This window comes from Bradyrhizobium sp. P5_C12 (assembly GCF_054049735.1).
This window is the reverse complement of the sequence record NZ_JBFULU010000004.1, coordinates 110,880-165,612: the sequence shown is the minus strand read 5'-3', so window position 1 is coordinate 165,612 and position 54,733 is coordinate 110,880. Positions and strand designations below refer to the sequence as shown.

At 64.3% G+C, this 54,733-nt stretch carries 55 protein-coding genes and 1 tRNA gene (2 of these 56 only partly in view); 20 read left to right on the top strand and 36 right to left on the bottom strand.

Annotation, left to right across the window (positions count from 1 at the left end):
* The 4 genes in view from ACXJMY_RS05195 to ACXJMY_RS05180 are tightly spaced (at most 42 nt apart) and all read right to left on the bottom strand, a layout consistent with a single transcriptional unit that may run on beyond the window.
* On the bottom strand, positions 1-624 hold the 5' portion of the coding sequence (locus ACXJMY_RS05195) for an ABC transporter permease (protein WP_456618235.1). It extends 255 nt beyond the left edge of the window; the window shows 624 of its 879 coding nt (coding positions 1-624); it begins with the start codon at positions 622-624; the stop codon falls past the left edge of the window.
* Positions 625-627: 3 nt separating this feature from the next.
* Complete coding sequence (locus ACXJMY_RS05190) at positions 628-1,587, bottom strand: ABC transporter permease (protein ID WP_456618347.1); 960 nt, start codon at positions 1,585-1,587, stop codon at positions 628-630.
* Positions 1,587-2,876, bottom strand: coding sequence for an ABC transporter substrate-binding protein (locus ACXJMY_RS05185; RefSeq protein ID WP_456618234.1), 1,290 nt, complete (start codon positions 2,874-2,876; stop codon positions 1,587-1,589). Before ACXJMY_RS05185 ends, ACXJMY_RS05190 begins: the two co-directional genes overlap by 1 nt.
* Positions 2,877-2,918: 42 nt before the next feature.
* The gene (locus ACXJMY_RS05180; RefSeq protein ID WP_456618233.1) at positions 2,919-3,905 is read right to left on the bottom strand and encodes an ABC transporter ATP-binding protein; all 987 of its coding nucleotides are present in this window, start codon (positions 3,903-3,905) and stop codon (positions 2,919-2,921) included.
* 270 nt (positions 3,906-4,175) lie between these two features.
* On the opposite strand from ACXJMY_RS05180, the gene ACXJMY_RS05175 reads away from it, so the two are divergent.
* Complete coding sequence (locus ACXJMY_RS05175; RefSeq protein ID WP_456618232.1) at positions 4,176-4,883, top strand: GntR family transcriptional regulator; 708 nt, start codon at positions 4,176-4,178, stop codon at positions 4,881-4,883.
* Between the two features lie 18 nt (positions 4,884-4,901).
* On the opposite strand, the gene ACXJMY_RS05170 is transcribed toward ACXJMY_RS05175, so the two are convergent.
* Positions 4,902-5,111: a hypothetical protein gene (locus tag ACXJMY_RS05170; protein WP_456618346.1), complete on the bottom strand. Its 210-nt coding sequence runs from the start codon at positions 5,109-5,111 to the stop codon at positions 4,902-4,904.
* A 390-nt stretch (positions 5,112-5,501) separates the two neighbouring features.
* On the opposite strand from ACXJMY_RS05170, the gene ACXJMY_RS05165 reads away from it, so the two are divergent.
* Together ACXJMY_RS05165 and ACXJMY_RS05160 are read left to right on the top strand one after the other, a co-directional pair.
* A complete protein-coding gene (locus ACXJMY_RS05165; RefSeq protein WP_456618231.1) occupies positions 5,502-6,857 on the top strand; it encodes an amidohydrolase family protein in 1,356 nt (451 codons plus the stop codon).
* Between the two features lie 475 nt (positions 6,858-7,332).
* Positions 7,333-9,099 carry a CYTH and CHAD domain-containing protein gene (locus ACXJMY_RS05160; RefSeq protein WP_456618230.1) on the top strand — a complete coding sequence of 589 codons (1,767 nt, stop codon included), beginning with the start codon at positions 7,333-7,335 and terminating at the stop codon, positions 9,097-9,099.
* Between the two features lie 121 nt (positions 9,100-9,220).
* Here ACXJMY_RS05160 and ACXJMY_RS05155 read toward each other — a convergent pair whose 3' ends face one another.
* The 4 genes from ACXJMY_RS05155 to ACXJMY_RS05140 form a co-directional block, all read right to left on the bottom strand.
* On the bottom strand, positions 9,221-9,847 hold the full coding sequence (locus tag ACXJMY_RS05155) for a transglutaminase-like cysteine peptidase (protein WP_456618229.1): 627 nt from the start codon (positions 9,845-9,847) through the stop codon (positions 9,221-9,223).
* Between the two features lie 329 nt (positions 9,848-10,176).
* Positions 10,177-10,788, bottom strand: coding sequence for a PilZ domain-containing protein (locus ACXJMY_RS05150; protein WP_094895511.1), 612 nt, complete (start codon positions 10,786-10,788; stop codon positions 10,177-10,179).
* A gap of 69 nt (positions 10,789-10,857) precedes the next feature.
* Positions 10,858-12,024 (bottom strand): MFS transporter, encoded by a 1,167-nt coding sequence (locus ACXJMY_RS05145; protein WP_456618228.1) that lies wholly within the window; start codon positions 12,022-12,024, stop codon positions 10,858-10,860.
* Between the two features lie 77 nt (positions 12,025-12,101).
* Positions 12,102-13,343, bottom strand: a complete 1,242-nt coding sequence (locus ACXJMY_RS05140; protein ID WP_456618227.1) for an MFS transporter — start codon at positions 13,341-13,343, stop codon at positions 12,102-12,104.
* A gap of 414 nt (positions 13,344-13,757) precedes the next feature.
* Between ACXJMY_RS05140 and ACXJMY_RS05135 the strand changes: the two genes are divergently transcribed.
* The 3 genes from ACXJMY_RS05135 (at position 13,758) to ACXJMY_RS05125 (ending at position 15,933) form a co-directional block, all read left to right on the top strand.
* Positions 13,758-14,909 (top strand): zinc-binding dehydrogenase, encoded by a 1,152-nt coding sequence (locus tag ACXJMY_RS05135; RefSeq protein WP_456618226.1) that lies wholly within the window; start codon positions 13,758-13,760, stop codon positions 14,907-14,909.
* Between the two features lie 3 nt (positions 14,910-14,912).
* Positions 14,913-15,395 (top strand): DUF5680 domain-containing protein, encoded by a 483-nt coding sequence (locus ACXJMY_RS05130; RefSeq protein WP_456618225.1) that lies wholly within the window; start codon positions 14,913-14,915, stop codon positions 15,393-15,395.
* A gap of 97 nt (positions 15,396-15,492) precedes the next feature.
* Complete coding sequence (locus ACXJMY_RS05125; protein WP_456618224.1) at positions 15,493-15,933, top strand: VOC family protein; 441 nt, start codon at positions 15,493-15,495, stop codon at positions 15,931-15,933.
* Here ACXJMY_RS05125 and ACXJMY_RS05120 read toward each other — a convergent pair.
* Positions 15,930-16,145, bottom strand: coding sequence for a hypothetical protein (locus tag ACXJMY_RS05120; RefSeq protein WP_456618223.1), 216 nt, complete (start codon positions 16,143-16,145; stop codon positions 15,930-15,932). The genes ACXJMY_RS05125 and ACXJMY_RS05120 overlap by 4 nt on opposite strands.
* A 101-nt stretch (positions 16,146-16,246) precedes the next feature.
* On the opposite strand from ACXJMY_RS05120, the gene ACXJMY_RS05115 reads away from it, so the two are divergent.
* Positions 16,247-18,187, top strand: coding sequence for a DEAD/DEAH box helicase (locus ACXJMY_RS05115; RefSeq protein ID WP_456618222.1), 1,941 nt, complete (start codon positions 16,247-16,249; stop codon positions 18,185-18,187).
* 77 nt (positions 18,188-18,264) lie between these two features.
* Here the strand turns inward: ACXJMY_RS05115 and ACXJMY_RS05110 are convergent, their stop codons facing one another.
* Positions 18,265-18,567: a hypothetical protein gene (locus tag ACXJMY_RS05110; protein ID WP_456618221.1), complete on the bottom strand. Its 303-nt coding sequence runs from the start codon at positions 18,565-18,567 to the stop codon at positions 18,265-18,267.
* A 122-nt stretch (positions 18,568-18,689) separates the two neighbouring features.
* Positions 18,690-19,211 (bottom strand): GNAT family N-acetyltransferase, encoded by a 522-nt coding sequence (locus ACXJMY_RS05105; RefSeq protein ID WP_456618220.1) that lies wholly within the window; start codon positions 19,209-19,211, stop codon positions 18,690-18,692.
* A gap of 147 nt (positions 19,212-19,358) precedes the next feature.
* Between ACXJMY_RS05105 and ACXJMY_RS05100 the strand changes: the two genes are divergently transcribed.
* Positions 19,359-19,748, top strand: a complete 390-nt coding sequence (locus tag ACXJMY_RS05100) for a COG4315 family predicted lipoprotein (protein WP_456618219.1) — start codon at positions 19,359-19,361, stop codon at positions 19,746-19,748.
* 81 nt (positions 19,749-19,829) lie between these two features.
* Here the strand turns inward: ACXJMY_RS05100 and ACXJMY_RS05095 are convergent, their stop codons facing one another.
* Positions 19,830-20,240, bottom strand: a complete 411-nt coding sequence (locus ACXJMY_RS05095) for a GFA family protein (RefSeq protein WP_456618218.1) — start codon at positions 20,238-20,240, stop codon at positions 19,830-19,832.
* Positions 20,241-20,441: 201 nt separating this feature from the next.
* Here ACXJMY_RS05095 and ACXJMY_RS05090 point away from each other — a divergent pair, with 201 nt between their 5' ends.
* Complete coding sequence (locus tag ACXJMY_RS05090) at positions 20,442-21,248, top strand: transglutaminase-like domain-containing protein (RefSeq protein WP_456618217.1); 807 nt, start codon at positions 20,442-20,444, stop codon at positions 21,246-21,248.
* Positions 21,248-21,433 (top strand): hypothetical protein, encoded by a 186-nt coding sequence (locus ACXJMY_RS05085; protein WP_456618216.1) that lies wholly within the window; start codon positions 21,248-21,250, stop codon positions 21,431-21,433. Before ACXJMY_RS05090 ends, ACXJMY_RS05085 begins: the two co-directional genes overlap by 1 nt.
* Positions 21,434-21,467: 34 nt before the next feature.
* On the opposite strand, the gene ACXJMY_RS05080 is transcribed toward ACXJMY_RS05085, so the two are convergent.
* Positions 21,468-21,893, bottom strand: coding sequence for a cupin domain-containing protein (locus ACXJMY_RS05080; protein ID WP_456618215.1), 426 nt, complete (start codon positions 21,891-21,893; stop codon positions 21,468-21,470).
* A 514-nt stretch (positions 21,894-22,407) separates the two neighbouring features.
* Between ACXJMY_RS05080 and ACXJMY_RS05075 the strand changes: the two genes are divergently transcribed.
* A complete protein-coding gene (locus ACXJMY_RS05075; protein ID WP_456618214.1) occupies positions 22,408-22,899 on the top strand; it encodes a phasin in 492 nt (163 codons plus the stop codon).
* Between the two features lie 278 nt (positions 22,900-23,177).
* On the opposite strand, the gene ACXJMY_RS05070 is transcribed toward ACXJMY_RS05075, so the two are convergent.
* Complete coding sequence (locus ACXJMY_RS05070) at positions 23,178-23,966, bottom strand: Crp/Fnr family transcriptional regulator (protein WP_456618213.1); 789 nt, start codon at positions 23,964-23,966, stop codon at positions 23,178-23,180.
* A 232-nt stretch (positions 23,967-24,198) separates the two neighbouring features.
* Positions 24,199-24,753 (bottom strand): PAS domain-containing protein, encoded by a 555-nt coding sequence (locus ACXJMY_RS05065; RefSeq protein WP_456618212.1) that lies wholly within the window; start codon positions 24,751-24,753, stop codon positions 24,199-24,201.
* 571 nt (positions 24,754-25,324) lie between these two features.
* Between ACXJMY_RS05065 and ACXJMY_RS05060 the strand changes: the two genes are divergently transcribed.
* Together ACXJMY_RS05060 and ACXJMY_RS05055 are read left to right on the top strand one after the other, a co-directional pair.
* Entirely contained in the window at positions 25,325-26,131 is an 807-nt protein-coding gene (locus ACXJMY_RS05060) for a rhomboid family intramembrane serine protease (RefSeq protein ID WP_456618211.1), read from the top strand.
* A gap of 189 nt (positions 26,132-26,320) precedes the next feature.
* Positions 26,321-26,749, top strand: coding sequence for a CBS domain-containing protein (locus ACXJMY_RS05055; RefSeq protein WP_456618210.1), 429 nt, complete (start codon positions 26,321-26,323; stop codon positions 26,747-26,749).
* Between the two features lie 6 nt (positions 26,750-26,755).
* Here the strand turns inward: ACXJMY_RS05055 and ACXJMY_RS05050 are convergent, their stop codons facing one another.
* Positions 26,756-27,784 carry a patatin-like phospholipase family protein gene (locus tag ACXJMY_RS05050; protein ID WP_456618209.1) on the bottom strand — a complete coding sequence of 343 codons (1,029 nt, stop codon included), beginning with the start codon at positions 27,782-27,784 and terminating at the stop codon, positions 26,756-26,758.
* A 237-nt stretch (positions 27,785-28,021) separates the two neighbouring features.
* Here ACXJMY_RS05050 and ACXJMY_RS05045 point away from each other — a divergent pair, with 237 nt between their 5' ends.
* The gene (locus ACXJMY_RS05045; protein WP_456618208.1) at positions 28,022-29,122 is read left to right on the top strand and encodes a hypothetical protein; all 1,101 of its coding nucleotides are present in this window, start codon (positions 28,022-28,024) and stop codon (positions 29,120-29,122) included.
* 74 nt (positions 29,123-29,196) lie between these two features.
* Here ACXJMY_RS05045 and ACXJMY_RS05040 read toward each other — a convergent pair whose 3' ends face one another.
* Positions 29,197-30,090 carry a LysR family transcriptional regulator gene (locus ACXJMY_RS05040; RefSeq protein WP_456618207.1) on the bottom strand — a complete coding sequence of 298 codons (894 nt, stop codon included), beginning with the start codon at positions 30,088-30,090 and terminating at the stop codon, positions 29,197-29,199.
* Positions 30,091-30,187: 97 nt separating this feature from the next.
* Here ACXJMY_RS05040 and ACXJMY_RS05035 point away from each other — a divergent pair, with 97 nt between their 5' ends.
* Positions 30,188-31,171: an aldo/keto reductase gene (locus ACXJMY_RS05035; RefSeq protein ID WP_456618206.1), complete on the top strand. Its 984-nt coding sequence runs from the start codon at positions 30,188-30,190 to the stop codon at positions 31,169-31,171.
* Positions 31,172-31,486: 315 nt separating this feature from the next.
* A complete protein-coding gene (locus tag ACXJMY_RS05030; RefSeq protein WP_456618205.1) occupies positions 31,487-31,630 on the top strand; it encodes a hypothetical protein in 144 nt (47 codons plus the stop codon).
* A 1,179-nt stretch (positions 31,631-32,809) separates the two neighbouring features.
* On the opposite strand, the gene ACXJMY_RS05025 is transcribed toward ACXJMY_RS05030, so the two are convergent.
* Positions 32,810-33,595 carry an SDR family NAD(P)-dependent oxidoreductase gene (locus ACXJMY_RS05025; RefSeq protein ID WP_456618204.1) on the bottom strand — a complete coding sequence of 262 codons (786 nt, stop codon included), beginning with the start codon at positions 33,593-33,595 and terminating at the stop codon, positions 32,810-32,812.
* Positions 33,596-33,730: 135 nt separating this feature from the next.
* Here ACXJMY_RS05025 and ACXJMY_RS05020 point away from each other — a divergent pair, with 135 nt between their 5' ends.
* Positions 33,731-34,429: a histidine phosphatase family protein gene (locus ACXJMY_RS05020; protein ID WP_456618203.1), complete on the top strand. Its 699-nt coding sequence runs from the start codon at positions 33,731-33,733 to the stop codon at positions 34,427-34,429.
* Positions 34,430-34,498: 69 nt separating this feature from the next.
* Positions 34,499-35,266, top strand: coding sequence for an SDR family NAD(P)-dependent oxidoreductase (locus tag ACXJMY_RS05015; protein WP_456618202.1), 768 nt, complete (start codon positions 34,499-34,501; stop codon positions 35,264-35,266).
* Positions 35,267-35,384: 118 nt separating this feature from the next.
* On the opposite strand, the gene ACXJMY_RS05010 is transcribed toward ACXJMY_RS05015, so the two are convergent.
* On the bottom strand, positions 35,385-36,617 hold the full coding sequence (locus ACXJMY_RS05010; RefSeq protein WP_456618201.1) for a serine hydrolase domain-containing protein: 1,233 nt from the start codon (positions 36,615-36,617) through the stop codon (positions 35,385-35,387).
* Positions 36,618-36,765: 148 nt separating this feature from the next.
* On the opposite strand from ACXJMY_RS05010, the gene ACXJMY_RS05005 reads away from it, so the two are divergent.
* Positions 36,766-36,841: transfer RNA gene (locus tag ACXJMY_RS05005), tRNA-Trp, on the top strand.
* 106 nt (positions 36,842-36,947) lie between these two features.
* Here the strand turns inward: ACXJMY_RS05005 and ACXJMY_RS05000 are convergent.
* The 3 genes from ACXJMY_RS05000 to ACXJMY_RS04990 all read right to left on the bottom strand — a co-directional run bounded on the left by ACXJMY_RS05000 (position 36,948) and on the right by ACXJMY_RS04990 (position 38,877).
* Complete coding sequence (locus ACXJMY_RS05000) at positions 36,948-37,709, bottom strand: glycosyltransferase family 2 protein (RefSeq protein WP_456618200.1); 762 nt, start codon at positions 37,707-37,709, stop codon at positions 36,948-36,950.
* A 145-nt stretch (positions 37,710-37,854) separates the two neighbouring features.
* On the bottom strand, positions 37,855-38,361 hold the full coding sequence (locus ACXJMY_RS04995) for a hypothetical protein (RefSeq protein WP_456618199.1): 507 nt from the start codon (positions 38,359-38,361) through the stop codon (positions 37,855-37,857).
* 9 nt (positions 38,362-38,370) lie between these two features.
* A complete protein-coding gene (locus tag ACXJMY_RS04990; RefSeq protein ID WP_456618198.1) occupies positions 38,371-38,877 on the bottom strand; it encodes a hypothetical protein in 507 nt (168 codons plus the stop codon).
* 158 nt (positions 38,878-39,035) lie between these two features.
* On the opposite strand from ACXJMY_RS04990, the gene ACXJMY_RS04985 reads away from it, so the two are divergent.
* The gene (locus tag ACXJMY_RS04985) at positions 39,036-40,697 is read left to right on the top strand and encodes a hypothetical protein (protein WP_456618197.1); all 1,662 of its coding nucleotides are present in this window, start codon (positions 39,036-39,038) and stop codon (positions 40,695-40,697) included.
* Here ACXJMY_RS04985 and ACXJMY_RS04980 read toward each other — a convergent pair.
* The 13 genes from ACXJMY_RS04980 to ACXJMY_RS04920 all read right to left on the bottom strand — a co-directional run.
* Positions 40,694-41,728, bottom strand: coding sequence for a Gfo/Idh/MocA family protein (locus ACXJMY_RS04980; protein ID WP_456618196.1), 1,035 nt, complete (start codon positions 41,726-41,728; stop codon positions 40,694-40,696). The two genes, ACXJMY_RS04985 and ACXJMY_RS04980, sit on opposite strands and share 4 nt — an antisense overlap.
* A 3-nt stretch (positions 41,729-41,731) precedes the next feature.
* Positions 41,732-42,949: a class I SAM-dependent methyltransferase gene (locus ACXJMY_RS04975; RefSeq protein ID WP_456618195.1), complete on the bottom strand. Its 1,218-nt coding sequence runs from the start codon at positions 42,947-42,949 to the stop codon at positions 41,732-41,734.
* The gene (locus ACXJMY_RS04970; protein WP_456618194.1) at positions 42,942-44,159 is read right to left on the bottom strand and encodes a class I SAM-dependent methyltransferase; all 1,218 of its coding nucleotides are present in this window, start codon (positions 44,157-44,159) and stop codon (positions 42,942-42,944) included. Before ACXJMY_RS04970 ends, ACXJMY_RS04975 begins: the two co-directional genes overlap by 8 nt.
* Positions 44,160-44,424: 265 nt before the next feature.
* Positions 44,425-46,305 (bottom strand): hypothetical protein, encoded by a 1,881-nt coding sequence (locus ACXJMY_RS04965; RefSeq protein WP_456618193.1) that lies wholly within the window; start codon positions 46,303-46,305, stop codon positions 44,425-44,427.
* A gap of 322 nt (positions 46,306-46,627) precedes the next feature.
* Complete coding sequence (locus ACXJMY_RS04960; RefSeq protein ID WP_456618192.1) at positions 46,628-48,913, bottom strand: hypothetical protein; 2,286 nt, start codon at positions 48,911-48,913, stop codon at positions 46,628-46,630.
* A gap of 16 nt (positions 48,914-48,929) precedes the next feature.
* The gene (locus ACXJMY_RS04955; RefSeq protein ID WP_456618191.1) at positions 48,930-49,910 is read right to left on the bottom strand and encodes a lysylphosphatidylglycerol synthase transmembrane domain-containing protein; all 981 of its coding nucleotides are present in this window, start codon (positions 49,908-49,910) and stop codon (positions 48,930-48,932) included.
* 61 nt (positions 49,911-49,971) lie between these two features.
* Positions 49,972-50,550: a WbuC family cupin fold metalloprotein gene (locus tag ACXJMY_RS04950; RefSeq protein WP_456618190.1), complete on the bottom strand. Its 579-nt coding sequence runs from the start codon at positions 50,548-50,550 to the stop codon at positions 49,972-49,974.
* Entirely contained in the window at positions 50,528-51,193 is a 666-nt protein-coding gene (locus ACXJMY_RS04945; protein WP_456618189.1) for a class I SAM-dependent methyltransferase, read from the bottom strand. The genes ACXJMY_RS04950 and ACXJMY_RS04945 overlap by 23 nt, the downstream gene beginning before the upstream one ends.
* 25 nt (positions 51,194-51,218) lie before the next feature.
* Positions 51,219-51,611 (bottom strand): LIC12192 family sporadic carbohydrate cluster protein, encoded by a 393-nt coding sequence (locus ACXJMY_RS04940; protein ID WP_456618188.1) that lies wholly within the window; start codon positions 51,609-51,611, stop codon positions 51,219-51,221.
* Positions 51,604-52,410 carry a sporadic carbohydrate cluster 2OG-Fe(II) oxygenase gene (locus tag ACXJMY_RS04935; RefSeq protein ID WP_456618187.1) on the bottom strand — a complete coding sequence of 269 codons (807 nt, stop codon included), beginning with the start codon at positions 52,408-52,410 and terminating at the stop codon, positions 51,604-51,606. The genes ACXJMY_RS04940 and ACXJMY_RS04935 overlap by 8 nt, the downstream gene beginning before the upstream one ends.
* Positions 52,407-53,525 (bottom strand): DegT/DnrJ/EryC1/StrS family aminotransferase, encoded by a 1,119-nt coding sequence (locus tag ACXJMY_RS04930; protein ID WP_456618186.1) that lies wholly within the window; start codon positions 53,523-53,525, stop codon positions 52,407-52,409. The genes ACXJMY_RS04935 and ACXJMY_RS04930 overlap by 4 nt, the downstream gene beginning before the upstream one ends.
* Complete coding sequence (locus tag ACXJMY_RS04925) at positions 53,515-54,621, bottom strand: DegT/DnrJ/EryC1/StrS family aminotransferase (protein ID WP_456618185.1); 1,107 nt, start codon at positions 54,619-54,621, stop codon at positions 53,515-53,517. The genes ACXJMY_RS04930 and ACXJMY_RS04925 overlap by 11 nt, the downstream gene beginning before the upstream one ends.
* Before the next feature lie 8 nt (positions 54,622-54,629).
* Positions 54,630-54,733 carry the final stretch of a transketolase family protein gene (locus tag ACXJMY_RS04920; protein ID WP_456618184.1) on the bottom strand. Its footprint extends 856 nt past the window's final position, so only the last 104 of its 960 coding nucleotides appear in the window; its start codon lies off the right edge, out of view; it ends in the stop codon at positions 54,630-54,632.

Genomic DNA, 54,733 nt, shown 5'->3' with positions numbered 1-54,733 from the left:
GATCACGGACGGCAGGATGATCGGCAGCACGACGTGACGGAAGGCCTGCCACGGCGTCGCACCGAGATCGCGCGCGGCTTCCTCGAGCCTGGGATCGAAGCGGTTGAAGATCGCGAACATGATGAGAAGGCCGAACGGCAGCGTCCAGGTCAGATGCGCGCCGAGCCCGGAGGTGAGCAGGCCCATCGAGGTCTCGAAATTCTCGTTCCAATGCGCCTTGATCAGATCGTCGATGATGCGGAATTCCAGCGAGATGCCGAGCGAGGTGATGATCGAGGGCACGATGAGGCTCGCGATCGCCGAATAGAACAGTACGCTTTGCGCCTTGAACTTGCGGCGGAAGGCCATGCCGGCGGCGACCGACAGCACCACCGTGACGATCATCACCACGAGGCCGAGCAGCAGCGAGCGGCGGAAGGCGGCGCCGAGATCGACGATGCCGGTGCCCTGGAACAGCTTTGCTATCCAGAAGGTCGACACGCCATTCATCGGGAAGGTGAGGCCGCCCTGCGGCCCCTGGAACGACAGCACGTAGATCGCGATCATCGGGCCGTAGAGAAACAGCACATAGGCCGCGAAGAAGATCGCGAGCACGTAGAAAGAGCGCGGGCGTCCTTCCTTCATGCTTTAGAGCTCCTTCTTGATGTCGACGATGCGCGACATCATGGTGATGATCAGGAAGGTAATGACGAGCAGGATCACGGCGTTGGCCGCTGCTGCTGGGAACTGCAGTGCGTTCACCCGCGTCTCGATGATCTTGCCGGCGGCGGCGATCTGCTGGCCGCCCATCACGCCGATGGTGATGAAGTCGCCCATCACGATGGTGATGACGAAGATCGAGCCGATCACGATGCCGGGCTTGGCGAGCGGAATGACGACGTTGACCAGCGTCTGGAAGCCGGTCGCGCCGGCGTCATAGGCCGCCTCGATCAGCGCCTTGTCGATGCGCACCATCGAATTGAAGATCGGCACCACCATGAAGAAGGTGAAGAGGTGGACCAGCGCCAGCACCACGGAGAATTCGGAGAACAGCAGCCATTCCAGTGGCTGGTTGATCAGCCCTGTCTTGACGAGGCCGGAATTGACGAGGCCGTTGCGCCCGAGCAGGGGGATCCAGGCGATCATGCGGATGACGTTGGAGGTCCAGAACGGGATCGTGCAGAGCAGCGACAATCCCATCTGCCAGGTCTTGGACTTGACGTGGAAGGCGAGGAAGTAGGCGACCCAGAAGCCGATGAACAGCGTGATCGCCCAGACCAGGAAGCACAGCTTCAGCGTCATCAGATAGGTCTTGCCGATCGTGCAGAGATCGGGGAGCTGCGCGATGCAGCCTTCGAACGTGTCGGTGTAGCCGCGGCCCGAGAACGCCGGCAGCAACTGGTATTCGTTGTAATCCCAGAACGAGACGATGACGACGAACACCAGCGGGATCAGGAAGAAGGCGAGGAACACCAGCATCATCGGCCCGGCCTGGAGCCAGGAGATGAAGGAGGCCGACAGGCGCGCCGGTTTGGTCCGGCGCGCCGTGTCTGGTCCCCGGACGAGATCCGGAGATGCCTGTTGCAGGATGTCCTCCGACGTATCCATCACGCGGCGATGAACTCGTTCCACTTGCGGACCATGTAGTCGTTCTCGTCCATCACGGCGTTCCAGCAGGCGACGCCGCCCATGCGGTCCTCGTAGGAGCCGCCGTCGCGCACCGCGCCGGCCTTCTCGAGCAGCGAGCCGTCGGGCGCCTTGATGTCCTTCTCGGCCGGCTTGCCTTCCATCCAGTAGGCCCACTCATAGGGCTCCATGTGCGCCTTCGCGGTGGAGAGCACGGCCGAGTAGTAGCCCTGGCGATTGAGATAGGCGCCGGCATAGCCGGACAGGAACCAGTTGACGAATTCATAGGCCCATTCGAGCTTCGCGCCCGACACGCCCTTGGAGACGCAGAAGCCCGAGGCCCAGGAGCGGTAGCCTTCCTTGAGCGGCTGGAAGGTGCAGGCAATGCCCATCGAGCGCACCTTGGTCACCGCCGGCGACCACATCGACTGGATCACCGTTTCGCCCGAGGCCATCAGGTTCACGCTCTCATTAAAATCCTTCCAGAACGCGCGGAACTGGCCGGCCTTCTTCGCTTCGGTCATCACCTTCATGGTGAGATCGATCTCTTCCTTGGTCATGTTGCCCTTGTCGGCATATTTGTATTTGCCGCTGGCTTCCACGACCATCGCGGCATCCATGATGCCGATCGAGGGAATGTTGAGGATCGAGGCCTTGCCCTTGAACTCGGGATTGAGCAGCTCCGACCAGGAGCTGATCGGGCGCTTGATCAGGTCGGGGCGGATGCCGAGCGTGTCGGCATTGTAGACCGTCGGGATCAGCGTCACGAATTCGGTCGCGGTCTTCGAGAAGGTCTTGGAGTCCTTGCCTTCGAGATAGAGCACCTTCCAGGGCGCGGTGCCCTGGTTGCCGATCTTCTTGCCGCCGGGCGTCTCGCCCTTGGTGAAGACCGGCGTGATGTTGCCGAATTCCTTGATCTTCCTGGCGTCGAGGGCAAGGATGTTGCCCGACGGCACCAGTTTCTTCAGCGAGAAATATTCGGTGTCCAGCACGTCGAAGGAGTTCGGCTGGGTCATCACGCGCTTGGTGACGTCGTCGGTGGTGGCGGTGATGTATTCGATCTTGATGCCGGTGTCCTTCAGGCACTGCTTCGAGATGTCGTCGCCCTCGTTCACGGCGGTGCCGAGATAGCGCAGCACCTTGGTCTCGGCCGACTTCACGTAGGGAAAGCCGGTGATGGCGCCGGAGCCGGCGGCAAGGCCGGCGAGACCCGCGGTGCCCTTGAGCAGCGTGCGGCGGCTGACGCCCTTTTTCCTGGTGGTCTCGGTCATATCAGTCACTCCTCTGTTGCGCATTCCAGTGATCGATCGGCGCTATTGCAGGCGTTGCGCCTTGGCGGGATCCCAGGTGGCCAGCACACGATCGCCCGGACGGAACGGGTGAACGTCGAAGGCGGCCTCGGGAAGGTGGGAGAACAGGGCGGTGCCGTCGTCGAGCGTGAGCGAGACGGCGATGTAGGAACCCTGGTACTCGGTCTGGGTCAGCAGCGCCGGCGCGCCGAACGCGCCGTCGACGAACGGCAGGATGCCGAGCTGATCGGCGCGCACGGCGATGAGGTTGCCGGCGTCGCTGAGCACGTTGTGGCCGCCGATGAAGCGCGCCACGAATTCGGTTCGGGGATGGTGGAAGATGTCGCGGGCCGAGCCCTGCTGCTCGATCTTGCCGTGGTTCATCACCACGATGTGGTCGGCGAGCGCCATCGCCTCTTCCTGGCCATGGGTGACCTGGATGAAGCTGATGCCGAGCTCGCGCTGGAGCCGCTTCAGCTCGCCGCGCATCCTGACGCGCAGGAACGGATCGAGCGCGGACAGCGGCTCGTCGAGCAGCAGGATCTGCGGCTCGGTGATCAGCGCGCGGGCCAGTGCCACGCGCTGCTGCTGGCCGCCGGAGAGCTGCGCCGGGAGCCGGGCGGCGTAGGGGGTCATCGCCACCAGCTCGAGCAATTCGCCGGCGCGCTTGTGCCGCGTCGCGCGGTCGATGCCGCGCATTTTCAGGGCGAATGCAACATTGTCGAGCACAGTCAAATGCGGAAACAGCGCGTAGGACTGAAACATCATCGCCGTGCCGCGCTTGGCGGGCTCGAGATCGGTGACGTTCTGCGCACCGAGGATGATGTCGCCCTCGCTGACCGCCTCATGGCCCGCGATCATGCGCAAGGTCGAGGTCTTCCCGCAGCCGGAGGGGCCGAGCAGGCAGCAATAGGTGCCGGCCGGGATCTTGAGGTTGACATTGTCGACGGCCAGCGTCGTGTCGTAGCGCTTGGTGACGGCGACCAGTTCGAGAGCGGCGGGAGTGGCCATGGCGTGTCCGCTGGGAGGGCGATGCTCCGGCTTTCTCCGCAAGGTCCGTGCCAACCGCCCGGAGACTGCCAAATTCCAAAACTGTGCAGTGGAGTCAGGTCGTTAGATCGAATCCGGCGCAACGGCGCGGCTCGCCGGGTGGGCCATAATATGCACACAAAATGTGCTCTGATTATATAAACTTTCGCCTGTGATTGGATACAGCTCGTCGACTAACATTCGAGGCCGAACGCTGCCGATCGAGCCCTCAAACCCAGCCCCCGCGAACTGATGGCCGCCAAGCCCCGCCAAAAATCCGATGCGCCAGACGCGAGCGATCGCGTCAGCCGTATCAGGGAGGGCGTGACCGCGGCGATCCTCGAACATCGTCTGCTGCCGGGCACGAAGCTCGGCGAGGACGAGATCGGCGAGATCTACGGTGCGAGCCGCACGCTGGTCCGCACCGCGCTCCAGCAACTCGCGCATGAAGGCATCGTCAACATCGAGAAGAACCGCGGCGCCTTCGTCGCACGTCCGACGCCAGCTGATGCCCGCGAAGTGTTCGAGGCGCGGCGCCTGATCGAGCCCACGATCGTCGACCACGCCTGTGAGGCGGTCTCGCCGGCCTGGCTCGACCGCCTCGGTCGCCATCTTGCTGAAGAGCGCGAGGCGGAATTGCGCGGCGACGCCCGCGCCTCGGTCCGGCTCTCCGGCGAGTTTCACAGGCTGGTCGCCGAGATGAGTGGCCACAGCATCTATCTCGGCTTCCTCAAGGAGCTGATCGCGCGGTCCTCACTCATCATCCTGCTTTACCGCCGCCACGACACGCCGGCTTGCGGCACCAGCCATCACGCCGGAATCGTCACCGCGATCCGCAAGCGCGACAAGCAGTCCGCCCGCGCGCAGATGCTGTCGCATCTGACGGAGATCGAGGCCGAGCTGTTCCTGAAGGATCCCGCCGCCGACGAGCTGCGACTTGCGGACGTGCTCGGCGCGTGAGCACGCCGCGGCCGCCGGCTAGGTCAGCGGAGGCGCCTGGTTTCGTCTGACGATCTTCAGCACCAACAGGCCGGCTCCAAGGACCAGCAACAGCACGCCGACAAAAGTCGTGCCGCCGGATTCGAACGTCACGCCGACGGCCGTCAGCAGGCATCCAAGTATGATTGCGATGAGTCCGCCGAGCTTCTTGACCAGCAGGACTTGTCCGTCACTCGTTTGCGCCACCATGTTACGCCTCGTCATTTGAGATGCTGCAAGATCCCCTCCGCCAAAAATCCGCGCTGCCAAGTGCCTGCAGTCGCGTAGACCGCACAGGATCGTACTCCTGAGCGAAGACGTTGCAATCTGTCACGCGCGAAGCCGGGTGTTCGCGTTTTGATTTGAGTTCGACGCATGTGCGGCAGTCGCGCTGACCTATTGTCTGTCGAACTTGATGCCGGGCGCGCCGCTCATCGTGTCGTATGGCTGGTTTGCAAAATCTTCCCGTGGTTGCAAATTGACTCAATGCGGTTTGCGGGCATCAATCCGCAGGTACATCGCATAGCGCGTGGCTGGCTGATTTTCGTCCCGGCAAGTTGCGGCCAGAACTGCGGCCGCGTATCTGCGTGGAGATTGGACATGTGGGATTTGACCACGCCGGCCGGACTCTTCAGGGGCGCCGCACTGCTTGTGTCGGTCGGAACGAGCCTCTGTCTCTCGTCGCAAACGCGGGCCCAACAGGACTCCGCCGTTCTGTTCCGCAACGTCAGGATATTCGACGGAAAGAGCGGCGCGCTCTCCGCCGCTTCCAATGTTCTCGTCAGGAACACGAAGATCGAAAAGATCTCGACCGCGAACATCACGGCTGACGCCCAAGCCATCGACGGCGGCGGCCGGGTGCTGATGCCGGGGCTGATCGATGCGCATTGGCACGCGATGCTGGTGCGTCCGACGCCGGCCGGGGCCCTCGGCGACATCGGCTACAACAATCTGCTCGCCGCCAGTGAGGCGACCGCGACGCTGATGCGCGGCTTCACCACGGTGCGCGACATGGGCGGGCCGAGTTTCGGCCTCAAGCGGGCGATCGACGAGGATCTCGTCGCCGGTCCGCGCATCTATCCCTCCGGTGCCATCATCACCGTCACCAGCGGTCATGGCGACTTCCGGCAGCTCTCCGATCTGCCGCGAACGATCGGCGGCATGCTCAGCCGCATGGAGCAGGTCGGCGGCAGCATGGTCGCCGACAGTCCCGACGAGGTGCGCGTTCGCGCGCGCGAGCAGCTCATGCAGGGTGCCTCGCAGGTCAAGCTCACGGCGGGCGGCGGCGTCGCGTCGCCCTTCAGCCCGCTCGACGTCTCCACCTTCACCGAACCCGAGCTGCGCGCGGCGGTCGAAGCCGCCGACAATTGGGGCACCYATGTCGCCACGCACGCCTATACGCCGGTCGCGATCCAGCGCTCGATCGCAGCCGGCGTGAGATGCATCGAGCATGGTCACCTCATGGACGAGGCGAGCGCCAAGCTGATCGCGGAGAAGGGGATCTGGCTCAGCACGCAGCCGTTCCTGGATGCCGCCGCCGCAAGCGCGCTCGGACCTGCAGAGCAGGACAAGATGCGGCAGGTGGTCACCGGCACCGACCGCGTCTACGCGCTGGCGAAAAAGTACGGCATCAAGACCGCGTTCGGCACCGACGTCCTGTTCTCGAAGGCGTTGGCGGACAGGCAGGGCTCAATGCTGGCCGCGCTCACGCGCTGGTACACGCCGGCCGAAGCGCTGGCCATGGCGACATCGAGCAATGCCGAATTGCTGAGCCTGTCGGGTCCGCGAAATCCCTATCCCGGCAAGCTCGGCGTGGTGGAGGAGGGCGCGCTCGCCGATCTCCTGCTCGTCGACGGCAATCCGCTCGACAACATCAAGCTCGTCGAAGATCCCGCGAAGAACCTTGTGGTGATCATGAAGGGCGGCAAGATCTACAAGAACAGTCTCGCGCGCTGAGGCGCGTGCGTGCACTGACCACATCAGGTGCGCTTGCCAACGCATGATGCCCCAGGAAACCGGATCGCTTCTAGTCCCGATCGTCCGCAACCGGCTTTCGGCGCCGCAAGGTGGCTGCGATTTGAGAGATCGCGATTGGCTTCGGAGGGCTTGTCACAATCTCCGGCCTGTCATCGGACGCATGGCTTCTCAGCGTTTCCAGCACCAGAAAGAATTTCTCGGCTAGCATGAGTCAAGCTCGCTGACGCAGTCATCGTCTCGAAGGACGACAAGATTCGCTGTGAATTCGACCACTTACTGCGCCCGGCGGCAATTTAATTCGTGGGGTCACGGTGGATTGTGACGAACTTTGCCGGTTCCTTGCGTCCGCTGCGTCGTGTGGACGATCGCTCGCTGCGGCGTAACGTTACTGTTCTTTGCGGACCGTCCCGGATATAGGTTGTCGCCCTGTCATCAAATTGTCATGTCATCTTAAATGCTAAAATCAGACGCAACGTCGGCCCGCAAGACTGCGAGTGCGCTGAACGGGAATTTTGTCCCAAAGGACAAGCAGAGGACGCAATACGCCGCGGGCTTCCTCAGGCAGCTGGAACCCGCCGAATCCGGCGCGGAACCGACGCTCATCGAGGGCGCTGCGGTCGATCAGACGCCGTCGCAAAGTGTGACGCCTGCACCAGAACTGTCGGACGGTGGCGCGCGTGTCGCGGCTGAGATCGAATTCAAGCTGCTCGTCGATGCCGACCGCATGGCGCATTTCAACGCTGCGCCGATCATCGCGACGTATGCGCGCAACAGAGGTACGCGAAAGCATCTCAAGTCCATCTACTACGACACGCCGGAGCGGACGCTTCGGCGCAACGGCCTGAGCTTGCGCGTTCGCCAGAGCGGCGCGCGCTTCGTGCAGACCGTCAAGACCGAGGCCGCGGACGATCCGCTGCGCCGCGGCGAGTGGGAGGCGAGCGTCCCCTCGCTAGCGCCGGATCTCGCCCTTGCGATGCCCTTCATTCCCGAGAAGCTTCGCAGCCACCTCGCAGCGCAGCCGCTCGAAGCGGTGTTCAGCGCCGACATTCATCGCCACGCGCGTATCGTCGACCTGCCGTCCGGGACGGTCGAGATCGCTTTCGACCAGGGCGTCCTCACCGCAGGCGACCGGTTGTTGCCGGTGAGCGAGATCGAGCTGGAGCTCAAGGCCGGCAGCGCCAGCACGATCTATGAGATCGCGCTGCGGCTTGCGGAGCACGGGTCGGTGAAGCCCTCGATCCGCAGCAAATCGGCGCGCGGCTTCGACCTTGCCGCCGGCACGCCGCCACCGGTACGCCGGCCGCGAAAGCTTCGCCTCGACCCGTCGGTCGCGCTCGACGAGGCCTTCGCGACGATCCTGCGGTCCTGCTTCCTTCACCTTCTTCAGTCGCTGCCGGCCGCCGAAGACGGCCGCAATCCCGAAGGCGTCCATCAGCTCCGCGTCTCGCTGCGCCGGCTTCGAGCGGCGCTCGATCTGATGCGATCGGCGGGCGCGCTCAGCAATCTCGACGCGCTGCGGTCGGAAGCAAAATGGCTCGCGCAGGATCTGTCCGCTGCGCGCGATTGGGACGTGTTCCAGCTCGAGACGTTGCCGACGATCGCAAAGGCCTGTCCCGCTGTCGGCGGCTTCGACGCCTTGGGCCGGGTTGCGGCCGGGCGCCAGTCGGACGCCTATCGCAAGGCGCATCATGCGCTCGACGATCGCCGCTGTGCCATTTTCCTGATCGGCCTCGGTGGCTGGATCGAAACGCGGGGCTGGCGCAACGACGTCGCCGCCGAAGATCTCGGCGAGCTCGCCGAGCCCGCCGTCAACTTCGCCGAGCGCATCCTGGCCGGGCAATATGCCAAGGTGCTCAAGCGCGGCCGCCGGTTCAAATCGCTCGCGGCCGAGGAGCTGCACCGGGTGCGGCTTGCGACCAAGCGGCTGCGCTATCTCGGCGAGTTCCTGCTGCCGCTGTTCGCGGATCGCAAGTCCGCGAGAAAATTCTCGCGGAGGCTGGCCGGCTTGCAGGAAGAGCTTGGCGCCTTCAACGACATGGCGGTCACCGCATCATTGCTCGATGGCCTCGGAGCCGAGGCGCCCGACAGCGCCACCGCCGCGGCTGCCATTGCCGGCTGGCAGGCCCGCGCATCGGCCGACGTCCAGCCGTCGTTGCGAACCGCATGGCGGGATTTCACCGCCGCGCATGTGCCCTGGTCGCGGCAAGCCCAGCAGGCCTGATCGCGTTCGCATTCCCAAAAAGTTGCGCCCAGCCATTGGGGGATGGCTGGGCGCGCGCGAACCGGTCTGGGACGGGGAGGGGTGGGGATGTGACCGGGTCGCGTGACTCTTTCCTTTAAAACTACTGATCCTTGGCGCTGGCGGTGGAGACCGCCGGCTTGGTATCGCCGAGCGAGACCCAGACGTTGGGATCGCTCTGCGACTGGCGCTTGACGAAGCGGTAGCCGGTCTCCGTCCAGGCAACGACGTTCTCGTTCTGATTGTCGAGAACGAACTCGCCCTTGTCGGTCTTCACCGTCAGCACCGCATGTCCTTCGCCCTTCCTGTCGCGCACGACGGTGATGAGCAGGGCCTCGCGCGGCCATCCGGCATCGATCAGCATCTTGCGCTTCAGCAGCACGTAGTCTTCACAATCGCCGTAACCGTCTGACGGCAGCGACCACTTCTCGATCACGCCCCAGTGCTCCTGGTCGGTCAAAGGCTTCACGGTCTCGTTGACCCAGCGATTGACCTTGATCAGGTCGCGCCATGCGGCCTGCGACATCACGATGTCGCGCGGCTGCGTCGGCCCGCCCTGACACTGAGCGGCATTCTCCGAACAGAACTCGACCCAGCCGATCGGCGCACGCGTGGTGTCGCCGAGGCTCGCGTAGAGCAGGCGGCTCTCGCCGGCCTGCGCTGTCGCGCCGATCCCGAAGAGCAGCGCGGCAAGCGCCAGCCCCTTCCCCTGTCCCCTGAAGTCGAACATCGTGGCCCCCGTTTCTTGTTGGGACCAGATTTCGCACGGAGCTTTTGAGTTGCCGCTAAGTCGACCAAGTCAAGTCGAGACGAATGCAAGTAAAACAAGCGGCGAATTCGATCTATACTTGAATCGAATTCGAGTAAAATTCGATATGACTGCAATTGATTCAAATTGGAGGGATTAACGCGGAAACGCTGGCGGAACCGCTGTTTCCGCGTGTGGGAGGCCGCGCGTTAACCCGCACCGGGCCGTCGCCACGCGCGAAAAAGGCGGCATCCGTCGCGCGGAGGCCGCCTTGAGGCTGGAAATATAGGGGTTTTTGCAGCGTTCCCGCTTTACCGCGCGGTAACGCTCTCTTCGAGTGTCTCGATCGGCTGCGCGTGGACGAACTCAAGCGCGAAGCCGTCTTCGAGGTTTCGGACCACGCGGCCCTGGACCCGGCCGAGCAGAACCGTCGATTTCAGCGGCGGCCGGTTCTCCGCGGCAATCGCCGCGCCCGACAGCGACAGGTCGATGATGCGGCAGGTCATCTTGGTGCCGTCCTCGAGCGTCAGCACCGCAATTGGATTGCGCGGCACGATACGGTCGTGGCGGCGGTCCTCCGGCAGGTTGAGGATGTCGCGGTTGGCGAGCCAGGTCAGCTGGGCCGCGAGCTTGTCGCGCTTGCGCGGCGTCGCGCCCACCGTCATGGCGAAGCCGTTGTCGATGATCCGGGTGATCTTGCCCTCGACGCGGCCGATATGGTCGAGATAGGCGACCACGCGGTCGCCGACATTGCCGATGCCGGGTGCCAGCAGCGCCAGCCCCCCCGGCGACATGTTGATCACCTGACAGGGGAATTCGCGGCGGTCCGGCAGCATGTAGCGGCCGAGCAGGTGGACTTTCACCCGCTGGAAACGCCGACGTTCCTCGGCGGCCGGAAGAAATTTTTTGTTCGCCAACGCCATTTTCACTACCCGACCCCCCGCCCGGGCGGAGTCCAGGACGACCCTAAGGCGCATAGGGTTAATGCTGCGTTATGATTTTGCGCGACGATCACGGACAGACACAATGCGCACGAAAAACCACATCAGCGGCGGGCAGGCCAGGACGGCGAGGGCGCCCAGGTCGAGGGCGACGGCGGCAGTTCCGCTCCCCTTGGCCAGCCGTCCCGCCACCGCCGGCCCCAGCATCATCGCGGCATAGAAGACAGTGTAGAACACGCCCATGCCGATCGCCCGGGTCTCCGGGGCGAGCACGCGAGCGGCCAGGCTCATGATCGGGCCGGCCGGATGGCCGCCGACCAGGCCGATCAGGATGAGGATCGTGATCACCGCATCGGTCCGGGGCAGCCAGGCCAGCAGCAGGGCCACCGTGAGGCTTGCCGCGATCGCCAATATCAGCGGCCGTTTGAACCGATCGGCGAGATAGCCGCCGGCCGGCACCGAGATCACCGACAGCCACATCACGAGGCTGATGGCCGAACCTGCCGCGGCAATGCTCCAGCCCCGTTCGGCCAGCAGCGTCGGGCCGAACGAGAAGATCATGGCGAAGCCGACATTATAAAGGCCCCAGATCAGGCCCGCGACGATCACCGCCAGTAGCGCCAGGGGATCAAGACGCGCCGAGCCCGCGGTCGCAGCGCCCGTCGCCGGCGGCGGCTGGTAGAACATGATCAGCACAATGCCGATCGCGGTCAGCGCGCTGGCCGCCATGAACACGGCGCCCGCGCCATAGGCGGTGCCGATCGCCGGCAGAACCAGCAGCGAGACCCCAAGGCCCGCCGGCCAGGAGTTGACGAAGATCGCCATCGCGGTCGCGATCTCCTTTCCGGCAAACCAGTCGGTGGCCATCTTGGTGAGCTGTACCGTCAGCAGCACGCCGCCGACGCCCGAGGCGAGGCGGCCCGCTATCTGCCAGCCCCAGTTGTCGGTTGCGGCCATGACGAGACTGCCGGCCGTCATCAGCAGCAGCGCCGCGATGGTCGTCGGCTTGTCGCCAAGGGTGCGGCCGATCGCGCCGCCCGGCAGCGCCAGCACGACGCCCGGCGTGAAATAGAGCCCGATCAGGATGCCGATATCGGCGAGCCCAACGCCGAAGGTTTGTTGCAGCAGCGGCGCGACCGCCGCCACGCTCTGGAACTGGAACGCAATGGTGAGGCGAACGAAAAACAGGATCGCAAGAATGGTCCAGCGATTGCGCAATGCCTCATCCCCCAGCCATCGCCGCGAGCCTGCGGTGGCGAAATGCCGGTGTCAACCTGTTCGGCAGAGCAGCTGGATCATGCCTTCTTCGCCGCGCGCTGATTGAGCAGAAGCAGCAGCGCCAACAGCACCGCGGCCGACAGGCCGAGCGACCAGTGAATGCCGATCGCCGCGCCGAACAGGCCCACGGTGATGCCGCTGAACGCCCGCATGCCCAGCCCCGCCATGTTGTAGAGGCCGACGACGCGGCCGCGGATGTCGTGCGGCGCGTTCAACTGCACCAGCGCCTGCGCCATGGTGTTGAACGACAGCTCGAAGAAGCCTGCGAAAAACAGCAGCACGATCGCAACCGGATAGATCCGCACCGAGGCGAAGCCGAGCAGCGCCACGCTCCACAGCATCGCGAGCATGATCGCGGTGCGTGGCGTGCCCTTCAGCCGTCCCCAGGATTCCAGCGCGATGCCGGCGAGCAGCGCGCCGCCGGCGTCGGCCGCGAGCAGCACGCTGTAGGACACGCCGGGATCGCCGTGGCCGAGATCGCCGGCAAAGCCCGGCATCTGGGCGTGATAGGCGTTGCCGATCATGAACGAGGTGAGGCCGGCGAGCCACGTCATCGCGGTCAGCACCGGCTGCGTGCCGATGGCGCGGATGGTCAGCATGATGTCGGCGAGGCCGCGCACCGCGAAGCGCCGCGCAGCTAAGCTCTTGTCGCGCACCGGCGCCCAGAACAGCCAGAGCAGCATCGGCAGGTAGAACAGCGTGTTGAAGATGATGCCGTGCGAGGTGCCGAGCGTCAGCATGATGATTCCGCCCACCGCTGGTCCCACCAGGATGCCGAGATAGCGCGCCATCGCGTTCAGCCGCACCGCGCTCGGCAGGTCGGCCGGGCCGACCAGATCGTAGAGCAGCAGCTGGTTCGGCGTCTGCCACAGCACGCCGGCGCAGCCATGGATCACCAGCAGCAGCATCGCGTGCCACATCTGGATCGTGTCGGTGATGAAGAAGAAGCCCCAGCCGGCGGAAGCCGCGATGAACAGCAGCATGCCGCATTGGATGATGCGGCGCGGATCGAACCGGTCGGCAAGCCCGCCGACCGCGACCGAGAACAGCAGGAACGGCAGCCAGTGCGACAGCACGGCAAACCCCCCGAGTGTCGGCGAATGGAATTTCTGGAACACCACCCAATAGCTGATCACGTGCTCGATGTTGTCGGCCATCATCGCCAGCACATAGGCGATGAACTGGAGCCGGTACGGCACCGACTTCATCGCCGCGAATGAGCCGGACGCGACCACGGGATTTTGGGGAAGGGGGTTCAAGCGATCACCTGGGTGGGACTTCATCCGGCCATTACACGGTCGCAGGTGGACGCTCAATACATTTGGGCGTGCTTGAGCACCTGCCATGCACTGGTGCTACAATTACCGCCATCATCCTGAGGTGCGCGCTCTTGCGCGCCTCGAAGGTTGCGCTGCAAGCGCCTGTGGCCCATCCTTCCAGGCTTCTCCTTGCGATGCAGATGCATCGCAAGGCTCGCACCTCAGGATGACGGCGGTGAATGTGGCGGCGCCGTAGCCCGGATGAGCGAAGCGATATCCGGGGCCGCTGCTTCCCGCATATCGCTTCGCTCATGCGGGCTACGAGACCGCAGCTTGGCACGATCACGCATCTCACATACGCTTCGCCTCAGCCCGCACCAATCAATCATAACAGACGGGCAGCGAGGACACACCATGGAGCACATCCGCGTCTGCACCCACGCAGGACCGGGCACCGAACCCGTCATCCGCACCGTGCCGTGGCCGAAGGTCGGCCGGAAGGGTGCGTTGATCAAGATCGGCGCTTGCGGCGTCTGCGGCACCGATCTGCATATCCTGAAAGGACATTGGCCGAAGCCGCTACCCTGGCCATTCACGCTCGGCCACGAGCTCGGCGGAATCATCGTCGAATGCGGCGAGGAATTCACCGAAGACTTCATGAGCAGGCCGCTTAAGATAGGCTCGAAAGTGATGATCCCGCCGCTGATGCCCTGCGGCCGCTGCTACTACTGCATCCATTATCCGCAGACCGCCAACAAATGCCTGACGCCGGTCTATTACGGCCGCTATCTCGGCTTCGACAAGCCGCCGCACATGTGGGGCGGCTGGGCCGAATATGTCTATGTCGATCTCGACATGCTGCCGGGCACCAAGATCTACAAATTGCCCGACGACATGTCGCTGCGGCTGGGCGCGCTGTCGGAGCCGCTGACCTCCTGCATCCGCGCCTTCAACCGCGCCAGCCGCGCCGGCGGTTTCAGCTGGGGCGACACGGTGGTGATCCAGGGCTCGGGCCCGATCGGCATTCTGGCGGTCGCCGCCGCGCAGGAGATGGGGGCAGGGCGCGTGATCTGCGTCGGCGCGCCGGAACAGCCGCGGCTCAAGCTGGCGCGTGAATTCGGCGCGGAGGCGACGGTGAACATCGACGAGCTGAAGTCGCCCGAGGCGCGCATCGCGCGCGTGCGCGAGATCGTCGGCCATTTCGGCGCCGATCTCGTGATGGATTGCTCGGGCCATCCGACCGCCGGTCCCGAAGGCATCGAGATGCTGCGCGACGGCGGCACCTATGTCGAGATGGGCCAGTTCACTGACGCCGGCTCGATCGACACCTCCTGGCACCGCATCTGCACCAAGGACCTCAACGTGCTGGGCTCCTGGGGCTTTACCGGCAACGATCTGCCGCTCGGCGTCGACATGCTGTACCGGACCCGCGACAAATATCCCTGGCTGAAGATGCAGACGATCTATCCGTTCACGGAAGCGGGCGTCGCGCAGGCGGTGAGCGACGCGATGGCGATGAAGACGGTGAAGTCGACGATCGTGCCGTGGCCGGAATTGGTGGAATAGATGATGTCGTCCATTCCGTCCGATCTCGCCGCGTTTCTGGTCGAAGCCAAGCGGCGCACCTATGCGGGGCTGGACGACGACGCGACCGTGGCCGCGCCGTTGCTCGCGAGTTCAAAACAGCTCGAGCATCGCGCGGCGCCCTATGCCTATCGCGATATCTATTTCGGGATGGGATTCTTCGTCGGGCAGGAGACGGTGTCGCGGGATGACCGCGTCATCTGGTCGATGAGCTACAGCGGTGGCGCCTGCACGGAGATCACGGATCGGGACATCTTTCTTGCGATCTACAAATTCCTGCGGCAGGCGCTGCTGGGCGTGCACATCGAGGAGCCGTACCGGGGGCCGCGTCTGTTCGAGCGAGCGGGCATGGTCTACCGCAACGAGGTGAAAGGTTCGCTCGATCGCTTCCACGGCCTCGAGACGATCGCGCGGCATGATGGCACACCGCTCTACGAGCTGCGCTATAGTGGCGGCCTGCTGCGATAATTCTTGAACTTGTAGCCTGGATGGAGCGAAGCGTAATCCGGGGCCGCCGGTCCCGCATTCCGCTTCGCTCCATGCGGGCTACGAGGCGGAGTGTGGAATGAAGGACGAGATGACAAGCGAACAGACACCCGACCCAATCCGGCGCGCCCGCTCCCCGTTCAGCGCCATTCGCGCCATCGACTACACCGTCATTTTCGTGCGCGACATGAGCGCGATGCGCCGCTTCTACGAGGACGTCCTCGCCTTTCCGCTGCTGCGTGAGCTCTCGCCGAACTGGATCGAATACGGCCTGGGCGGCAACACGCTGGCTCTGGCGAAGCCGGGCCGGACCGCCGCCGACGCGCCGATCCCGCTCGGCACCGCCTCGCTGCAACTGGCCTTCAAGGTGTCCGCGGCCGAAGTCGATCAATGCGCCGACGAACTCGTGCGGCGGGGTGTGGCGCTGCTGTCGCCGCCGACGAACCAGTCCTTTGGCCACCGCACGCTGTTCTTCCGCGACCCCGACGGCAATCTGCTGGAGGTGTATGCGGAGATCTAAGGGCGGCGCGCCGCCAGCTTCAGCCGGCCTCGTTCCCCACCACCGTCGTGAAAATCCGCCGCTTTGGCGCAAAATCCCGCTATATGCAGCAAAACGGCCCCAAAACTCTGGATGTAGTGGGTCGGGCTGACGGTAAGCTTATTCTCGATGGCGCCAAAGCCATGCGTCATAGGCATGGTGATTTGCCTGGGCTTGGCGTAAAGAGCATCCAAATCAAATCACCACGCGTGCGGCCGAACCATTTGCCGCGTACGCAGCTTCAGGTCGCGCGGCTCGACGTTCCGCGCCTGGACCAACCAAGGTTTTCCATCTCGTGTCATTCCCGACCCTAAGTCCGCCGCTCGCCCGAGCTTTGGCCGAGCGCAACTACGATTCACTGACCCCCGTTCAGCTTGCGGTGCTCGCCGATGAAGCCGTCGACCGCGACCTCCTGGTCTCGGCCCAGACCGGCTCGGGCAAGACCGTTGCCTACGGATTGGCCATCGCAAGAAATCTGCTCGGCGACACCGAGCGGTTTGAACGCGCAGGCGCACCGCTGGCCTTGATCGTCGCGCCGACCCGCGAGCTCGCCTTGCAGGTCCATCGCGAACTCGCCTGGCTTTATCAACATGCGGAGGGGCGCGTCGTCTCCTGCGTCGGCGGCATGGATCCGCGCCGCGAGCAGCGCGAGCTGGCAGCGGGCGCCCACATCGTCGTCGGCACCCCCGGTCGGTTGTGCGATCATTTGCGCCGCGGCCGCCTCGACATTTCGGAATTGAAGGTTGTCGTCCTCGACGAGGCCGATGAAATGCTCAATCTCGGCTTTCGCGAGGACATGGAGTTCATCCTCGAGACCACGCCGGAGACGCGGCGCACCTTGCTGTTCTCGGCGACGTTTCCGCGCGGCATCGTGGCGCTGGCCAAGCAGTATCAGCAGCAGGCGTTTCGGATCGAGGTCGCGGGCGACGAGGGCGGTCACGCCGACATCGAGTATCGCGCCATCCGCGTCGCGCCCGGCGACGTCGAGCACGCGGTCGTCAACGTGTTGCGCTTTTTCGAGTCGCCGAGCGCGCTGGTGTTTTGCAACACGCGCGATGCGGTCAGGCATTTGCAGGCAGCACTGCTGGAGCGCGGTTTCTCCGTGGTGGCGCTGTCCGGCGAATTGACCCAGAACGAGCGCACCCAGGCGCTTCAGTCGTTGCGGGATGGACGTTCCCGCGTCTGCGTGGCGACTGACGTCGCCGCCCGCGGCATCGACCTGCCGAGCCTCGACCTCGTCATTCATGCGGATCTGCCCAATGACGCGGAGGTCATGCAGCATCGCTCGGGCCGTACCGGTCGCGCCGGCCGGAAGGGCGTCAGCGTCCTGCTGGTGCCGCCGGCACGACGGCGGCGTGCGGAGCTGTTGCTGAATCTGTCCGGCATCGACGTGGTCTGGGGGACCGCGCCGCAGGCGGAGGAAATCCGCAAGCTCGATCACGAGCGCATGCTGAAGGACGCGCTGTTCGCCGAGGAGACGACCGCCGACGATCTGGTGCTGGCGCAGGCATTGCTGGCCGAGCGGTCTCCCGAGGATATCGCCGCGGCGCTGGCGCGGCTTTATCGCGCGCGGCTGCCGTCGCCCGAAGACATTATCGATCCCGGCGAGCGAAGCGGCCGGCCGCGCGACGATCGCGGTCGCGACAATTTCCGGGCCTCCAGCGGCGATGATCGTTCCGAAAGGCCCCGGCCCAAATCGGGGAAATCGTCGTCGAAACACGGCATGGCGGAGGGCAGCGTCTGGTTCCGCGCCAACATCGGACGAAAAAAGAACGCGGAAGCACGCTGGCTGTTGCCGATGATCTGCCGCCGTGGCGGCATYGACAAGGGCGACATCGGCGCCATCAAGATCATGGACACCACGACCGAGTTCGAGATTTCCGAGCGGGTCGCGGACTCCTTCGCTGCCAAGATCAAGCGTCCGGACAAGGAAGACAATATCCGCCTCGAACCGATGGCGGATGCGCCGCAGGGCCAGGCGCCGTCGGAGAAGCGGCCGCACGCGCCTCGGCGCGAAGCCGGCGAGGCCCGTGACGGTGCGCGTCGAAGCGATCACGCCCGTGACGCGCGGGGACCGAAGCATCGCGACAAGCCGCACGGCGCAAGCGGCCCGAAATTCGGCGATGCGCCCGCGTTCGGAAAGAAAAAGAAGTACGGCGACAAGCCGGGTCAGGCAACCGAGTGGCCTGTGAAGGGCGCACCCGGCAAGAAGGCAAAGAAGAAGCATCGCGGCTGAATGGCCCGCGTGTCCTGACCGGAGCGAATGAACGCCGCTGGCACGAACCAGCGGCGTTTCTGCAAGATCAGCTGGGCTTAGCGGCCGCCGCCACCACCGCCGCCACCGCCTCCTCCGCCACCACCACCGCCGGCATCACGCAGGGCCGAATTGTAGCGAGGGTCGGTCTGCTTCATGTAGATCGGCGAGATATCGTGGGTGAGGCGAACGACGCGCCGTCCAGCCTGCTGCTGCGGCACGTCGACAAAGCCGGCGCAGCCCTCGAAGAAGGCCGTGTCGCAGCCATAGGTCCGCAACTGAACTGCGTTGGCGCTGGTCGCGGTGAACGCGGTCGCCGCAGCGCATGCAATGAAAGCAACTTTCGACAATGTGAGTCTCATGAAAAATCTCCAGCCTCGGGTCGGCGAGACCGGAACGGCTCGCACAGTCGTTCGACGGAGGCTGATCGAAACCGGTTCGAGCGGGTTGCTTCACGCCCGCGTGAGGGAATCGGGCGGCGAACTCATGTGCCGGCGCTCGGCGGCTCCGTGAGATCGCGGAGCATATAGGTCGCGCTGGCGCCGTAGGATTCGAGCTTTGCGCGCAGCCCCGCATCGGCCGTGACGGGCCGAAAGCCGAAACGTTCCCACAGCGGCCGCGTAGCGTAGACCGAGACCAGGGCGAGGGTCGCGATGCCCCGCGAGCGCGCGAGTTGCTCGATCGCCGTGACATAAGCGCGCGCCACGCCGCCGCGAGAGTCGGGCAGCACGACAACGTCGTGCACGTAGAGGCAATCCGCATCATCCGGCAATCTTTCGAGGAAGCCGTCGAGTGGCGGGATCCGATGCTGATTCCAGGGATGCGAGAGGCCGTAGCCGGCGATCTCATTGCCTGCGGCGAGCACGAGGCAGCCATCCGGATAGAGCCGCATCTTCTCCGCGAGCACGTCGGCCCGTTCGGGAAGATCGGGATGGATCCGCGCCGCGATCGCGCTGATCGCCGGCAGGTCGGATGCGCGCGCGGGGCGCCAATGCGGCTTGCTCATCTCCATCCGTCGTTCCCTGTCAATCAATCCAATTTATTCCGTTGCAAGGACTCATGCAGCGAAAAATTTCTTTGCCGCGATCAGAGGAATACGGCGCGTCGGGCGGCGTCCTACCCCATGCAAGCCAATTGCATGACAGGAGACACCATGACCACATCCCCGATCCGCCTTGCGCTCACCCTTGCAGCATCGCTCGCGATGGTATCCGCGGCAATTGCTGCGCCGCCGACCAAGACCGGCAAGACCGACAAGGGTGCCGTGCTCACCGATGCCAAGGGCATGACGCTCTACACGTTCGACAAGGACAGCGAAGGCAAGTCCGCCTGCAACGGTCCGTGTGCGACAAACTGGCCGGTGCTGAAGGCCGAGGCCAGTGATGCAGCCAGCGACGGCTACACCGTCATCACCCGCGACGACGGCTCCAGGCAGTGGGCCTACAAGGGCAAGCCGCTCTACACCTTCGCCAAGGACCAGAAGCCCGGCGACATCACCGGCGACGGCTTTCTGAACGGCGCCTGGCATCTGGCGATGCCGTGATGAATCGATAGCCTGGGCCGGGTATCGCTGTTGCAGGCGACGCCCGGCTCGTCTCACAGGCGGTGCGCCGCGTGAGGAACGCTATCGTGCCGGGGGAGGGCCGGCCGCTTCCGGCAGTTCCGGCGTCGCGTCCTTGGGGTCGTACCAGCTTGCCGCGTCCGAGCGCCAGATGTGAGCGCGGGCGGGGCCCGCGACCGGCGTATCCAGGCATCCCATGCGCAACAGCACGTTCGGCTGCGCGACCCGTTCCGCCATGATGTGCGAGCCGCAACGGGTGCAGAAGCGGCGCAATTTTCCGGGCGACGATTCGAACGCGGCGAGCAGCTCTTCGCCGCGCACCCACCGGAACGCCGCGCGCGGCACCGGCATCACGCTGGAAAACGCCGAGCCGTGCGTCTTGCGGCAGGTCTGGCAATGACAATGCACGAAGGGCGCGGGCTCCGCGTCCGCTTCATACGCAACAGCGCCGCACAGGCAACTTCCGGTCAGCATGCTCTCCCCGCAGGTCCGTTCTTTCACGAAAAGCCAGTCTAGTCGCGGAGACGGCGGCGGTGAAGCAGCGAAAACGATCGCCTCATGCCCACGATTTACAATGCGCAAACGGCGCCGCGCACGCGTAAGTCGGGCCGCGCGCCTTGTAATCCATGGTTTCGTAGCCATTTCGGGCTGACATCCAGCCGAAAGGGCATTTCGATGAAGTTCCGTGTCGGATTCGAAATGCTCTACGATTTCCCGCAGCCGACGCCGATGATCATGGTGCTGGGCACGCATTTCACCCGCGCCTCCGATGTGATCGTGCCGGACTTCCTGACCACCATGCCGGCGGTCGAGATCACGCCCTACCGCGACGTGTTCGGCAATTGGTGCAGCCGCATGGTCGCACCGGCCGGTCGCATGCGCCTTGCCGCGGATGGCGTGGTTCGCGACAGCGGCCTGCCGGACCCGGTGTTTGCCTCGGCCGCTCAGCACAGGATCGAGGAGCTGCCCGCGGACACGCTGGTCTATCTGCTCGGCAGCCGCTATTGCGAGACCGACCGGCTTTCGGAGATCGCCTGGCAATTGTTCGAGAAGACGCCGTCCGGCTGGGCGCGGGTGGAGGCGATCTGCGATTTCGTTCACCGCCACATCGCCTTCGGCTACGAGCATGCGCGTGCCACCAAGACCGCGTGGGAGGCTTACCAGGAGGGCAAGGGGGTCTGCCGCGACTATGCGCACCTCGCCATTGCGTTCTGCCGCTGCATGAACATCCCCGCGCGATATTGCACCGGGTATCTGAGCGACGTCGGCACGCCGCAGCCCTGGGCTGTGGGCGATTTCGCCGGGTGGTTCGAGGCCTTCATCGGCGGCCGCTGGCACACCTTCGATCCCCGCAATAACGTGCCGCGGCAGGGGCGCATCCTGATCGCGCAGGGGCGCGATGCCTGCGACGTTCCGATCACGCAGACGTTCGGTCCGAACGAGCTGGTCAGCTTCAAGGTCTGGACCGACGAGGTCACCTGATGGCCGGTCATCCCCCGCTCAGCAGCGACGAACTCGACTCATTGCGCAAGGTCGGTCAGGTCGACCACCAAAGCGAGATCCCCCAATTGCACTGGGAGCGTCTCGTGCATCTGGGCTACGCGATCAGGCGGCTTGGAGCGCTTGAGCTCACCGCCGCCGGCGTGAGGCGCCTGGCGGGACAATAGGGGGCCGCTGCCTCCATCGGGCGGCGAGCCTGGCTTACGCCGCCGGCGCCGGCACCAGTCCGTAGCGCAGCATCGTCTCTTTCATCTTCGCGGGATCGGGTGGCGCGCCGGCCGACAGGAGTGCGGCCATCTCCGTGAAATATTGCGGGCCCAACACCCCGGGGCTCAGGATGCACAGGCATGTCGCCGGCCCCGTCGAACGATTGGTAAAGCCGTGCACGACGCCGCGCTTGATGAAGACCGATTCTCCCGGGCCAAGATCGCTCTGCTTGCCGTCGATCGTCCAGGTCGAGACGCCGGACAGCCCGTAGATCGTTTCGTCCCAGCGGTCGTGATAGTGCGGGATCGGCATCCGCGCATTCGGTTGCAGCGTCATTTCGAAGATGTCGACGCTGCCGTCGGTGTCATCCTTGCTGTGCAGGAAGCGGAGCTGAAGCGCGCCGAAATTGATGTCGGACATGGCTGTGTTATCCCGGTGAGAGGCTGAATCGAGGTCGCGGCGCTCGCCCGCATCGAAATGAAGGTTACCGCGGTCCCTCATACACTATCAGCCCGCGTGCGATCAGCTGACGATGCGCAGCATCGTCGAATGCAACGCGCTGTGCAACCGCGGCCGATTGCAAGCGGCAGAACATTCCGGGGCACGCTCAAAACGGCTCCGGGATCGACGTCTCTGATTGGCTCGCCGGCACTAATCTCAAGTTGGCGCCCGCAATCGCAGCAACCTTAAAGACGCAAAATGTTTGCCTGCGCTGATGCGCCGCATGAATCGAATTAATTCAAATTGAGAGTCCGAAAGCGAACTGAAGCCTCGACTTTCGTAGGGCATAGTTGGCTCCGGCAGGGGGCGAGAGCCGCAGATCCGCGGCAGCTTCCCACCATCGTGAAAGTAGGGGCACTGGTGTCCGGTGCAGCACGCACTGGGCGCGTCGGGGAGTCTTCAATCCATTATCTAGTTTCGCTTGAAAGGATGAATGCCCGTGATTGATGCCAATGTGAAAGCCGAGACGAATGCCGCTCCGCTGAGTGAGACGGCGAACGGAACTGCAAAGCTCAAATTCGACATGCCGTTTTTCAACATTCAGACGATGTTCGGCGCTCTCGCAGGGCCGACCGCCACGCGGGCCAAGGCAAATTTCGAGCAGATGAAGGCGACGTCCGAGGAGATTACCGCAGCTCTCTACGAAGCTTGTTCGATCAATGCCAAGCGTACCGCCGATTACGGCACCAAGGTCATTGAAATATCCAATACCAACACCAGCTCCGCGCTGGATTTCCTCTCCCAACTCGCGGATGCGAGGTCGTTTGCGGACCTCGTGAACCTCTCCACCGTCCACGGCCGCAAGACCTTTGAAGCGGCTTCCGCTCAGAACCGGGAGCTTTGGGACATGGCCCAGAAGGTCGCGTCCGAGACGACCGAGCCGATCAAGAACAGCTTCAACCGGGTTCTGCATAAGGCTGTCTGAATCGAAGCTACCGGCCACGTGGATCGGCTGGACGAGCGTCTTCGCCAGAAGAGACGCCGTCCAGCCGGGGGCGGCCATCCGCCGCCGTGAGGTGATGCCAAGCTGGAGGGAAACAAGATGGGTATGGTGATGATCAGGTGCCCGGAAACGGGAAACGCCATTCCGACAGGCATTGAGACGGATCGCGAAAGGTTTCGATGCAGTGCGGTGTTCTTTTCGCGCACCTATTGTCGGATGTGCGAAGCTACGCATGAATGGTTCGCCCGAGAGGCTTGGGTCTACGAGACGGTCTTGGCGAACGGGAATTCGGGGGGCGGGCAGCCGTTCCGCGCCGGCGCGGCGTGACGGTGCCTCAACGCATCCTGCGAAAAGATCCGATCGATCCTGCGGCCCATCACCTTGTAGCACTCGCAGGCGACGACCTCGAGTCGACGCCTGTCGATCTCGAGCTGGCCGCGCCGACTGGACTTTATGGCCCTCGACATGCGGAGTGCGCTCACGACGTGCGTAACCGTGGTGCGCCGGACGCCAAGCAATTCCGACAACGTTTCTTGCGTCAAGGGCAGGATGTCACCGCCATCCGTCCGATCGTGAATGTGAAGCAGCCAGCGGGCCAGGCGGGCCTCCACGGAGTGCAGTGCGTTGCAGGCTGCGACGTGCAGGAATTGCGTCATCAGCGCTCTGGAGAGCAGCTGAACCGCGTGCGCGATGGCGGGACTGCGTTCGAGCATCTCATGAAATCGTGCGGGCGAGATCTGCAGCGCGGTCCCGGCCACGCGGACGACCGCGGTCAGGGGTGACCGGCCGGGGCCAAGCGCCGACATCAGGCCGACCGCGCCGTCGTTGCCGATCACGGCGGTTGCGGTCGTCTGTCCGTTCGGCAATTCCATGATCAGCGCGATCGCGCCGCTGCAGGGGAAGTAAAGGTGATCGATCCGGTCGCCCGATCGAACGAGCACTGCATCGTGATGGAGAGGTACTTTCCGCAAGTGTGGTGCAAGCAAAGCGAAATCGGCCGGCGGCAACGCAGCTAACAAGCGATTACCAACTCTGGTCGCGTGCTCCATCACGGGATTCTTCCCTCGACGGAGGCCCGGCGGCTAGCAAACGCATCTTCTCCGACCGAGCCGCGGTACCGCGCAGACGCTTGCCACGGCAAGCGGACCAACTCACGTCAACAGATAAGGTTCCAATGACGGATCCCAAGCCAGCGCGCCGGGCGCGTCTGACGGCCATCTCACTCGCGCGACGAAGACCGGGCCGGAGGCTTGCAAAACTCGCTCGACGCGAGCGTTGCTCCTATCTCAGCCCCTCATACACCATCAGCCCGCGTGCGACCTGCAATTTGCGGATAGCGCGCGGCAGCAGTTTCTCGGGCTGGTGCAGATAGCGCCAGGAGGTGAGGGTGAACGCGCCAAGCGCGCCGCATTCGTCGTCGAACGGCGCAAGCACGCCGGTGACGCTGACGGGCGTATGCGGGCGGGCGTTGAAGGGGAGCAGCAACAGCTCGAGGTGCGCCTTGCTGCCGTCGTCGCGCAAGGCGGTGAGGCCGGCGATGGCGCCGAGCGTCTCGTCGGCAACGATGGTGGTGATCTCCCCGATCTCTCTGCGGCAGGCCTCGCTGAACAGCGCCGCAAAGCTTTGGTCCTTGAGGTCGAGCCCGGCGAGCGCGCAGACGCGCGTGCCGGCGACGCGGAACGGAAAACCGAGGTTGGGTTCGCACGACAGCACGAAGATGTCGCCGAGCAGGCCGCGGACCGCGGCCGGATCGATGTCGGCCCTGTCCGGAGCCCGCGCCGTGCCGCGCTTCTTGTCCCAATACGCGAAGAACTCGCGGCTCGACTTGTGTTTCATGACTGAACGCTTACCCCGGGGCGAAACCTCGCGGGACAGACCTGTCCCGCTTCAGTGCACCCGCGATCCCTTCTGTGTTGTGCAGGAGGGGAATTGCAGCGTCCATGCCGCGGGGGCGTTTTAGCTGCCCGAGCAGGGGTCTTTGCGTCGTTAACGTTAAATTAACTATGCGCTTGGCGCGCGCCGCGCCGCTGCTATGGTGATCGCAGTCGCAAGCCTCGCCGCTTTCATCCAGGTTCTCGGCGGGGTCTGTACACAGGCGTCAAACAGTTTGGTCACCGGCGGCGGGGAGGGGTGGGGATACTCCTTATTCCTCTGCTGCCGGAAGGCCGACACGGACAGGCAGGGCTTTCCCAGGGCCCTGCCTTTTCCTTTTCTCAGGCACACTCTCTCGTGCCCCGGACGCGGCGCAGCACTTCTTCAGTGATGCACCGCTGAGCCGGGATCCAGCGCCTCGCTCGGTTCGAGACGAGCCCATCATTCACGATTTCCGTTTGTGCACTTGCACCGGGTGGGTAAAGGCGACTATCTCCAAGCCTGTCGCTCCGATCGCGCCTGAAGGCGAAGCCCCTTGGATTCCCCACCAAACTCTCCGCCGGACCAGCCGGCCGTCATCGAGGAAGCTCCGCGCGAGCCGATTCTGACGCTGCCGGCGGCGCTGACCGCCTATATCGTCCTCCTGGCGGTGATCCATCTGCGGGTGCTGCTGCCGCCGGACATCGAGAACTGGACCATCGATGTCTTCGGTTTCATCCCGAAGCGCTACGATTCCTCGCTGCTCAATCTGGAGATCCCCGGCGGGACCGGCGCCAAGGTCTGGACCTTCGTCACCTATTCGCTGCTGCACGCCAATCTCACCCATCTCGGCTTCAACGTGCTGTGGCTGTTGCCGTTCGGCAGCGCGCTGGCGCGGCGCTTCGGCACGGTGCGGTTCTTCCTCTTTCTCGCGGTGACGGCCGCGGCCGGCGCGCTCGCCCATCTGCTCACCCATGAGCACGCGGTGGCGCCGATGATCGGCGCCTCGGCGTCGGTGTCGGGATCGATGGCGGCGGCAATCCGCTTCGCCTTCGTGCGCGGCAGCTTCCTGTCGTTCAGCCGTTCGGACGCCGATACCGCCGCGAAGGTTCCGGCGCTGCCGCTGTCGCGGGCGCTGCGCGACGGGCGGGTGGTGGGCTTCCTTGCGGTGTGGTTCGGCGTCAACATCATCTTCGGCATCGGCGCTTTCGGGATCGAGACCGAAGGCGCGAGCGTGGCCTGGCAGGCGCATATCGGCGGCTTCTTCGCCGGTCTGTTGCTGTTCGCGCTGTTCGATCCCGTGCCGCGCGTGCGAAGCGATGCTGCGGATGCGTCATCACAGGACATTTCAAACCGTATTTGAAGCCGCGCTTGCGGCGCGGCCCGATTTCATTCATCATTCCCGTGAAGAATGCTCGAAGCGACAAGCCGCTAGCGGCGATGCTTCGACAAGCGCCTGAAGCGTGAAACCGGCGCCATAACTGTTAGTTGAAGACCCGAAGAACAAGCCCGGACCGCGAACAGCGGACGGGTCCGATTCAGGGAGGCAACAATGACGGTACGTTCCATTCTCAACACCAAGGGCCACCAGATCATGAGCGTCGAGCCCGACGCCAAGCTGGCCGCCGCGGTCAAGCTGCTCGGTGAGAAGAAGATCGGCGCGGTGCTGGTGATGAACCAGAACCGGCTCGAAGGCATCCTGTCGGAGCGCGACATCGTGCGCGTGATCGGCGAGCGCGGCGCCGGCGCGCTGGAGGAGCCCGTGAGTCAGGTCATGACCCGCAAGGTCGTGACCTGCAAGGAGACCGACACGGTCGCCGAGCTCATGGAGACGATGACGACCGGCAAGTTCCGCCATCTGCCGGTGACCGACAACGGCAAGGTGGTCGGCCTCATCTCGATCGGCGACATCGTCAAGCGCCGCGTCCAGGAATACGAATCCGAGCAGGAAGCCCTGCGCGATTACATCAAGACGGCCTGATCGGTCTCACTCGTTCGCTTTCGGCGCGGCGCCCTCGGGCGCCGGCGCCAGCACGTGGATGGCCTCCTGGATCGAGTCCAGTGCGCGCTCGGCGGCGCGGGTGCCGAACGCGATGAGGTCGTCGGCGCGGTGGAAGTCGAACCAGCCGAACTGGCCGACCCGCGGCGTGATCAGCAGGTCCGGCGGATCGCCGGCGAGGCGGGCGCGGGTGATGCGGTCCTGCATGATGTTGAAGGCGTCCACCATCACCGAGGAGATGCCGGGCCGGCCGTTGCCGCCGAAGAACTCGCGCTTCATGGTCTTCTCCGCCGAGAACAAGCGCGGAAAGCGCCGTTTTGCCGTCGTCTCCTGGGCCACAGGAGCGGCTGTTTCGGGCACCGCGCCGTGCGAATAGACCGTCGTGGAATAGGTGAAGATGTCGCTGGAAAGATTTGCGGCGATGACGATTTCGGCGCCGAGCGCGCGGGCGGCCGAGACCGGCACCGGGTTCACCAGCGCGCCGTCCACCAGCCAGCGGTCGCCGACCAAAACGGGTGAAAAGATGCCGGGCAGCGCATAGGAGGCGCGCATCGCGTCGACCACGCGGCCGCGCGTCAGCCAGATCTCGTGGCCGGTGCGGACCTCGGTTGCGACGGCGGCGAATTTCAGCGGAAGGTCCTCGATCAGGGTCTGGCCGATCGCATGCTCGAGCCGTGTCGCGAGCTTCTCACCGCCGATCAGGCCGGAGCCGTTGAGGCGGATGTCGAGATAGCTGAGGATGTTGCGCACCCCTTGCAGGCTGCGGCCCCAGTCTTCCAGCGTGTCGAGCTGGCCGGCCGCATAGGCGCCGCCGACCACGGCGCCGATCGAGGTGCCGACCACGACATCGGGCACGATGCCGTTGGCGAGCAGGGTCTTCAGGATTCCGATATGGGCAAAGCCGCGCGCGGCACCGCCGCCGAGTGCCAGGCCAATGACCGGCCGGCGGATGCTGCCGAGGCCGACCTTCTCGCCATTGGAGCCGTTTGCGCCCCGACCCTTCAACATGTCCAGCACCGAAACTCTCCTCCGCCGGGCCACCCCCAACCATGAGACTAGGCACCGGACTTGCACTCCGCCAGAACCAGGGCGAAGCATGGTTTATGCCGCTTTGGAGAGGGCACGGGGCAGGAGTATGGCGAGGATGGTTGCCTCAGGACTAATCACGCAGGCGTCAACCAGGTTCCCCATGACCGCATTTCCCGGGGTTCTTGAGGCTTGAATTTGCCGCGTTTTCGGTGAAAAGCAGACGCCATGACTCTCGGGGGTGACGGCATCATCGGATGGCGGCGCAGCGCATCGCTGCTGCCGGCGCTGATGCTTGCGGCGGGCCTCCTTACCATTGGCCAATTTACCCTCGGCCAAGGCGCTGCGCAGGCGCAGCTTTTCTCCGATCGTCCGCCGCCGGTGCCGCCGGCCTCGGTGCCCGACCCCGGCGGCGCCGTCAGCCTGGCGCCGCCCTCCGGGCCGGGCGCGGCCCCCCCAAATCTGTCGCCAAGCCTGCCGGCGACCCTGATGCAGCCGGTGACGCCCAGCATGCCGCCGCCCGCGGTCACGACGGTGCCGTCGGCCCCGCCGCTCAATGCGGCCGCGCCCGGACAGGGCGTGCTGTCGCTGACCGCGAAATACGGCAAGGACTCAGCCCCGATCACCAGCGGCTTGGTCTGGCGGGTGTTTGCCGATCGTCCCGACGAGAACGGCACCTTCAAGCTGATCCGCGAGGACCGCAACGCCACGCCCAACATCGTGCTGCCGCCCGGCAATTACGTCGTGCATGTCGCCTTCGGCCTCGTCAGCGCGGTGCGGACCGTCAGCCTCAAGGCCGAGACCGACCGCGAGGCCTTCGTGCTGCCGGCGGGCGGATTGCGCATCGAGGGCCGCGTCGGCACCAGCCGCATTCCGCTGAACCAGATCTCGTTCGCGATCTACAAGGGCAGCCAGTTCGAGGCCGGCGAGCGCGCCTCGCTGGTGCCGAACGTCGCGGCCGGCGATGTCGTGCTGCTGCCGGAGGGCACCTATTACATCATCTCCAACTATGGCGACGCCAACTCGGTGGTGCGCTCCGACATCCGCGTCCAGGCCGGCAAGCTCACCGACGTCACCATCACCCACCGCGCCGCCGTCATCACGCTGAAACTCGTCAGCGACAGGGGCGGCGAGGCGCTCGCCAACACCGCATGGTCGGTGCTGACGCCCGGCGGCGACGTCATCAAGGAATCAATCGGTGCGTTCCCGCGCGTCGTGCTCTCTGAAGGCGAATACCGCGCCATCGCCAAGAACGAGGGCAAGGTCTATGAGCGCGGCTTCAACGTCGTCAACGGCGTCGACGGCGAAGTCGAAGTCGTCGCGCGGTGAGACTTCGCCTCTCCCCGCGAAGAGCGGGGCGAGGGAGCGCACCTTCGCCGCGGTGAGCTCGATCGGCCCAACCCTCACTTCCGATAGCGCAGCGCCTCGACCAGCACCGCGAAGGCCGGCGTCGGCTGCCGTCGGCTCGGATAATAGAGGTGATAGCCCGCAAACGGCGCGCACCAGTCGGCGAGCACGCGGATCAGCCGGCCGTCGGCGATCTCCGACTTGACGAGGTCCTCGGGCAAGTAGGCAAGGCCGAGGCCCGCCAGCACGGCATTCATCCGCAACAGGCCGGTGTTGAACACCAGCTGGCCGTCGACGCGCACCTTCACGGCGCGGCCGCGCTTCTCGAACTCCCAGGCATAGATCCCGCCATAGGTCGGCAGGCGAAGATTGATGCAATTGTGCTCGGTGAGATCCTGCGGCCGCTTCGGCTTGCCCCGTGCGGCGAAATAGGCGGGAGCGCCGACCACGGCCATGCGCATCTCCGGCCCGATCCGCACCGCGATCATGTCCTTGGCGACCTGCTCGCCGAGCCGCACGCCCGCATCGTAGCGTTCGGCGACTATGTCGGTCAGGCCGTAGTCGACGACGAGCTCGACCTTGATGTCGGGATAGCGCGGCAGGAGCTTTGCGAGCGCCGGCCACAGGATGGTCTGTGCCGAATGTTCGCCGGTGGTGATGCGGACGGTGCCGGCCGGCGTCTCGCGCAGCGCGGTCAGCGCCGACAGTTCGGCGTCGATCTCCTCGAAGCGCGGCCCGATATTGCGCAGCAGGCGCTCGCCGGCCTCGGTCGGCGCGACGCTGCGGGTGGTGCGGGTGAGGAGCCGCAGGCCGAGCCGTTCTTCGAGCGCGCGCACCGTGTGGCTGAGTGCCGACTGCGATACGCCGAGCTGGGCCGCGGCGCGGGTAAAACTGCGCTCGCGCGCGACCGCGAGAAAGGTGAGGAGGTCGTTGATATTGGCTCGGGCCATTCATGAGTCCGGATCATGAGTACATGCCGATTTTATCACCTAATCGCTGACCCACATGCGACCTAAATTCGCAGTCGCACAAAAAAGGAGAGCTGCGATGCAGACACGCACATTGGGCAAGAGCGGTCTCGAGGTCTCGGCCCTCGGCCTCGGCTGCATGGGATTGAGCTACGGCTATGGCCCCGCGACGGAGACCTCGCAGGCGATTTCGCTTGTCAGGACCGCCTTCGCGCGCGGCGTGACCTTCTTCGACACCGCCGAGGCCTACGGTCCGTTCGCCAATGAGGAGCTGTTGGGCGAGGCGCTGGCGCCATTTCGCGACAAGGTCGTGATCGCGACCAAGTTCGGCTTCAAGGGCGGCAAGGTCGAGGCCGGCCTCGACAGCCGGCCCGCCAACATAAAGGCGGTCGCCGACGCCGCGCTGAAGCGGCTGAAGACCGACCGCATCGATCTGTTCTACCAGCACCGCGTCGATCCGGAGGTGCCGGTCGAGGACGTTGCGGGCGCGGTGAAGGATTTGATCCGCGACGGCAAGGTCCTGCATTTCGGCATGTCGGAGGCCGGCGCGCAGTCGATCCGTCGCGCCCACGCGGTGCAGCCGGTGGCCGCGCTGCAAAGCGAGTATTCGCTGTGGTGGCGCGAGCCGGAGCAGGAGATCCTGCCGACGTTGGAAGAACTCGGCATCGGCTTCGTTCCCTTCAGCCCGCTCGGCAAGGGCTTTCTGACCGGCGCGATCACCGAGAGCACGACGTTCGACGCGAGCGATTTCCGGAACATCGTACCGCGCTTCTCATCCAGCGCACGAAAGGCCAACCAGACTCTGGTCGAACTGCTCGGCGATATCGCTGCGGCGAAGAAGGTGACGCCGGCGCAGATCGCTCTGGCCTGGCTGCTCGCCCGGAAGCCCTGGATCGTGCCGATTCCCGGCACCACCAAGCTGCACCGGCTCGAGGAGAATGTTGGCGCCGCCGCGGTGGCATTGTCGGAAGCTGATCTCGCTGCCATCGCCGAGGTGCTGGCCAAGGTCGCGGTGCAAGGCGATCGCTATCCCGCGCATCTGCAGGCGCGAGTCGGCCGCTGAGCCCTCGGTCGACGTCCGGTGAGCATTCGCTTACCGGACGTCCTGATCTTGTGTTCTGATTTGAATACGCTTGCGAGCGCTACCAAACCGCGTTCGCGCCACAAGGCCTGGGGAAACACCGGACCGTTAGCGTAATTCCGATAATCAATTTTATTCTCTTTCCGTCCTGCTGCGTTATATGTCGGGCATCCGTCCAAGGGGGCCGGAGCGCAGACCATCGATGCCTGCGTCACCGGCAATGAGCAGGGGGCCCAGCCCGTCGGTATGTTCGAAGTGGTCCTAACGAGACGCAAGCGGTTTGGCTGGCGATGGCAGGTGTGCGACCAGTCCGGCAAGATATTTGCGGACGGGTTCGAGCGCACGCGCCCGTCCGCCAAATATCAGGGCGAGCGCGCGCTGTTCTTCCTGCTGTCGCAAGCCTATCTGAACAACCGGTCCGCGGCCTCCAGCGAGGACTAGCGGGGCGCCCGCGCCTCGACCACGTTGAGCCAGTAGCCCGGATGGAGCGCAGCGCAATCCGGGGCCGCTGTGTCCGCGGGCGAGTACCCCGGATTACGCTTCGCTCCATCCGGGCTACGAGACCTTGCGTTGCCCGACGGGCAAAACACCCAAACACTCGGTCAACCCAGGTCGTCAAAAATATTCCACTTTACCGAAATTCGGAATTGGCGGATAGTGCGCGCACTCCGGCCCGAGGAAGAGGGGCGTATCGCGATCGTCACGACACGCGGGCCGGGCGGCGGTGGACGCAAGCCACATCGGCGCGAAGGCGGTCGCAGGGCGGAGAGCCGTGAGCGACCCGCGTCGCGCACACGACCGGTGTAACTTGCGTACGGCCAAATCGTGTGGTCCTGGCGCCCGGGGTCTGTGCGCCAAGTCCTGTGGTGATGTGCGCTGCCCGACCGGGCACACGCATCAGCCATCCGCAGGGCGACGGGGGCAATAGTGCATCGCTCCCCGGGGAGAGCGCGACATAAGYCGTTCCAACCACTGCGCAGGGAAAGGCCGGGATGTCTCCGGTTGCCCTGTTTCCMGCTGTGCATTGTAGCGCAAATCTACCTTGCGCATAGCGGATCAATAGGAGCCAGCCGGCTCCCGGTCTTCCCTGCGCCCTCTTTCATTTGCGAGGGTGACGCGACGACGCAAAGCTCGGGCGAAGCACGCCGCGAGGATGAACAGCTATGTCTATCGATGAACAACGGTCTCGTGCCCCGGACGCAGCGCAGCGTCTTTTCGACGGTGCGCTGCAGAGCCGGGGCCCACGCGTCGGCGGTTTGCGTGGCCTTCTGGGTCCCGGCTCTGCGCAGCAGCGTAAGAACGCTGCAGCGCGTCCGGGACACGAGAGGGACGCGTGTTGTCTCCCACACTCCGTCATTGCGAGCGGAGCGAAGCAATCCAGAATCTTTCCGCGGAGGGACTCTGGATTGCTTCGCTCCGCTCGCAATGACGGTGTTGATGCAGTAGCGCCAACTATCTCCCCATCGTCGTCCCGGCCTAGTGCGCAATTGCGCACGGGGGGCCGGGACCCATAACCCCAGGGTGTAGTTTGGCGAAGATTGTTCGTTCGGTACTTCTGCCAACCGCGATCGATAGAATCCGAGGTATGGGTCCCGGCCTTCGCCGGGACGACACTGTGTGCTAAACCGGCTTGCCCGTATACGGCATCGATGCCGTGAGCCCGCCGTCCACTGGGAACGCCTGGCCGTTGACATACGACGCCTCGTCGCTGGCCAGGAACAATCCCATCGCGGCGAGTTCGTGCGGCTGGCCGGGGCGCTTGAGCGGATTGAGCTGGCCGATCTTGTCGGCGGTGCCGCGCTCCTTGGCGCGGTCGAAGATCGGCTTGGTCATGCCGGTTTCGATCAGGCCGGGGCAGACCGCGTTGATGCGCACGCCGGTGCCGGTGAGCGAATAGGCGGTGGTCTGCACCAGGGAGATCACGCCGGCCTTGCTCGCGGCATAGGGATGCCCGCTGGCGCCGGCCTTGAGGCCTGCGACGGATGCGGTCAGCACGATCGCGCCGGACTGCTGCTTCACCATGTGCGGCATCGCATGTTTCACCGCGAGGAACGGTCCGATCAGATTGACGCGCAGCACCTCCTGCCAGTGCTCCACGGTCTGCTCGCCGAGCGGGACGAGCCCGCCGGAGACCCCGGCATTGGCCCAGATCACGTCGAGCCGGCCGTGCGTCTTCACCGCCTTGTCGATCACGGCGATGACGTCCGTCTCGGAACCTGCATCCGCCAGCATCGCTTCGGCGATGCCGCCGGCCTTCCTCACCTCCTCGACGGTTTCCTTCACTGCCTCGGTCCGATCGACCGCGATCAGCTTTGCGCCTTCCCGGGTGAACAGCAGCGCAGCCGCGCGGCCGATGCCGCTGCCGGCGCCGGTGATGATGACGGATTTGCCTTGCAGGCGGCCCATGCGTTTCTCCCTTGTGGTGCTCCACGCGACGCTTGCCGCGCGACGGAATTTCAAACAAGATTTCAAACAGTAAAGTGTCTTGAGACACGTTCGCCACTGACGTACAGCGACATGACATGGGATGGAAGGGTTTCGATGGCAGCCGCAGACAAGCCGAATGTGGTCACGACACGGTGGTGGTGGGTCCGTCACGCGCCGGTGCGCAATGACGGCGGCAACATCTACGGGCAGAGCGATCTACCCTGCGACACCAGCGATACCTACGTTTTCAACGCTGTTGCCAAGGTGCTGCCACGCAAGGCGGTCTGGTATTCGAGCAATCTGATGCGCACGCATCAGACGGCCGAAGCGATCTGGGCGGCCGGCTTCCCCCGGCCTGCGTCGATGAAGTGGGAGCCGGACCTCGCCGAGCAGAATCTCGGCCGCTGGCAGGGCATGAACCGCGCCCAGTTCATTGCCAGCCGCCCCGTGGGCACGAGCTGGTTCGCCGACATCAACGAGCCCGCGCCCGGCGGCGAAAGTTTCATGGACCTCTACAACCGCACCCGCCGCACCATCGAGCGGATCAACAATGAGGCGGCCGGGCAGGACGTGATCGCGGTCGCGCATGGCGGCACCATCAAGGCGGCGATCGGTCTCGCGCTCGACGGCCAGCCGGAGCGGGGGCTCGCGTTCGATATCGACAATGTGTCGGTGACGCGGCTCGATCATTTTGCAAGTCCCGAGCGCACGGTCTGGCGATTGCCAATGGTCAACCAGCAGCCATGGATCGCGGATGACGCGCACGCCGCGATGCACCAACTGGCGGGTCCGGAAGTCAAGAAGCTCGCCTGAGCAATTGTCGGGTCGCGCGGACGCGGCGTAAGCTTCGGGCCAATTCAAATCACAATCTGGGAGAGAAACATGACCTTGTTCGACATGAAGGGGAAAGTCGCCGTCATCACCGGCTCGACGCGCGGCATCGGCCTCGCAATCGCCGAGCGCATGGCCGAGCACGGCGCCAAGGTCGTGATCTCCTCGCGCAAGGCCGACGTCTGCGACCAGGTCGCGAAGGGCATCAATGACAGGTTCGGCAAGGGCACGGCGGTAGCGATCGCCGCCAACATCTCGTCGAAGGAGAATCTGCAAAACCTCATCGACGAGAGCAATCGCGCCTTCGGCAAGATCGACGTGCTGGTCTGCAACGCCGCCTCGAACCCGTATTACGGTCCGCTCGCCGGCATCTCCGACGATCAGTTCCGCAAGATTCTCGACAACAACATCGTCGCCAACAATTGGCTGATCTCGATGGTGGTGCCGCAGATGATCGAGCGCAAGGACGGCTCGATCATCATCGTGTCCTCGATCGGAGGCCTCAAGGGCTCGACCATCCTCGGTGCCTACGCCATTTCCAAGGCCGCCGACATGCAGCTCGCGCGCAACCTCGCCTGCGAATACGGCAAGGACAACATCCGCGTGAACTGCATCGCGCCCGGCCTGATCAAGACCGATTTTGCGAAAGCGCTGTGGGACAATCCGGAGAATTTGAAAGCCTCGACCTCGCGCTCACCGCTCTTGCGCATCGGCATCCCCGACGAGATCGCGGGCGCGGCCGTGTTCCTGGGCTCGAAGGCCGGCGACTTCATGACCGGCCAGACCATGGTGATCGACGGCGGCGCGACGATCAGCTGACGCGATAGAGCGTCATCCCGGGGCGCGCTTAGCGCGAACCCGGGATCTCGAGATTCTCAGGTGCGCAATTGCGCACCATAGTTCGGTCCTGCGGACCGCCCCGGAATGACCCTGCGGGTCAATCCACGGCCGCGTAAACCAGATCCCGCACCAGCGTCCGCGTAAAATCGCGCTGGCCCGGGCCCTGGCTCATGAACACCGCGAACAGATCCTCCTTCGGGTCGATCCAGAAGAACGTCCCCGCAATGCCGCTCCAGAAATACTGGCCGACGCTGCCGGGGAAGGGCGCGATGCCGGCTTGCGTGCGCACCGCGAAGCCGAGGCCGAAGCCGTGGCCGGGCGAGAGCAGGGTGCCGTTGGTCACGACGCCGGGCCCGAGGTGATCGGAGGCCATCAGCTCCAGCGTCTTGCGGCCGATGATCCTGGCGCCGTCGAGCGTGCCGCCATTGCGCAGCATCAGCGCGAAGCGGGCATAGTCCATCGTGGTCGAGACCAGCCCGCCACCGCCGGACTCCATCACCGGCTGCTCCAGCATGTTGAAGAGGCCGACCTTGTCGCCGGTCCAGGGATCGGCCGCAAAGGGCTCGGCGAGCCGGCCGGCATTGGCCTCAGCGGTCGAAAAGCCGGTCTCGGCCATCTGGAGCGGGGCAAGGATGCGCTCAGTGAGGTACGCGCCGAGCGACTTGCCGCTGACGATTTCGATGATGCGGCCGAGGATGTCGGTGGAGCGGCTGTAATTGAACTCGTCGCCGGGGTGGCAGACCAGCGGGAAGCTCGCCACCAGGGCCGCGTGCTCGGCATTGGTGATCTTGCGGCTGCGCACCCGGGAGTCCTGGTAGATCTTGTGCACCGGGCCGTCGCCCTGGTGCTCATAGGTCAGACCAGAGGTGTGGCGGAGCAGGTCCTGCACCGTCATCGGCCGTTTGGGTGGCACCAGGTCCAGCTTGCCGCCGCTGACGACGCCGACCTTCTGGCCGGCGAACTCCGGAATGAATTTCGCGACCGCGTCGCTGAGCAGCAGGTAACCGTCCTCGACCAGGGCCATGATGCCGACCGACACGATCGGCTTGGTCATTGAGAAGATCCGGAAGATCGAATCATGGGCCATCGGCGCGGACCCGGTCGGGCTCTGCCGGCCCAGCGCCTCGAACCAGCCGACCTGGCCGCGCCGCGCCACCAGCACGGTTACTCCGGGGATGGTGCACTTGTCGATCTCGCGCTGAAAGGCGTCCGACATCGCCTGGAGGCGGGGCCGCGACAGGCCCAGCGTTTCCGGCTTGGCCTCGGGCAAAGGCGGGGTTTTTGGCGCGGCGGCGCGCGGGGCGGCTGTGGCGGACGCTTGGGCAGTCATGGGCACTCCCGGTTGCTCTTGATTATCGGGAGCGGACTGTGGCCCAGAAGCCGCGGCACAAACAAGCGAAGCCAGCGCGCTTCACCCTTGCAATCCGGCCGCCCCCTGTGCTTGAAAGCGGCCCTGATCCGCGGCGACGCGGGTCCGTAGGAGTGTAGCTCAATTGGTAGAGCACCGGTCTCCAAAACCGGGGGTCGCAGGTTCGAGCCCTGCCACTCCTGCCAGCTAAATCAACCACTTAGATCAGGTTCTGGCGGGACGGGGACGATACGTCCCCTCATCTTGAGCCGTTTTGGCCGGCCGCCGCGATGATAACCCCCAAGCCGAGGTCTAGTGCGCGGAGGTCCGCCTGGCGTCGGCGGGAACCTGGCTGAGATCGACGTCCCGGATAGGGACGCGACGGAGCAGCGAGACGATGGTCCCGCCGAGCTCGAAATAGGTCCGCAGCCGCAGTGCACGGGAAGAGCCCTTCAGCTCCGCGTTCAGGCTCACCGGGACCTGCACGTGGGTGAGGCCGAGCTGCAGCAGCGAGATGAGGGCGCAGATCTGATAGCCGTAGCCGTCGGCCTTGACCGCGATCTGGCGCAGCCATTTCACGGGGTAGACGATCATGCTGTGGTAGTCGGACAGCCAGAATCCGAACAGGCAGTTCAGGATGAGCCGCAGCGAATGCGACTGGATCGAGCGGTTGACGGAGCGGTCCGACTGGTTGTCGCGGTAGGTGATGACGATGTCGGCGGCACCCGCCGCCTTGAACATCCTGGCAACGCCCTCGTTCTGAAAGGCGTGATCGCCGGGAATGAGGGTGATGGCATCGAACTTCGCGCGCGACAGGGCGTATTCGAAGCCCGCGCCGACACCCCGCCGCTCGGCGTTATGATGCACGACGATCCGCGGCTCCGCGGCAGCGAACTCGTCCATGATCGCGCCGGTGGCGTCGGTGCTGCCGTCGTCGATCAGGAAAATCTCGAAATCGTCGAGCAGCTCGCGTGCAAGCGGCAGCACGCCGCCGATGGTATCGGCGATCTTGTCCTGCTCGTTCAGCGCCGGAATGACGATCGTAAGCCGTTTAGCTGCCCTGGAAGGTGTCATCGGATACTGCCCCGTTGCCGGCCACTCTTTACTGGTGGATCCCCTGCCGCAACCCTAGGTCATCCGAGCCGGGCGAACAATACGGAACGCCCAGGTCTGGCCTGCGGAACCGGCACGGAACCAGCGATGTGTGTGTTTCGCGCAACTAGTCTGAGAAATCATAGAGACTCGTGTCGCCGATCCCGAAGGCGCGGCGCAACCGCCCGATGCGGTCTGCCAGATCCCGGCCTGCCGCCGTCGGGGCGAAGCGCGCGTCGACCTGTTCGACCAGGCCGCCGTCGACCAGATTCCCGGTTCGCCCCTGGAACAGGTCAGGAACCTGCCGTTCGATAATCTCCGACAGCGGAGCCCTCCGGTCGGGCCGGTCGAGGAGGCCCAGCAGGATGTCCAGCGAAACCGATTTGTAGACTGCGCCAAAAGCGAAAACGTAGGCCATGACGCAAAATCCGAAAATCGACCCGGCGTCCCAGTACTGGAATTGCGGGACGACGAGAATGCCGAGCATCACGCCGAGACCATGCGAGACGATTGCGGCGATCGCGAGCAGAACCACGGGGCCGACCGGCCATGCGAGAGCACGGGACATGAGCTGCAGGGCAGGCGCCAGCAGGGCGAACACAACGACGGCGAAGAGTCCGACGGCAAAGGACATCGTGGCCGCTCACCCAAGTCCCGTCGACAGACGAACCAGTTTGACGAGACGCGCGATCGCCAACCCCTTGGCTGTTGCGACCAGCCGGCCGTCTGCCGTCATCACCATCCCCGCGCCGACCAGGAGTTTCAGGCGATTGTGCGTGAAGGTGCCGAGATCTCCGCCCTGCATGTAGGCCGCGGCCCATTGCTCCAGGGTGAGGGGACGTCCGGCCTGGACGAGTGCCGTGAGCAACGTCAGCGTGAACCCCCAGGCCAGCAGGCTGAACAGGATGTAGCAAAGCATCATCGCCGTCGCCAACAGGAAGAGACCGCCAACCACGTCGTCGAGATGGCGTTGACCGGGAAGCGCGACACAGGCGATCGCGTACAGGGCGATGACGCTGACGCAGCCCAGCCGAAAGCGGCGGCCGGATCCGCCGGTCGCGGCGATGCGCGCGTAGCACAGCAACAGCAGTGGAAACGCGATGCTGAGGCAAATCGCAGCGGCTTGCGCTGGTCCCGGTAGCATGTTCATTGCGGAAAATCGCCCCGGACGCCTCTCAGGCCCAGCCCGAGCGAAAGTCTATAGGAGGTAGTATTTTTCCGGTCAAGGGAGCCCGCCGTCCCGCTCTTGCGGCGGTCACGCGGGCGTGCCAATTCTTGCCGGCGATGCCCTTCCTCTCCCGTCCGAGCATGTCCCCATTGCTGCGCGCGATAGCAATTCTCCTCGTGGTGTTGCTGGCGGCGCATGCGCCGATGCTCCTGAACGACGGCCTCTTCATGGACGACTGGCTGGTGCTCAAGCCGCGTCCGGACTACTTCATCGACATCGATTTCCTGCTGAACGGCGCCGGCCATCCGATCTTCTACAGTTACGACACGTTCGCGAACTGGACGGGCGCCCCCATCGCCGTGATGACATCGCTGGCGTTCGCCGGAATTCTCCTTGGCGCGATGTGTCTGGTGCTGACGGCAACGCGGCTCGGATTGCTCGACCGGGCCGAGGCGGTCGGCTTTGCGCTGATCGTCTGGACCTATCCCGGCTATCAGCTCTGGGCGGGTAAGGCGAACGCGGTCTACGTCTTCAGCTTCGGACTTCTGTTCGTCGGTGCGTGGCTGTTGACGCTCGCCTTCGGCGCCCGCGGCCTGCGGCGTGTGCTGCTTCGTGTGGCCGGCGCGCTCGTGTTCCTTGTGAGCTTCGCGCTCAACTCGACGATCGTGCTCTATGCCTTCGTGGTCCTCGGTCTTTTCGTTGCGATATGGCGGGGCGGGGACGCCGCGCACGGCTTCGTCCGTCGGACATGGCTCGCGGCCTGGCGCTGCGCGCTGCTCTATCCGGAATTGATGGTGTTGCCTCTGGTCTATTGGGGCACGCTCAATATCTGGTTCAAGCGGATCGGCGTGTACGCGCAGCACTATGACGCCCATTTCCCGACGCTCGGCGAATTGGCGAACGGATGGCAGGCATTTTTCGTCACCAGCTATAGGGACGTCCTGGCCCACGCATTCCGGGCGGCGATCGGAGGCCCGGCGCTGTTCATCGTGGCTGCGGTCCTCGTCGGCATCGTCATGCTGCTGTTGCGTCCTGACACGGAGCCCACCGCGTCCAGAAGGGCTACCGCGTTGCTGCTCGTGCTCGCCGTGGTTTTATTCCTCGCATTGTCGTCCCCCTATCTGATCGCCGGCCTGCGGCCTTCTTCGACGCATTTCTACGAGAGCCGTCATCTCCTGATGTTCGGCCTGCCGTCGGCGCTGACGCTTCTTGCATTCAAGCGGCTGGCCGAACGTTCGATCGGCCCCGGCGCCGCCTTTGCGCTCGTGTTCGGTTTGGGAACGACCTTGTCGATCGGCATGCTGTGGACCGACTACGTCTTCATGCAGGCGAGAACGCTGAAGCAGGAGGCTTTGTCGCGCGACCTCGCCAGCCGGGTCCAGCCTGCGGCGACGGTCTATGCGCTCGACGACGGCTTCTTCGATTACCCGTCACGGCATGTGCCGTTCGGCCTGGCCGAGGTCACCGGCATGCTCCGCCTTGCCTGGGGCAACCAGCCCTTCTTCGGATTTGCTCTGCGTGCCGAGCGGCCCAACATCCTCCAGGGAATGGCGGAGGCGCGGACGGCTCCGGGAAGTGCGTTCCATCATTTCGATCCGTCGGGGCCGCAGGCGACGATCTCGTTCCAGCCGGGTCCTGCGGCGGCGGCGAACCAGACGTTGGTGCGGAAGTACTACGCCTGCCGGCTGCTGGCGCGCTGCGATGTTGCAGAGTTTCTGGCTCAACTTGCGCAGGTCACCATCAAGCTGGGCCCGATCGCCGGTATCACGCCCCTCGACGCAAAGAAGGACGGCGCGCCCTAGCCGCCGGCCCGCGGCTTCCAGACCGCTTCTGCAAGCGCGATGTCGGTCAGCGAGTCCTCGCCGGAGGCGAGGGGCTTCCTGCGCTCGATGATGTCCGCGACGAAGGCGTCGGCCTGGCGCCGAAATGCCCAGCTCATCTCAGCTGTCACCCGCGTGCTTTGACCATCGCGGTCGAGAATGAGCTGCGCCTCTTGCTGGGCAAAGGGTGGAGGCAAATCCATGGTCACCGCGCCCCGCTCAAAAGCGATCGTCAGTCCCTCGCGCCAGGCCCCCTCGGACCCGTTCACGAGGTCCAGCGTGCAGGCGATGCCGTCGAAGTCGAGGGTTATGCGCGCGGCTCCCGAGGTCTCGACGGTGCTTTCGGCGACTGTCGGCGACGATCCGAGCACGTAGCGGGCCAGATTGATGATATGGCTGAAGACGTTCAGAAAATTGTCGTAGCCGGGCCGCATCGCGCTTGGCATCCAGTCGGGACCATCCTCCCAGAGCTCGAGCCCGTCCGGCCGGGCTTCGCCAGTCATGACGAAGGCGTCGCGCGATCCACCGGTGCTGCCGCCAAAACACCAGCCGCGCGCGCCGACGATACGTCCGAGCGACCGGTCGGCGCGAATGCGCGCAAGCTCGGCCAGGGCGCGCGCCACGCCGGCGTCGTGTCGCTTCATGTAGCCGATGCCGTAGACGAGGTCCTGCCGCCGCGCAGCCTCGACCAGCAACACCGCCTGCGCGGTTGTGTAGGCCATCGGCTTCTCCGACAGCACGTGCCGCCCGCTGTTCAATGCGTCGAGGACAATCGGCCCCGTCGCCCGACGCTTCGTCACCACGACAACGCCGGACACTTCGCTGTCCGCGAGCAGCTCCCGGTGCGTCCCATAGACGCGCGGGACGCCGAATTTGGCCGCCGCGGCGGCCGCCAGATCCGGCCGGAGATCGGCGATCGCAACGACGCGGCAGGCAGGATTGGCGGCGAAATTGGCGAGGTGGCACATCTGGCCGACCATGCCCGTTCCGATGATGCCAATGCCCGGCCTCACTGGCTACGATCCCTCCTGCGAGGCCTCGAGACGCTTGCGGATGACGAGGAAATGCGCCGGCTGCCCCCAAGTGTTGATGAAGGCCGGATCGGACTGCGTGAGGGCCGTGAGCGTCGCCACGTCCCGCTGCCCGATCGCGCTGAAAATGCGATGGAAGCTGTCGAGTGTCGCGGTGATGGCTTCGATGTCGGCAGCCTCGTCGGCGAGAATCTCCGTCGCGCCGATCGTTTCGCGCAATGCCGCGAGGCTGGCGATCACCCGGGGCAGGCTGTCGCCGAAGGGGGCGTCGACCAGTCGGTCGACATCGAGAACCAGTGCTTCGATCGAGGCCGAGATTGCGTCCACCGCCTCGGCGTTGCCGACCAGATAAAGCTTTCGCCCGCCGAGGAAGCTGAGGCGGCTGCGGCCGAGATGGCGCGTGGCGCGGCGCAGCTTCTCCTCACCGGGCAGCACCTTCTTGTGCCAGTAGACGTCCAGGCTGTCGCGGTAGGACGGCCACGCCGAATGGACGTCGAAGCCCAGCCCATCCGCCGCGCGACACAGGGCCGCCGCGTCGAGGAAGTAGGGGTGCCGGACGAAGGGATTTTCGAGCACGTCCATCAGCCAGGATTCGAAGCTGCGGGTGTGCGGAATGCTGTTCCACTTTGCATCAAACAGCAGCTTCGCCGTTTCGAGCGCCGGACGGCCGGTCAACGCCTTGCCGGCGGCATGGATCGCCTTGAGTGCGAGCTCGAAGAAGCCACCATAGCGCTCGTAATAGGAAACGACGGCGTAGCCGTCGGGATTGAGCAGCCGGTGGAAAATGCCGAGCCACGTCTCAGTCGGCTGTACCGTATAGATGAATCCTTCGGCATCGATGATGTCGAAACGGCGATCGCTGCGAAATCCTTCGACATCGGACAGCGCGAGTGCGCGGAGACGCTCCGTCAGGCCGAAATGCGCGAAATAGGCTTGAATCTTCGGATGCGCATGCCGGTTCGGTTCCGCGAGTGTCATGTTCGCGCCCCAGCCGGCAAACGCCAGGGCGTTCTCGCCGGAATCAGGACCGAATTCGAGGACCTCGGCGTCGCGGAACAGGCGCGGGGGCAGCACCAGCTTGTCCGAAAACAGCTCGCGCCGCTGGCTGGCATAGGCCGCGAGTTCAGCGGCCGACTTGAAATTTCCGAACGTCGGCAGCACGTCCTGACGTTCGTAGTAGTTGAAGAGCTTGTCCTCAGCCATGCCGCGACCCTGCGACCGCCTCGAGACCGTCGAGCTCGCTCCAGATATCGGACGGCGCGAAGATCGAAACGATGTGCAGAGGGCGCTTCAGGTTCTCACGCAGCCGGCTGCTGACCTTCGCCTCGTTTTCCTGGTTCACGGCCAGGAGACAAACGAGCGGCTCAGCGTTGCCGGCGAGCTCGTCCGGGGAACGGATCGGAATGCCGGTACCGGGCAGGAACAATCCCTGGCGCTCCTTCTGGTCGTCGACCGAGAGATCGACGAGGTCCGCCAGCTCATGCGCATTGGTGAAGGTGCAGGCGCGGCAGCCCGCGCCATAGATCGCGATCTCGGTGCCATTAGCACGAGCCTTGGCGAGGATCGGGCGCAGGCGCTCGCCATACTCCCGCGCGCGCTGACCGAATCTCTCGCCGACGCCGGCCGGCGCGGGCGGCACCGTCACCGGGCCTGCGGCACGGCGGGCGGCGATCGCGAGACTGCCGCCGCTGAAATTGTATTTCTTCACGGACACCGCCTCGAAGCCGTGGCGCGCGAGCAGCGCGACCAGAGTCGGCTCGGTGAAGTAGCTGACGTGCTCCTCCCAGAGCACCGAGAGATCGCCTGCCGTCGAACCGGGTGCGAAATCGGGCACGTCGATGAACAGCAGCCCGTCCTCCTTCAGCGCGATCTTCACGCAGGCGAAGAAGTTCTCAAAATCGACGATGTGCTCGAGCACCTGGCGCGATATCACGAGGTCGAACTTGCCGGACTGAGCGACCGCGTCGTGGGCCATCTCCGGACTGAGCATGTCGGCATAGACCTTGATGCCGCGCTCGCGGGCGATCTTGCCCGACACCGGATTGGGCTCGACGCCGACCATGATCTTGGTGCCGCGCTCGCGCAGCCTGTCCATGAACAGGCCGTCGTTGCATCCGATCTCGAACACGGATTGGTGGCTCGAGAATTTCGCGATGGTATCGAGTTCGTCCGGCTGGTGGGGCTCCGGCTTCCAGCTGCTGAAATTGTAGTTGAACTGGCGATACAGGATGTCGGGGTCGATCGGCTTGACGATCTGAGGCAGACCGCAATCGCCGCAGGCGAGCACCTCGAACGGATACCGTTCCTCCTGCTCGTTCCGGCTGTGCCGAAGCCGATGCGCAATCGGCATTTGTCCGAGGTCGATGACCGGTCGCAGGTTGGTCGAATGGCAGAGGCGGCAATGGTCGGTCACGGGCTATTTCTCTTTGCAGGAACAGTTTTGAATCGGCGTCCCGAGCCATTACGGCCCGCAGCTGGTAGCCATTCTACGGCTATATAGGGCCCCCGCGTGCACCTCAATTAATAAGTTAGGTTGCACACTGTCCGCGAGCACCTTGTCCGACAGTCGGACTGGCGAAAACAGTGCCGGTTCGGGGGGCGTGACCATCTCGCGAGGGTCTGGCCGCCGCGAGGGTTCCCGGCCGCCCCTTCGGGCGCTCCCGGGGAGGCGACCGCTATTAACGCCGCCTCGCGTAGAGGGTCAGGTTGCCCTTCGTCTGAACCGGCACAAAGTCCTTCTTGATGCGCTCCACGACCTCGCGGACACGTGGCGATTCGGGCCGGGTCTCGACGATGTTGTCGTAGAACAGCCGGTCCGCGTCGTCCATCGAGGGGCCGATGAAATGCTCGTCGAAGGAGGCGAGCAGCGGCATGAAATAAGCTTTGGGCGCCCGGTGAGCCTGGGCCAGGTAAGCCCAATCCATGAAGGCAATGACGAGGACGCGTTCGCCGGGCTTCGAGCTCTCCTGGATGAACTTGGTTTCCGTCTCCGTGATCCGGCCAAAGTCCTCCTGCCACGTACCGGGAGAGGGGGACGCAAACGGCCATCTCAGGAGGCTTGGATAGTTTGCGTACGATCGCAGGCCATAGGGGTGCGGGTTGAGTCTATCCTGCACAAGCAGCAGGGCAACGAGCGTCGCGGCGGCCGCCACGGCGCCGACGGCTCTCCTGAACGCCGGTTGCCAACTCTTGGAGAACTGATGAGCCCACCAGGCCGCGACGATAGCCAGCGGCAAGGCATTCTGGTGCCAGACCGCGTCAAGCGTTCTGTTGACCCATTTGATCATCAGCGCGATGCCGATCATCGACAGCGCCAACAGGACTCCGGTTACGAACCGGTCGCGCGGAGGATCGGACGCCCGCGACAGTCTGATCGAAGCCCAGCCGACCGTGATGCATCCGACGATCTGGAGCGGCAGATTGTAGAGCATGCTCCACCTCAGCCACCATTTGATCGGCGAGCTTCCCCATCCCGTACCGTAGAGCACGAGCGGGCGGAAGCATTCGATCAGGAACGTCAGGGACAGGGCCCTTGATCCGAACAGCAGCAGGCACAGCAACATTGCGGCGGCAATCGAGGTGACCACGAATATGAGCGCGTTGCGATAGCCTGGAAAACCTCCGGCGATCGCGGCGACAAAGGTGCCTGTCACAAAGAAGAAAAGTCCGATCTCCGTCTGCCAGAGCAGGGAGACCGCGCACATGATCGCCGATGCGATCAGCCATCCGGGGCGCCTGGGGTCGGCGCAGTGCAGGCCGATGGCGAGTGCGAAGACGATCAGCAGGGGAAAACGGGTGGGATAGGCGGACGGCGAGTAGAAGTGATTGGTGGTGGAGAAAGCCAGCACGGCCAGCGCCGTGACGATGCCGATCGCTGCGAGTCTCGACCTGATCAGATACGTCAGAAGAAAATAGGCCTGCACATATACGGCAAGTGTGATCGCGATGTTCAGTCCGACCACTCGCATGGCCGCCGACTTCCAGCCATCTCCCATGATGAAATGAAAGAACCAGCCGAGTGCCGGGCCATAATGTGAATGGTAGTCCAGTCCCGGAACCAGGCCGGGCGCATAGTCGTAGAGCGCCGGCCCGATGAAGTAGCTGACCTTATGCGCCTCGTCGCGCACGACCGAGGTCACGCGCTCGAGGTCCGACGGTATCAACAACAGGGCAAGGAATGCGACCGCAAGCAGATCGGGCAGCCCCACGCGGAAGGGAGTACCAGTCGGAGAGCTCTCCTTCAGAAAAAACGCATCTGCCCGCCGATTCGCTATGACCATTGCGGCCGCGATCGCCAGAAGGACGGCCGCGACTATGAAGCTGCCCCGATCGTTCGCGTAGTAAAGCGCAACGTAGACCAAGCATGCCGTGATCGTGCTCAGCGTCAGCGAGCCCGACGATCGATGCGCAGCATACAAGGCGGCCGCGGCCGCGATCGGCCCGGACAGGAAGAAGGCCCCGTAGAACGCCTTCTTGCAGACGTCGCAGTTCTTCTGGGCTGCGGACAGATCAAATCCGTCGTCGAAATTCCACTGGAAGGCCGGAAGGTAGTCCTTCAACAGCAGTAACGCCACGTAGGCTGCGGCACATCCAACGAGAGCGGCCACAACCGCCCGGGCAGCAGTCGAGAAGTCCTTTGTGTATTGCACTAGATCGTCTCGGCGCGCGCAAGGATCGAAGGAGAGTGGACAGTCATGCCGAAGACGGCAACCAGGCCGAGAATTTCGATCCTCTTCGAAATCACGCCCAGGCCCCGATTGCCCTCGGGGCAATGGATATCGCTCTTACCATCGCAGGATTCACCGGGCAATCCCACGGACCAACTGGCTGAAGCCGGATACCACGGCCAAGATGGCAAATAGCAGCGCGTTGAAACGCCTCTCATTGGCATGCGAAGACCCGGTCGAGTATCGCCGGGTCCGCTCGCCTTCCGCCAGGAGGTGAACGGTGTTTCATCACCTCAAACGGTTCCGTCCCGTAGGCCTGCTGGTAAATCTCTTTCGATTTCGTCCGTAAGGCCGAAATGCCGGTCACAACCTCCGGACTCAGTGTTTGGTCGTCGTCCTTCCACGTCACGATCCAATAGTCCGGTGTCTCGCTATGAGCACCGAACCGCTTTTCCAGTTCGGTTTTTTGAAACAGGTCCGAAAAGCCGTTGAGCCAGAAATCGCAATTCTGCTTCTGGACATAAAAGAGCTTTACGCCGAGCGACCGAAGAGCGGCTTCCGCCGTATCGGCGCTCCCCAGCGCGATTTCCTTGAAGTTGCGTGCAACGTCGCTCTCATAGGTATGGATGATCTTGCCGCGCGTGAGCAGAGGCGAGAAATAGCAGGGCACCATCGCGCGGTAACCGTTCAGGGCGAGGATGCGATCGAATCCCGTTGATCGCTGCAGTTCGAGGCAGCGTTGCCAGGTCGGGGTCACATGGGGCATTTGTTCGAGTGAGCGTCCGGCGACAAAAGCCAGGGCCTCGTTGTGCTTGAGGCTCCTCAACGGAAACCAACTGGTCGTCCATGCGCAGGCGATGAGAAGTGCCAAAAGCGCCGCATTGGGAGCGAAGCGCCCGGCGAACCACGCCGGCGCCCACCGCCGCACCAGGACCACCCCCCAGCAAGCGATTGCGACAGCTGTCAGCGGGAATAGCGCGTTGACGTGAATGGATAGTCTGATCAGGCTCGGAATATTCAGCGTCATGTCCAGAAGCCGGACGCTGGCGACGTAGGCGATAACGATGAAAAGTCCCGCGGGACTGGGCAATGGCTGCGACTGCGAGACGTCGGAGCGATCGGGAAACAGTTTTGAGTCCGCGAAGGCGACTGCACATGCCGTTATCGCGATAAGAAACGCGACCGCCACAACGGACCTTACCTGTTTGAAGAAAGCGAACAGTCCCGCCTTGCTGAGAAAGTCGGTGACCTCCAGCGACTGTGCCATCACGAAGTAATCAAGAATGTCGAGGCTGCCGAATCTGGAGAAACGTTCGACCGACACGACATGCCGGAAAAGCGAGTATGGATTGGTCGCGGGGATTCCGAGATAGAAATAATTGACGGAGAAAGCGAGGACGCATCCCGCGACTGCCCCTAATCCCAGCAATGTACTGGTGATGATGCCCGATCGGTCCCGCTGAAATGCCTTGGTGAGCACGCCCAGCGACGAGATCAGAAAGACAAACGCTGCGTAAAGCGGATATGAGGCGGCGACGGCGAGGGCGCAGATTCCGGCGGCAAACTTGTCCCGGCTCTGGGAAGAGCGAATGACGACCAGCAAAAGATAAACGAAGAACGCGGCCGTCTGAAGGTGATATTTGCCGAACTCCATGACGTGGAGGCCGGGTTCGACGCTTGGCACCGTTCTGGGCCAGGCAAGGCCGAGGATGGCCAACCCGAGTGCGATCGGTATGGCTGCGTGCTCCCAGGAGCGTCCAAGGGCCTTCAACGGCAGAATAATGCGGGCGAGTTCAAAAACGACCGCGCCGATTGCAACGAAGTAGAGAAACGAAATGATCTGAGCGACATGGGGCGGCAGAAACGTCGCCAGCAGCAGGTGCAGCCCGTTCCCGTGGCCGATCTCGAAGTCCGAAAAGATGGGATTGTCAGCCGCGAGCCAGATGCTGTGATTTCTCGCGACTTCGGCAAGATAGGGTGCGTAGAGCTGCGGAACGTCGCTTGAGACGACGTCAGGCATCACGGCGCGATCAAAGAAAACCGTCAGCAGAAGTGAAAGACCGAGCAGCGACATCGCGACCATCGAGAAGCTCGCCGCGCGCTTGTGCGGCATCTTGAAGTTGCGGATGTCCCAGACGAGAACTGCGAGCGCAAGCCCGAGCACGATTTGCGGATAAAGGATCGAAAGGGCGCCGAACCCAAATCCCATCAACATGAGCGCCGCGGCGCCAACAAAGAATTCGTCGACGCGCTGAGTGGGTTCACGCTTGATGAGCGAGAACGTCAGGCGTCCGGTCGCCATGACAAGCCAGCCGAGATAGGGCGTCAGGACGATCCAGGCCACGACATAAAATCGCGTTGTCCAGCCCCCATCGAATATCAATGCTCGGTAAGTGCCGGGTCGGTTCAGGCACCAGATCGAAAGCGCGGCCGGCGCGCAGACGAGGACGCGCCACCACAACGCCTCGACAACAGCGTGTAGGGATTTCATCCGTGTCATGGCTGATCTGTCATCGCTAAATCGGCGCGGTGTCGACCCGTTCGGCAATGGCCCGCGCTTTGTCCGGGCTGAAGTTGGCGCGCTCCGGTGCGACCAGCCATACCAGGCCGCCGAACAGTCCGACGATCAGGGCACCAAGACCCAGCAAAACCGATATCGCGAGCGCCTTGTCGGATGCGATCCCGCCGAGGCCGAGCGCGGCAACCATCGCACCTTCCCGCACGCCCCACCCTCCGATCGAGATGGGGACCGCGGACGACAGGATGACAAGTGGAACCAGAACGAATGCGTCTAGCGCCGAGAGTTTCGCTTCCATTCCGATCGCGAGGACATAGCAGGCCGCGACGGTGATCAGATGGATGATGACGGCGGACGCGATCAACATTCCGCGGCCTTCAGCCGCGAGCAACGGGGCCCTGACGAGCATCGCGAATTGAAAGACCCTGCCCGGCAGGGCCGCGATCGCGCGGGGCGACCACCGATCCAGCGTGACCAGGGCGATTGTGCCGAAGCACCCGGCTGCAATGACGCCTATGATGGCGAAAAGGAGCGAGCTCTCGCCGACGCGCGCGAGCAGGAACGGCATTCCTGCCAGTATCACGAGACCGAGACCCAGCAGCCCGACGAAGCGATCGGCCACGATGCTGCTGAGAGTTTGCGACCATTGCACGCCATGCCGCCGCAACATCCAGATGCGAACCGCGTCACCGCCCGCGGGCAGCACTTGATTGAAAAAGGTGCTGACAATGAGAATGCGCCACCCCGCCAACCAAGCCAGGGACACGCTCATGGCGCGGAGGATCAGGATCCAGCGGTGACAGAGCACGAAGGTCTGGGCGAACAACAGCAACACTGCAAGCGCCAGCATCTCCAATTTGACGGCGAGAAGATCGGCCTTCAGGGACGACAGGTCCTGGCCACGCAACAGCAATACGAGGATCCCGATCGAGACAGCGAACTTGACCAGGGTAACCAGTGCTTTGGCAGACTGCTTCATCGGCTAATTTCGTCCTCGAGCAGTCACGGCGGGATAGTCGAGCAGCGATGTCGGTCGAAGTCTATTGTCTCGCCACATGCTCCGCGGCGAGCGCACCAGTCCTTGTGACGTAGTTCTGGACCGCGGCAACGTCGCTGCCGTCGGGCGCCCAGTCCGGAAATGAGGTGCGGGAGGGATCGAACGGGCCGGCGGTGGTTTCGTGAAACACCAGCCATTCCGAGGTGATCAGGATCGAGTGGAACACCTGCTCGGGCATCCGGTAGTAGCAGCGCTTGCCCTGGCCGTAAGGCGCCATTTCGAGCACGTCGCGAATCCGGCCGTCATCCTCGAAGATCACCACCTGCGCGGTGCCCTCGATGACGTGGAACGACTCCGGCTTGCCGAAATGCTTGTGGGGCCGCACGTAGGCTTCGCGATGATGCACGATCAGCATCTCGTGCAGGCCGGACGAGGGATCAGGATGCGTGCACAGCCGGCTGCGCAGGCGTGGGTTGCCGACGGCGATGCGTTTCAGTTCCGCGATCGTGGCGTCGTCCGCTGTGACGATGGCATCGTCCGAATAATAGACTTCGGGATTTTGTGCCCGCAGCGACGTTGGGCGCCGCCGGTCGCCTGCGTCATTCGAAGAAGATGAAGCCATGGTCGCCCCGGTAGCCGCATTTGTCGTAGATCCACGCCCATGTTTCCGGGCCGTGGAAGCTCAGGCAGGTGAGCTGCCAGTAGAGGAGATTCGCCTTCTCGCGTTCGTTGCGGAACGATTCCACCATCAAATATTTCGAGGTGCCACGCCCGACGCGCTCGATCTCCGAAACCGCGCGGAAGACGTCCTCGAGCGGAAGATTGTGCAACACGCCGAGCGACACCACGAGGTCGAAGCTGTGGTCGGGGTAGGGAAGCTCGGTGGCGCTGCCGACCTTCAGCTGCGGCCGCACCTCGTCCTTGGCGTTGGCGATGCCATATTCGGAGATGTCGATGCCGGCGATCGTGAGGCCGGGCACGAGCTGGGCGAATTCGTAGAGCAGATAGCCCTTGCCGCAGCCGACGTCGAGCACGCTCRTCCCGGGCTTGATGCCGTAGCGGTCGATCAGGGTCTGGGCGAGCGGGCGCCAGCGTCCGTCATAGCGATAGCCGCCATAGCCGTAGCGCCTGTCCCCGTCCCAATAATCGTGTCCCCATTGGCGAGCGACGGCGGCGGATTCCGCCTTGTCATGCTCGACCACGCGCTGAACGTAGTTCCGCTTGGTCGATGCGTGCATCGGCTGGAGCAGGTTGATCTCGGTCATGGTCCCCAACCGGTCCGCGGCATCGTCACAGGATGGTCGCGTATTTATTGACGAGCAGGATGTCCTCGACCGCCTGGATGCCCTCGCGCGAGGACAGCGTGATCTCCTCGACGGCCGCGTGCAGATCGCAGCCCTCGCGCAGCACGCGGTCGTAGATCTCCCGCCGCCGCGCCTCGTCGGGCGGCAGCATGAAGATGCTGTAGAGGATCAGGCCATTCAGCCGCGGCAGCTCGTCCAGGATGTCCTCGAGCACCATGTAGCTGCCGGGCATGATGTGCTCGACGGCGCTGAGCAGATATTGCAGGTTCTTGCGCCGCGCGTAGTCGCGGATCACGATGTTCTGGACGTGCTGCGGGGTCCGGCTGCCGTTCAGCGGCCGCGCGCCGATATAGCCGCGATGGCCGGCTCGCTCAGCCATGGAAGCCTCCCGGCAGCTTGTATTGCATGCCGACGCGCGTCGCCGGACGCAGCAGGATCGGTTCGAAGAATTCGCCGAAGCGCTTGTCCGCGTAAGGCGACATGATGCTCTTGAAGCGGCAGTTCATGCTCCAGCGCGTGCCGGGCTCCTCGTTGACGCGATTGCCGTGCATCAGGGTCTGGTTGAACAGCATCACGTGACCGTAGGGAATCTCGATGAAGGTCGCGTGCGGCTTGATCGTCTTGTACAGCTCCTCGGCGCTGCGCAGGCTGGCCATCCGGTCCTGCATGTCGCCGTTCAAGGACGGCGGCAGCAGATACATCGCCTTGGTGCGATGGACGTCCACCAGCGGTACCCACACCACGACCTCGAACGGGGAGTCGCCCGACCAGACGTCGGAATGGGTGGCGAGCAGCGAGGAATCGTCACCGGGCATCTGGATGCTGAGATTGACGCGGCGCTGCATGCAGAGCTCGTTGCCGACGATGGTCTCGATCGTCGAGCGCGCCAGGCGGAAATAGGTCGGACGAAACCAGGGCTCGGCGTTGAGGCCGTTGAAGACGTGCAGCCGCAGGCCGTTGAGATCGTCGACGCTCACGCGCGTATGGACGCTGTCGAGCATCGCATAGGGATCGTTGCTGTGCGGCAGCTTCAGATAGTCGGCCGCAAGTTCTGCGGCGCGCCGCTGGATTCGGTCGAGCCCTGCGCGGTCATCGGCCGGCGTCGTGACGAAGCCGTTATCGATGAAGCGCTGCGCCAGCGCCTGCTCGTCGGCCTGGAGGAAGTCCGTATCCATCATGCAAAATACTCCCGGGCGGTCGCGCAAATATAGCTGATATCGGCGGCCGAGAGGAACTGGTTGATCGGGAGCGTGAGGATCTGATCCGCCTGCCGCTCGGTCACCGGAAACGCGCCGCGTCCGTGACCCAGATGCGCCGCTGCCGGCTGCAGGTGGATCGGAATCGGATAGTGGATCGCGGTCTCGATCCCCTTGTCGGCAAGATATTTCTGGAAGTCGTTGCGGCGGTCGGTTTGCACGACGAAGGTGTGGAAGGTATTGAACTCGATATTGCGGCAGGGCGGAACGAACAGGGGGAGCCCCGCAAGCTCGGCGCGGTATTGCGCGGCGTTGCGCCGCCGGCGCTCGATCACCGAGGGCAGGTTGCGCAGGCGGATGCGAAGCAGTTCGGCCTGCAGCGTGTCGAGGCGTGAAACCATGCCCCATTCCTGGACGTCGCTGCGGTTGATCAGGCCGTGATTTCGCAGGCGACGGATTCTTGCGGCGAGTTCGCCGTCGGCCGTGACGATGAAGCCCGCATCGCCCGCGGCATTGAGATTCTTCAGCGGGTGAGCGGAGAAGCAGCCGAACGTTCCGATGGTCCCGCTCATCCGTCCGTCGTAGGTCGAGCCCACCGCCTGCGCGCTGTCCTCGATCACCGCAAGACCATGCTTTGCGGCGATCGCCATCAACGGGTTCATGTCGGCCATGCGTCCGGTCAAGTGCACCGGCATGATCGCCTTCGTCCGCGGGGTGACGGCGGCCTCGACGGCGGCCGGATCGATGTTCTGGTCCGGCAGCACGTCCGCAAAAATCGGCGTGGCGCCGACGGCGACGACCGCCGCCGTCGATGCCACGAATGAATTCGGCGGGGTGATGACCTCGTCGCCGGGGCCGATGTTGAGCGCCCTCATGGCGAGGATCAGCGCATCGGTGCCGGAATTCAGCGTCACGACGTGCGGTGAGCCGAGATAGGCGGACAATTCCTCTTCAAGCTTTGCGACCGCCGCCCCGCCGATGAAGTCGCCGCGCTGGAACACGCCCTCGACTGCCTGCATGATGTCGCCGCGCTCTTCCTCGAATTGCGCGGGAAGATTGACGTAACCGATGCGCCGGCGACCGGTGTCAGCGTCCATGGCAAAACTTCCGAACGGTCTCGATGACGCGGTCCTGCTGGGCGCGCGCCAGATGCTGATCCACGGGGAAGCTGATGACTTCCTTGGCATGGCGGTCGGTGACCGGGAAGGTTCCCGGGGCGTAACCGAGGTGCTTGAGGCCTTCCTGCTGATACAGCGGGATCGGATAGTGAATCTTCGCCTCGATGCCGTTGTCCAGGCAGTATTGGTAGAGCTCGTCGCGGCGTTCGGCGAACACCATGTAGAGGTGATAGACGTGCTTCACGTTGGGCCGGCGCGGCGGAACGCGCAGGCCGGGCAGGCCGGCAAGGCCTGCGTCGTAATAGGCCGCATTCTCGATTCGGCGCCGCGTGATCTCGCTGGTCTGGCCGATCAGCCAGTTGCCGACCACCGCCTGGAGCGAATCGAGTCGCGAGTTGCAGCCGAGGATCGCGATCTCGTCGCGGTTCTTCATGCCGTGATTGCGGATCAGGCGGAGCTTCTCGTTCATGCCGTCGTCATTGGTGACGACGACGCCGGCGTCGCCCCAGACGTTCAGGTTCTTGAGCGGATGCAGCGAGAAGCCGGCGGCGATGCCATGGGTGCCGGAGCGCTTGCCGGCGAACTCCGACAGGATGCCCTGGCAGGCATCCTCGACGACGGGAATGTTGTGGCGCTGGGCGATCGCCATCAGCTTGCCCATGTCGGTGACTTCGCCGGTCAGCTGAACCGGCATGATCGCCTTCGTCTTCTTCGTGATCGCGGCCTCGACCTGGTCGACGTTCATGCAGAACGAATCGTCGCAGTCGACCAGCACCGGCGTTGCGCCGGTCTCGGCGATGGCGCCGACGGTGGCGATGAAGGTGTTGGCGGCGGTGATGACTTCGTCGCCATGGCCGATGCCGAGTGCCTTGAGCGGCAGCTTGAGCGCGTCTGTGCCCGATCCCACGCCGATCGCGTGACGCACGCCGATCAGCTCGGCAAAGCGCCGCTCAAATTCGGCAACGGGCTTGCCAAGGGTGAAGTCGCCGGTTGCCACCAGGCGGCCGATCTCGGCCAGGATCGGGGCAGGGTCGGAGAATTGCTCGAGCAGATAGGAATATCGAACGTCGTACATGTGACCCGTCAGGTGGAATGAAGTTGAGGGGAGGAGGTGTGGGAGGCGGCGAGCGCGTGCTCGATCGAGCTCGCAATGGCGTTCGGCGCAAGTCCGTGCTTCTTGAGCAGCG

Excerpts from the sequence above, each read along its gene's own strand:
- ACXJMY_RS05190 (WP_456618347.1), bottom strand. The coding sequence starts at position 1,587 with ATGGATACGTCGGAGGACATCCTGCAACAGGCATCTCCGGATCTCGTC.
- ACXJMY_RS05185 (WP_456618234.1), bottom strand. The coding sequence starts at position 2,876 with ATGACCGAGACCACCAGGAAAAAGGGCGTCAGCCGCCGCACGCTGCTC.
- ACXJMY_RS05180 (WP_456618233.1), bottom strand. The coding sequence starts at position 3,905 with ATGGCCACTCCCGCCGCTCTCGAACTGGTCGCCGTCACCAAGCGCTAC.
- ACXJMY_RS05175 (WP_456618232.1), top strand. The coding sequence starts at position 4,176 with ATGGCCGCCAAGCCCCGCCAAAAATCCGATGCGCCAGACGCGAGCGAT.
- ACXJMY_RS05170 (WP_456618346.1), bottom strand. The coding sequence starts at position 5,111 with ATGGTGGCGCAAACGAGTGACGGACAAGTCCTGCTGGTCAAGAAGCTC.
- ACXJMY_RS05160 (WP_456618230.1), top strand. The coding sequence starts at position 7,333 with ATGCTAAAATCAGACGCAACGTCGGCCCGCAAGACTGCGAGTGCGCTG.
- ACXJMY_RS05155 (WP_456618229.1), bottom strand. The coding sequence starts at position 9,847 with ATGTTCGACTTCAGGGGACAGGGGAAGGGGCTGGCGCTTGCCGCGCTG.
- ACXJMY_RS05150 (WP_094895511.1), bottom strand. The coding sequence starts at position 10,788 with ATGGCGTTGGCGAACAAAAAATTTCTTCCGGCCGCCGAGGAACGTCGG.
- ACXJMY_RS05135 (WP_456618226.1), top strand. The coding sequence starts at position 13,758 with ATGGAGCACATCCGCGTCTGCACCCACGCAGGACCGGGCACCGAACCC.
- ACXJMY_RS05130 (WP_456618225.1), top strand. The coding sequence starts at position 14,913 with ATGTCGTCCATTCCGTCCGATCTCGCCGCGTTTCTGGTCGAAGCCAAG.
- ACXJMY_RS05125 (WP_456618224.1), top strand. The coding sequence starts at position 15,493 with ATGAAGGACGAGATGACAAGCGAACAGACACCCGACCCAATCCGGCGC.
- ACXJMY_RS05110 (WP_456618221.1), bottom strand. The coding sequence starts at position 18,567 with ATGAGACTCACATTGTCGAAAGTTGCTTTCATTGCATGCGCTGCGGCG.
- ACXJMY_RS05105 (WP_456618220.1), bottom strand. The coding sequence starts at position 19,211 with ATGAGCAAGCCGCATTGGCGCCCCGCGCGCGCATCCGACCTGCCGGCG.
- ACXJMY_RS05100 (WP_456618219.1), top strand. The coding sequence starts at position 19,359 with ATGACCACATCCCCGATCCGCCTTGCGCTCACCCTTGCAGCATCGCTC.
- ACXJMY_RS05095 (WP_456618218.1), bottom strand. The coding sequence starts at position 20,240 with ATGCTGACCGGAAGTTGCCTGTGCGGCGCTGTTGCGTATGAAGCGGAC.
- ACXJMY_RS05090 (WP_456618217.1), top strand. The coding sequence starts at position 20,442 with ATGAAGTTCCGTGTCGGATTCGAAATGCTCTACGATTTCCCGCAGCCG.
- ACXJMY_RS05085 (WP_456618216.1), top strand. The coding sequence starts at position 21,248 with ATGGCCGGTCATCCCCCGCTCAGCAGCGACGAACTCGACTCATTGCGC.
- ACXJMY_RS05080 (WP_456618215.1), bottom strand. The coding sequence starts at position 21,893 with ATGTCCGACATCAATTTCGGCGCGCTTCAGCTCCGCTTCCTGCACAGC.
- ACXJMY_RS05075 (WP_456618214.1), top strand. The coding sequence starts at position 22,408 with ATGCCCGTGATTGATGCCAATGTGAAAGCCGAGACGAATGCCGCTCCG.
- ACXJMY_RS05070 (WP_456618213.1), bottom strand. The coding sequence starts at position 23,966 with ATGGAGCACGCGACCAGAGTTGGTAATCGCTTGTTAGCTGCGTTGCCG.
- ACXJMY_RS05065 (WP_456618212.1), bottom strand. The coding sequence starts at position 24,753 with ATGAAACACAAGTCGAGCCGCGAGTTCTTCGCGTATTGGGACAAGAAG.
- ACXJMY_RS05055 (WP_456618210.1), top strand. The coding sequence starts at position 26,321 with ATGACGGTACGTTCCATTCTCAACACCAAGGGCCACCAGATCATGAGC.
- ACXJMY_RS05045 (WP_456618208.1), top strand. The coding sequence starts at position 28,022 with ATGACTCTCGGGGGTGACGGCATCATCGGATGGCGGCGCAGCGCATCG.
- ACXJMY_RS05040 (WP_456618207.1), bottom strand. The coding sequence starts at position 30,090 with ATGGCCCGAGCCAATATCAACGACCTCCTCACCTTTCTCGCGGTCGCG.
- ACXJMY_RS05035 (WP_456618206.1), top strand. The coding sequence starts at position 30,188 with ATGCAGACACGCACATTGGGCAAGAGCGGTCTCGAGGTCTCGGCCCTC.
- ACXJMY_RS05025 (WP_456618204.1), bottom strand. The coding sequence starts at position 33,595 with ATGGGCCGCCTGCAAGGCAAATCCGTCATCATCACCGGCGCCGGCAGC.
- ACXJMY_RS05020 (WP_456618203.1), top strand. The coding sequence starts at position 33,731 with ATGGCAGCCGCAGACAAGCCGAATGTGGTCACGACACGGTGGTGGTGG.
- ACXJMY_RS05015 (WP_456618202.1), top strand. The coding sequence starts at position 34,499 with ATGACCTTGTTCGACATGAAGGGGAAAGTCGCCGTCATCACCGGCTCG.
- ACXJMY_RS05010 (WP_456618201.1), bottom strand. The coding sequence starts at position 36,617 with ATGACTGCCCAAGCGTCCGCCACAGCCGCCCCGCGCGCCGCCGCGCCA.
- ACXJMY_RS05000 (WP_456618200.1), bottom strand. The coding sequence starts at position 37,709 with ATGACACCTTCCAGGGCAGCTAAACGGCTTACGATCGTCATTCCGGCG.
- ACXJMY_RS04995 (WP_456618199.1), bottom strand. The coding sequence starts at position 38,361 with ATGTCCTTTGCCGTCGGACTCTTCGCCGTCGTTGTGTTCGCCCTGCTG.
- ACXJMY_RS04990 (WP_456618198.1), bottom strand. The coding sequence starts at position 38,877 with ATGAACATGCTACCGGGACCAGCGCAAGCCGCTGCGATTTGCCTCAGC.
- ACXJMY_RS04985 (WP_456618197.1), top strand. The coding sequence starts at position 39,036 with ATGTCCCCATTGCTGCGCGCGATAGCAATTCTCCTCGTGGTGTTGCTG.
- ACXJMY_RS04975 (WP_456618195.1), bottom strand. The coding sequence starts at position 42,949 with ATGGCTGAGGACAAGCTCTTCAACTACTACGAACGTCAGGACGTGCTG.
- ACXJMY_RS04960 (WP_456618192.1), bottom strand. The coding sequence starts at position 48,913 with ATGACACGGATGAAATCCCTACACGCTGTTGTCGAGGCGTTGTGGTGG.
- ACXJMY_RS04955 (WP_456618191.1), bottom strand. The coding sequence starts at position 49,910 with ATGAAGCAGTCTGCCAAAGCACTGGTTACCCTGGTCAAGTTCGCTGTC.
- ACXJMY_RS04950 (WP_456618190.1), bottom strand. The coding sequence starts at position 50,550 with ATGGCTTCATCTTCTTCGAATGACGCAGGCGACCGGCGGCGCCCAACG.
- ACXJMY_RS04940 (WP_456618188.1), bottom strand. The coding sequence starts at position 51,611 with ATGGCTGAGCGAGCCGGCCATCGCGGCTATATCGGCGCGCGGCCGCTG.
- ACXJMY_RS04935 (WP_456618187.1), bottom strand. The coding sequence starts at position 52,410 with ATGATGGATACGGACTTCCTCCAGGCCGACGAGCAGGCGCTGGCGCAG.
- ACXJMY_RS04930 (WP_456618186.1), bottom strand. The coding sequence starts at position 53,525 with ATGGACGCTGACACCGGTCGCCGGCGCATCGGTTACGTCAATCTTCCC.
- ACXJMY_RS04925 (WP_456618185.1), bottom strand. The coding sequence starts at position 54,621 with ATGTACGACGTTCGATATTCCTATCTGCTCGAGCAATTCTCCGACCCT.